Origin of the sequence: Streptacidiphilus jiangxiensis (assembly GCF_900109465.1) — a bacterium.
GTDB lineage: Bacteria > Actinomycetota > Actinomycetes > Streptomycetales > Streptomycetaceae > Streptacidiphilus > Streptacidiphilus jiangxiensis.
On record NZ_FOAZ01000037.1, the window covers coordinates 1 to 50,567 of the forward strand.

The 50,567-nt window shown below is 72.5% G+C and carries 38 protein-coding genes and 1 pseudogene; 10 read left to right on the plus strand and 29 right to left on the minus strand.

Annotation, left to right across the window (positions count from 1 at the left end; all coding sequences use genetic code 11):
* Window positions 1-482: 482 nt before the first annotated feature.
* From BMY61_RS39850 to thyX, 3 genes are all read right to left on the minus strand, one after another.
* Window positions 483-2,168: a ribonuclease J gene (locus tag BMY61_RS39850; RefSeq protein WP_042460418.1), complete on the minus strand. Its 1,686-nt coding sequence runs from the start codon at window positions 2,166-2,168 to the stop codon at window positions 483-485.
* Window positions 2,169-2,309: 141 nt separating this feature from the next.
* Window positions 2,310-3,209, minus strand: coding sequence for a 4-hydroxy-tetrahydrodipicolinate synthase (gene dapA / locus BMY61_RS39855; protein ID WP_042460415.1), 900 nt, complete (start codon window positions 3,207-3,209; stop codon window positions 2,310-2,312).
* Window positions 3,210-3,415: 206 nt separating this feature from the next.
* Window positions 3,416-4,174: an FAD-dependent thymidylate synthase gene (gene thyX, locus BMY61_RS39860; protein WP_042460412.1), complete on the minus strand. Its 759-nt coding sequence runs from the start codon at window positions 4,172-4,174 to the stop codon at window positions 3,416-3,418.
* Window positions 4,175-4,280: 106 nt separating this feature from the next.
* Here thyX and BMY61_RS39865 point away from each other — a divergent pair, with 106 nt between their 5' ends.
* Window positions 4,281-4,856 (plus strand): GNAT family N-acetyltransferase, encoded by a 576-nt coding sequence (locus BMY61_RS39865; RefSeq protein WP_042460408.1) that lies wholly within the window; start codon window positions 4,281-4,283, stop codon window positions 4,854-4,856.
* Here BMY61_RS39865 and BMY61_RS39870 read toward each other — a convergent pair.
* The 7 genes from BMY61_RS39870 to BMY61_RS39900 form a co-directional block, all read right to left on the minus strand.
* Window positions 4,819-5,274 (minus strand): tetratricopeptide repeat protein, encoded by a 456-nt coding sequence (locus BMY61_RS39870; protein WP_042460405.1) that lies wholly within the window; start codon window positions 5,272-5,274, stop codon window positions 4,819-4,821. The two genes, BMY61_RS39865 and BMY61_RS39870, sit on opposite strands and share 38 nt — an antisense overlap.
* 7 nt (window positions 5,275-5,281) lie before the next feature.
* Complete coding sequence (dapB, locus tag BMY61_RS39875; protein ID WP_042460402.1) at window positions 5,282-6,043, minus strand: 4-hydroxy-tetrahydrodipicolinate reductase; 762 nt, start codon at window positions 6,041-6,043, stop codon at window positions 5,282-5,284.
* 29 nt (window positions 6,044-6,072) lie between these two features.
* Window positions 6,073-7,449, minus strand: a complete 1,377-nt coding sequence (locus BMY61_RS39880) for a M16 family metallopeptidase (protein ID WP_042460399.1) — start codon at window positions 7,447-7,449, stop codon at window positions 6,073-6,075.
* 91 nt (window positions 7,450-7,540) lie between these two features.
* Window positions 7,541-9,745 (minus strand): polyribonucleotide nucleotidyltransferase, encoded by a 2,205-nt coding sequence (locus tag BMY61_RS39885; RefSeq protein ID WP_042460428.1) that lies wholly within the window; start codon window positions 9,743-9,745, stop codon window positions 7,541-7,543.
* Between the two features lie 388 nt (window positions 9,746-10,133).
* Window positions 10,134-10,424, minus strand: a complete 291-nt coding sequence (gene rpsO, locus BMY61_RS39890; protein ID WP_042390043.1) for a 30S ribosomal protein S15 — start codon at window positions 10,422-10,424, stop codon at window positions 10,134-10,136.
* 120 nt (window positions 10,425-10,544) lie between these two features.
* Window positions 10,545-11,993, minus strand: coding sequence for a type VII secretion integral membrane protein EccD (gene eccD, locus BMY61_RS39895; protein ID WP_042460397.1), 1,449 nt, complete (start codon window positions 11,991-11,993; stop codon window positions 10,545-10,547).
* A 97-nt stretch (window positions 11,994-12,090) separates the two neighbouring features.
* A complete protein-coding gene (locus tag BMY61_RS39900) occupies window positions 12,091-13,014 on the minus strand; it encodes a LysR family transcriptional regulator (RefSeq protein ID WP_042460394.1) in 924 nt (307 codons plus the stop codon).
* 72 nt (window positions 13,015-13,086) lie between these two features.
* On the opposite strand from BMY61_RS39900, the gene BMY61_RS39905 reads away from it, so the two are divergent.
* From BMY61_RS39905 to BMY61_RS39915, 3 genes are all read left to right on the plus strand, one after another.
* Window positions 13,087-14,940, plus strand: coding sequence for an alkyl/aryl-sulfatase (locus BMY61_RS39905; RefSeq protein ID WP_052439537.1), 1,854 nt, complete (start codon window positions 13,087-13,089; stop codon window positions 14,938-14,940).
* A 104-nt stretch (window positions 14,941-15,044) separates the two neighbouring features.
* Window positions 15,045-18,992 carry a type VII secretion protein EccC gene (locus tag BMY61_RS39910; protein WP_042460378.1) on the plus strand — a complete coding sequence of 1,316 codons (3,948 nt, stop codon included), beginning with the start codon at window positions 15,045-15,047 and terminating at the stop codon, window positions 18,990-18,992.
* A gap of 429 nt (window positions 18,993-19,421) precedes the next feature.
* On the plus strand, window positions 19,422-20,849 hold the full coding sequence (locus tag BMY61_RS39915) for an APC family permease (RefSeq protein ID WP_042460375.1): 1,428 nt from the start codon (window positions 19,422-19,424) through the stop codon (window positions 20,847-20,849).
* A gap of 66 nt (window positions 20,850-20,915) precedes the next feature.
* Here the strand turns inward: BMY61_RS39915 and BMY61_RS39920 are convergent, their stop codons facing one another.
* The 5 genes from BMY61_RS39920 to eccB all read right to left on the minus strand — a co-directional run bounded on the left by BMY61_RS39920 (window position 20,916) and on the right by eccB (window position 25,655).
* Window positions 20,916-21,842, minus strand: coding sequence for a L,D-transpeptidase (locus tag BMY61_RS39920; RefSeq protein WP_042460424.1), 927 nt, complete (start codon window positions 21,840-21,842; stop codon window positions 20,916-20,918).
* 82 nt (window positions 21,843-21,924) lie between these two features.
* On the minus strand, window positions 21,925-23,160 hold the full coding sequence (gene mycP, locus BMY61_RS39925) for a type VII secretion-associated serine protease mycosin (protein ID WP_042460372.1): 1,236 nt from the start codon (window positions 23,158-23,160) through the stop codon (window positions 21,925-21,927).
* Window positions 23,161-23,257: 97 nt separating this feature from the next.
* Window positions 23,258-23,554: a WXG100 family type VII secretion target gene (locus BMY61_RS39930; RefSeq protein WP_042460369.1), complete on the minus strand. Its 297-nt coding sequence runs from the start codon at window positions 23,552-23,554 to the stop codon at window positions 23,258-23,260.
* 63 nt (window positions 23,555-23,617) lie between these two features.
* Window positions 23,618-23,929: a WXG100 family type VII secretion target gene (locus tag BMY61_RS39935; RefSeq protein ID WP_042460366.1), complete on the minus strand. Its 312-nt coding sequence runs from the start codon at window positions 23,927-23,929 to the stop codon at window positions 23,618-23,620.
* 184 nt (window positions 23,930-24,113) lie between these two features.
* Window positions 24,114-25,655 carry a type VII secretion protein EccB gene (eccB, locus tag BMY61_RS39940; protein WP_042460363.1) on the minus strand — a complete coding sequence of 514 codons (1,542 nt, stop codon included), beginning with the start codon at window positions 25,653-25,655 and terminating at the stop codon, window positions 24,114-24,116.
* Window positions 25,656-25,849: 194 nt separating this feature from the next.
* On the opposite strand from eccB, the gene eccE reads away from it, so the two are divergent.
* The 3 genes from eccE to BMY61_RS39955 all read left to right on the plus strand — a co-directional run bounded on the left by eccE (window position 25,850) and on the right by BMY61_RS39955 (window position 30,895).
* Window positions 25,850-27,247 (plus strand): type VII secretion protein EccE, encoded by a 1,398-nt coding sequence (gene eccE, locus BMY61_RS39945; protein ID WP_075004241.1) that lies wholly within the window; start codon window positions 25,850-25,852, stop codon window positions 27,245-27,247.
* A complete protein-coding gene (locus BMY61_RS39950; RefSeq protein WP_236656669.1) occupies window positions 27,247-28,017 on the plus strand; it encodes a hypothetical protein in 771 nt (256 codons plus the stop codon). Before eccE ends, BMY61_RS39950 begins: the two co-directional genes overlap by 1 nt.
* A gap of 253 nt (window positions 28,018-28,270) precedes the next feature.
* Complete coding sequence (locus tag BMY61_RS39955; protein WP_075004242.1) at window positions 28,271-30,895, plus strand: MinD/ParA family ATP-binding protein; 2,625 nt, start codon at window positions 28,271-28,273, stop codon at window positions 30,893-30,895.
* Between the two features lie 75 nt (window positions 30,896-30,970).
* Here BMY61_RS39955 and BMY61_RS39960 read toward each other — a convergent pair whose 3' ends face one another.
* The 10 genes from BMY61_RS39960 to rimP all read right to left on the minus strand — a co-directional run bounded on the left by BMY61_RS39960 (window position 30,971) and on the right by rimP (window position 43,783).
* Window positions 30,971-31,915, minus strand: a complete 945-nt coding sequence (locus BMY61_RS39960) for a bifunctional riboflavin kinase/FAD synthetase (protein ID WP_042461299.1) — start codon at window positions 31,913-31,915, stop codon at window positions 30,971-30,973.
* A 57-nt stretch (window positions 31,916-31,972) separates the two neighbouring features.
* Window positions 31,973-35,047, minus strand: coding sequence for a serine protease (locus BMY61_RS39965; RefSeq protein ID WP_143094756.1), 3,075 nt, complete (start codon window positions 35,045-35,047; stop codon window positions 31,973-31,975).
* A 443-nt stretch (window positions 35,048-35,490) separates the two neighbouring features.
* Complete coding sequence (truB, locus tag BMY61_RS39970) at window positions 35,491-36,399, minus strand: tRNA pseudouridine(55) synthase TruB (protein ID WP_042461293.1); 909 nt, start codon at window positions 36,397-36,399, stop codon at window positions 35,491-35,493.
* A gap of 16 nt (window positions 36,400-36,415) precedes the next feature.
* Window positions 36,416-37,513, minus strand: coding sequence for a DHH family phosphoesterase (locus tag BMY61_RS39975; RefSeq protein WP_236656687.1), 1,098 nt, complete (start codon window positions 37,511-37,513; stop codon window positions 36,416-36,418).
* A 2-nt stretch (window positions 37,514-37,515) separates the two neighbouring features.
* Complete coding sequence (rbfA, locus tag BMY61_RS39980) at window positions 37,516-37,986, minus strand: 30S ribosome-binding factor RbfA (protein WP_042461289.1); 471 nt, start codon at window positions 37,984-37,986, stop codon at window positions 37,516-37,518.
* 77 nt (window positions 37,987-38,063) lie between these two features.
* On the minus strand, window positions 38,064-38,360 hold the full coding sequence (locus BMY61_RS39985; RefSeq protein WP_042461286.1) for a DUF503 domain-containing protein: 297 nt from the start codon (window positions 38,358-38,360) through the stop codon (window positions 38,064-38,066).
* A gap of 245 nt (window positions 38,361-38,605) precedes the next feature.
* On the minus strand, window positions 38,606-41,680 hold the full coding sequence (infB, locus tag BMY61_RS39990; protein ID WP_075004244.1) for a translation initiation factor IF-2: 3,075 nt from the start codon (window positions 41,678-41,680) through the stop codon (window positions 38,606-38,608).
* A 151-nt stretch (window positions 41,681-41,831) separates the two neighbouring features.
* Window positions 41,832-42,110 (minus strand): YlxR family protein, encoded by a 279-nt coding sequence (locus BMY61_RS39995; protein ID WP_042460572.1) that lies wholly within the window; start codon window positions 42,108-42,110, stop codon window positions 41,832-41,834.
* An 88-nt stretch (window positions 42,111-42,198) separates the two neighbouring features.
* Window positions 42,199-43,206, minus strand: coding sequence for a transcription termination factor NusA (gene nusA, locus BMY61_RS40000; RefSeq protein WP_042460535.1), 1,008 nt, complete (start codon window positions 43,204-43,206; stop codon window positions 42,199-42,201).
* A gap of 34 nt (window positions 43,207-43,240) precedes the next feature.
* Window positions 43,241-43,783, minus strand: a complete 543-nt coding sequence (rimP, locus tag BMY61_RS40005) for a ribosome maturation factor RimP (RefSeq protein WP_042460537.1) — start codon at window positions 43,781-43,783, stop codon at window positions 43,241-43,243.
* A gap of 153 nt (window positions 43,784-43,936) precedes the next feature.
* On the opposite strand from rimP, the gene BMY61_RS48165 reads away from it, so the two are divergent.
* From BMY61_RS48165 to BMY61_RS40020, 3 genes are all read left to right on the plus strand, one after another.
* Window positions 43,937-44,899: a ferritin-like domain-containing protein gene (locus BMY61_RS48165; protein ID WP_143094757.1), complete on the plus strand. Its 963-nt coding sequence runs from the start codon at window positions 43,937-43,939 to the stop codon at window positions 44,897-44,899.
* Window positions 44,900-45,074: 175 nt separating this feature from the next.
* Entirely contained in the window at window positions 45,075-46,001 is a 927-nt protein-coding gene (locus tag BMY61_RS40015; RefSeq protein WP_042460540.1) for an aminoglycoside phosphotransferase family protein, read from the plus strand.
* A 46-nt stretch (window positions 46,002-46,047) separates the two neighbouring features.
* Window positions 46,048-46,635 carry a hypothetical protein gene (locus tag BMY61_RS40020; RefSeq protein ID WP_042460542.1) on the plus strand — a complete coding sequence of 196 codons (588 nt, stop codon included), beginning with the start codon at window positions 46,048-46,050 and terminating at the stop codon, window positions 46,633-46,635.
* On the opposite strand, the gene BMY61_RS40025 is transcribed toward BMY61_RS40020, so the two are convergent.
* The 4 genes and pseudogenes from BMY61_RS40025 to BMY61_RS40040 all read right to left on the minus strand — a co-directional run.
* Window positions 46,565-47,161 (minus strand): GNAT family N-acetyltransferase, encoded by a 597-nt coding sequence (locus BMY61_RS40025; RefSeq protein ID WP_082015683.1) that lies wholly within the window; start codon window positions 47,159-47,161, stop codon window positions 46,565-46,567. The two genes, BMY61_RS40020 and BMY61_RS40025, sit on opposite strands and share 71 nt — an antisense overlap.
* A gap of 90 nt (window positions 47,162-47,251) precedes the next feature.
* Complete coding sequence (locus BMY61_RS46805) at window positions 47,252-49,117, minus strand: hypothetical protein (RefSeq protein ID WP_063773412.1); 1,866 nt, start codon at window positions 49,115-49,117, stop codon at window positions 47,252-47,254.
* Between the two features lie 182 nt (window positions 49,118-49,299).
* Window positions 49,300-50,148, minus strand: coding sequence for a GNAT family N-acetyltransferase (locus BMY61_RS40035; protein ID WP_425314738.1), 849 nt, complete (start codon window positions 50,146-50,148; stop codon window positions 49,300-49,302).
* Window positions 50,149-50,276: 128 nt separating this feature from the next.
* Window positions 50,277-50,567: pseudogene (locus BMY61_RS40040) on the minus strand (flavodoxin-dependent (E)-4-hydroxy-3-methylbut-2-enyl-diphosphate synthase); the annotation flags it as partial.

The window sequence follows — 50,567 nt, forward strand, 5'->3', positions numbered from 1 at the left end:
AGCGTTCGTCCTGAGCCAGGATCAAACTCTCCGTGAATGCTTTACATTCGCGCAGAGCGGTGCAACACCTGCTGGAATGAGCAGGCTTGCACACAGCGTCCTCGCTGAAAATTTGTTCTCAAAAGTAACTGGCGTTGACTTTTGGCACGCTGTTGAGTTCTCAAGGAACGGACGCTTCCTTTGCTTCCCTTTCGGGCCGCTCCGGGCGCTTCCTTCGTTTTCTACTCTATCAGAACTTTCGGCTTTCGCTTTTCGCTCCGGCCCGTTCCGACGAGTGAAACTCTAGCTGATTTCTTCGGTCAGAACCAAATCCACCAACCAGACCCGAAAATGGCAGCACAAAGAAAGCCTTTGTGCGATCAGATTCGAGGGGGTTCGCTGCCCGGACACCCGCTCAGCGGGCGGGACAACTTGCTAAACAGTACGGGGGCCCGCAGGTCAAGTCAAATCGACCCGCGGGCCCCCGTCACGGGGTCACCCGATCAGACCTCGACGACCATCGGCAGGATCATCGGCCGGCGACGGTACGTCTCCGAGACCCACTTGCCGAGGGTGCGCCGCACCAGCTGCTGGATCTGGCGGGTCTCCAGGACGCCGTCCTGCGCGGAGCGGTTCAGAGCCTCCTGGATCTTCTGGATCGCGGGGCCGAACGAGTCGTCCTCGATGCCGGAGCCGCGGGCCTGGATGTTCGGACCGCTCAGCACCTTGCCCGTGGCCGAGTCGACGACCATGAACGCGGTGATGATGCCCTCGTCGCCGAGGATGCGGCGGTCCTTGAGCGAGCCCTCGCCGACCTCGCCGACCGAGAGGCCGTCGACGTAGACGTAGCCCGCTTGCACCTTGCCGACGATGCGCGCGACGCCGTCGACCAGGTCGACGGCCACGCCGTCCTCGGCGATGACGATGCGGTCCTTGCGGATGCCCGTCTTCTGGCCGAGTTCGGAGACGGCGCGCAGGTGGCGCCACTCTCCGTGCACCGGCATGAGGTTGCGCGGCTTGCAGATGTTGAAGAAGTAGAGCAGCTCTCCGGCCGAGGCGTGGCCGGAGACGTGCACCTTGGCGTTGCCCTTGTGCACGACGTTCGCGCCCCACCGGGTCAGGCCGTTGATCACGCGGTAGACCGCGTTCTCGTTGCCCGGGATCAGCGACGACGCGAGGATGACGGTGTCGCCCTCGACGATGCGGATCTGGTGGTCGCGGTTGGCCATGCGCGAGAGCGCCGCCATCGGCTCGCCCTGGGAACCGGTGCAGATGAGGACCACGTCCTCGTCCGGCAGGTCGTCCAGCGTCTTCACGTCGACGACCAGGCCACCCGGCACCTTCAGGTAGCCGAGGTCACGGGCGATGCCCATGTTGCGGACCATCGAGCGGCCGACGAAGGCGACCTTCCGGCCGAACTCGTGCGCCGTGTCCAGCACCTGCTGGATGCGGTGCACGTGCGAGGCGAAGCTCGCGACGATGATGCGCTTGTCGGCACGGTCGAAGACCTGCTGGAGCACCGGGCCGATCTCGCGCTCGGGCGCGATGAAGCCGGGGACCTCGGCGTTGGTCGAGTCGACCAGCAGGAGGTCGATGCCCTCTTCGCCCAGACGGGCGAAGGTCGGCAGGTCGGTGAGCCGGCGGTCCAGCGGCACTTGGTCCATCTTGAAGTCGCCGGTGGCGACGACGAGGCCGGCGGGCGTGCGGATGGCGACCGCCAGCGCGTCCGGGATGGAGTGGTTGACCGCGATGAACTCGCAGTCGAAGGAGCCGATGCGCTCGCGCTGGCCCTCCTTGACCTCCAGGGTGTACGGCCGGATCCGGTGCTCGGCGAGCTTGGCCTCGATCAGCGCGAGGGTCAGCTTGGAGCCGATCAGCGGGAGGTCCGGCTTCTCGCGCAGCAGGTACGGCACTGCGCCGATGTGGTCCTCGTGCCCGTGGGTGAGGACGATGCCGTCGATGTCGTTCAGGCGATCCCGGATGGACGTGAAGTCCGGCAGGATCAGGTCGACACCGGGCTGCTCCTCCTCGGGGAAGAGCACGCCGCAGTCGACGATCAGCAGGCGTCCGCCGAACTCGAAGACGGTCATGTTCCGACCGATCTCACCGAGGCCGCCGAGCGGGGTGATGCGCAGCGCGTTCGGCGCGAGCTTCGGCGGGGCGCCCAGATCAGGGTGCGGATGACTCAATGGTTCTCCTCTCCGCGCGGACCGGTCGGAGCTTCCTGGCTCTGGTCGGCGCGGCGTCGTCACTTGTGGTGATGGGTACTGCAGGTCCTGCATCACGTCCCGAGGTCCTGTCGGACATCCTGGACGTGGACGTCTGTGTTGTCAGAGGTGTACCCCGCCGTCGGCGAGATCCCTCCTCAGTTGGGCGATCTCCGCCTCGGTGGCCTCGACCAGCGGCAGGCGCAGCGGCCCGGCGGGGAGGCCCTGGAGGTTCAGGGCGGCCTTGGTGGTGATGACGCCCTGGGTACGGAACATACCGGTGAAGACCGGCAGCAGTCGCTGGTGTATCTCGGTGGCCTTGGCGATGTCGCCGGTGGTGAAGGCGTCGACCATGGCGCGGAGCTCGGGTGCGACGACGTGGGCGACCACGCTGACGAAACCGACGGCTCCGACCGAGAGCAGCGGCAGGTTCAGCATGTCGTCCCCGGAGTACCAGGCCAGGCCGGAGCGGGCGATGCCCCAGCTCGCGGCGGCGAGGTCGCCCTTGGCGTCTTTGTTGGCGACGATGCGGGGGTGCTCGGCCAGTCGCACGATCGTCTCGGTGGAGATCGGCACACCGGAGCGGCCGGGGATGTCGTAGAGCATGACCGGCAGGCCGGTGGCGTCGGCGACGGCGGTGAAGTGCCGGAACAGGCCCTCCTGCGGGGGCTTGTTGTAGTACGGCGTCACGACCAGCAGGCCGTGGGCGCCGGCCTGCTCGGCCTGGCGGGCGAGCTCCAGCGTGTGGTGGGTGTCGTTGGTGCCGACGCCCGCGACGATGTGCGCGCGGTCGCCGACCGCTTCCAGGACCGCCCGCACCAGGGCCTGCTTCTCGGCATCGGTGGTGGTCGGGGACTCACCGGTGGTGCCGTTGAGGACGAGGCCGTCGTTGCCTGCGTCGACCAGGTGCACGGCCAGCCGCTGGGCGCCTTCGAGGTCAAGGGCGCCGTCGGCGGTGAACGGGGTCACCATTGCGGTCAGCGCCCGGCCGAAGGGGGTCTCGGGGGTGGGGGTCGGAGCCATGAGTCCAACGCTACTCGTTGCGGGCGGGAGCTCGTACGGACGGTCCAGCTGGAGGACATTCGTGCCGTCCGGACAGGCAAGGAGCCCGGTGCCGCCTGCTCGGGGGTTCAGGCGGCACCGGGGCTCGTGTCTTTGAGACTAGGGAACCATGAGATATCCCGCAAATGGGACATACGGGAAATCTTGCCGAACGGGCGAACGACGCGTCAGGGCGCGACGCGACCGTGCGTGTTGAACGCCCCGTGGGTGAGCGGCATCAGCCCGCTCCACAGCTGCTCCATCTTCTCCGCGACCATCTCGATCTCCCGCTGCGGGAAGGTCGGCACGGCGGCCCGCTCGTCCTTGGTGCGCAGCGAGAGGAAGTGCATCAGCGAGCGGGCGTTGCAGGTCGCGTACATCGAGGAGAACAGGCCCACCGGCAGCACCGCCCGGGCCACCTCACGGGCCACCCCGGCCGCGAGCATCTCCTGATAGCGGTCGTAGGACTGCCGGTAGGAGTCCTCCATCGCCTCGGTGACGGCCTTGTACTGCTCGGGCGTGCCCTCGAAGAACTCGTACTTGCCCGGACGGCCCTGCTGGACGAGCTTGCGCTCGGCCGAGGGGACGTAGAAGACCGGCTGCAGCTCGCGGTAGCGGCCGCTCTCCTCGTTGTACGACCAGCCGGCCCGGTGCCGGTGGAACTCGCGGAAGACGAAGATCGGCGCGCTGACGAAGAAGGTCATCGAGTTGTGCTCGAACGGCGTGCCGTGGCGGTCGCGCATCAGGAAGTTGATCAGACCCTTGGAACGCTCGGGGTCCTTCTGCAACTCCTCCAGGGACTGCTCACCGGCCGTCGAGACCCGCGCGGCGAAGAGCACGTCGGCGTCCTGAGCGCTGCTGCGCACCAGCTCGACCGTGACGTCGTCACGGAACGTGGGCTGAGGGGTCGGGGTCTCGTCGGACAAGGGAAGGTTCCTTTCGATCATGGGTCGACTCTGGCGCGGCTCGACGTCGGCTGAGAAGAGCCTGCCGATGCTAGTACTGCCGGTACCAGGACGACCGCGCAGTAGCCTATCCAGCGAAGGGGGACGCATGAGGCAGCTGACGATCCGTGAGGCCGTCGAGACGGACGCGGCACCGTTGGTGCGTGTCCGCATCGACGCATGGCGGACGGCCTACGCAGGGATGATCCCACCCGCCTATCTGGACGAACTGGACGCCACGGCGGCCCCGTCCCGCCTGGCCGAGTACCTGCGGGAGCTGCCGCGGGGGCGGCACTACCTCGTCGCCGAGCGGGACGACCGGGTCGTCGGCTTCGCGATCGCCGGCTACGAGCGCCCGAGCGTCGAGTCCGTGCGCGGCGAGCGCACCGGGATCGGCGAGGTGCACGCGCTCTACGTTCACCCGGATGCCTGGTTCACCGGTACGGGTGCGGCGCTGCTGGACGCGGCGACGCGCCGACTGGCCGAGAGCGGCTTCCATACGCTGACGCTCTGGGTCCTGGAGCGCAACGAGCAGGCCCGCCGCTTCTACGAGCGCCAGGGCTGGCAGCCCGACGGCGCCACCGACGAGCTGCGGTTCGGCGGCACCGTGCTGACCGAGCTGCGTTACGCCCGCCCGGTGCGGCAGGTCACACCGCTGCCGCGTGCTCGCTCTGCTGCAGTTTGATCGCGCGCTCCATCGCCTTGCGGGCGCGGGGGGTGTCCCGCGCGTCCGCGTAGGCGACCGCGAGGCGGAACCAGCTGCGCCAGTCCTCCGGGGCGGCCTCGGTCTCGGCCTTGCGCCGGGCGAAGACCGCGTCGGCGGAGTCGCGGTCGATGCCGCCGCCGGGCGTGTGCTTCAGCTCGTCGACGGGCAGCCCGCCCTCGGCCTCCAGCATCCGCGACAGCCGCTGGCTGTCGCGGCCGAACCGGTACGTCTTCCAGACGAACCAGAGCGCGATGCCGACCAGCGCCTCGGCGCAGATGCCGATGCCGACACCGGCGGCCTTGCCACTGGCCATCAGCTGACCGCCGGTCGCGGCGACCACGGCGAGGCCCAGCAGCAGCGCCAGCGTGACGACGAAGTACATCACCCGAGCGACCATCGCAGCGTCACTCTCCTTCGGTGAACAAGAAGTTCTCGAGGCCGAAGGTCAGCCCCGGCACGTCCACGACCCTGCGGGCGCCCAGCAGGATGCCCGGCATGAACGAGCTGTGGTGCAGCGAGTCGTGACGGATCGTCAACGTCTCCCCCACGCCGCCGAAGAGCACCTCCTGGTGGGCCAGCAGGCCGCGCAGGCGGATCGCGTGGACGGGCACGCCGTCGACGTCCGCGCCGCGCGCGCCCGGCAGACCGTGCGTGGTCGGGTCGTCCTGCGGCGGCAGCCCGGCCTCGGCGCGGGCGGCGGCGATCAGCTGGGCCGTCCGGGTGGCGGTACCGCTGGGCGCGTCGGCCTTCTTGGTGTGGTGCAGCTCGACGACCTCGACGGACTCGAAGAAGCGGGCCGCCTGCTGGGCGAAGCGCATGGTGAGGATCGCGCCGATGGAGAAGTTCGGGGCGATCAGCACGCCGGTGCCCGGCGAGGCCTTCAGCCACTCCCCGAGCTGCGCGAGACGCTCCTCGTTCCAGCCGGTGGTGCCCACGACGGCGTGGATGCCCTGGGCGGTGCAGTACTCCAGGTTGCGCATCACCGCGTCGGGGTGGGTCAGCTCGACGGCGACCTGGGCACCGGACTCGACCAGGGTCTCCAGCTTGTCGTCGCGGCCCAGCGCGGCGACCAGCTCCATGTCCTCGGCGGCCTCGACGGCGCGGACGGCCTCCGAGCCGATCCGGCCCTTGGCCCCGATGACGGCGACCCTCAGCGGCGTGCTCATTGCAGTGGCTCCTAGCAACTCGGAAGTACTCAGGCCATGGCCTCGGCGAGGCGCGACGCGCGCTTGCCTGCCACCGGTCCTATCACAGCGAGGGAGGGACGCAGCCCACCGAGGACGTCGGCGGCCACGGCCCGGACGTCGTCCAGGGTGACGGACGCGATCTTGCCGAGCAGCTCGTCCACGGACAGGTGGGTGCCGTAGGCGAGCTCCGCCTTGCCGACGCGGGACATCAGCGAGCCGGTGTCCTCCATGCCCAGCACGGTCGAGCCGGACATCTGGCCGATGGCGCGCTTGAGCTCCTCCTCGGTGATGCCGCCCGTGGCGACCTTCTCCAGCTCCTCACGGCAGATCTTCAGGACCTCCTCGACCCGCTTGGGCTGGCAACCGGCGTAGATGCCGAACAGGCCGGAGTCGGCGTAGGAGGAGGTGTAGGAGTAGACCGAGTAGGCCAGGCCGCGCTTCTCGCGGACCTCCTGGAACAGGCGCGAGCTCATGCCGCCGCCGAGGGCGGAGTTGAGCACGCCGAGCGCCCAGCGCCGGTCGTCGGTGCGGGCGAGGGCCGGCATGCCCAGGACGAGGTGCGCCTGCTCGGTCGAGCGGTCCAGGATCTCGACCTTGCCGGCGGTCTTCAGCGCGCGGCTGCCGTTGCGGGGCACGGCGGGGCCGACGTCCTCGCGGCCGAGCGCGCCGGCCTGCTCGAAGCAGCGCTGCACCTGGCGGACGACCTTGGCGTGGTCGACGTTGCCGGCCGCGGCCACCACGAGGTGCTCGGGCTTGTAACGGCGCTTGTAGAAGCCGTGGACCTGGTCGCGGGTCAGCGCGTTGATGGTGTCGACGGTGCCGAGCACCGGTCGACCGAGCGGGGAGTCCCCGTAGAGGGTCCTGGCGAAGAGGTCGTGGACGACGTCACTCGGGTCGTCCTCGGTCATCGCGATCTCCTCGAGGACGACGTCACGCTCGGTGTCGATGTCCTCCTGCCGGATCAGCGAGCTGGTCAGCATGTCGCTGACGACGTCGACGGCCAGCGGCAGGTCGCGGTCGAGCACCCGCGCGTAGTAGCAGGTGTACTCCTTCGCGGTGAAGGCGTTCATCTCGCCGCCGACGGCGTCGAGCGCGGAGGAGATGTCGAGCGCGGAGCGCTTCCTGGTGCCCTTGAAGAGCAGGTGCTCGAGATAGTGCGTGGCGCCGTTCAGCACCGGCGTCTCGTCGCGGGAGCCGACGCCGACCCAGATGCCGAAAGCCGCCGAGCGGACGGTCGGCAGGGTCTCGGTGACCACCCGCAGCCCACCGGGCAGAACGGTACGACGGACCGTACCGGCGCCGTCGATGCCCTTCAGCAGGGTCTTCGTGGTCCCCGGACGCTGGTCCTGAGCTGAGGTCTGAGCCTTCGAGGCAACCTGGGGCACTGAGTCAAGTCCTTGGGATTGTTGCGCTAACGGGCCTGCGGCCCGGCCCCACCTCGACGGTGGGGCCGGGCCGCAGTTTGCAAGCTACTGCTTACTGCTCGGCGTCGGCGGCGGCCTCGGCCGCCTCCTCGCCCTCGATGACCGGGATCAGCGAGAGCTTGCCGCGCGGGTCGATCTCCGCGATCTCGACCTGGACCTTGGTCCCGATCGCCAGCACGTCCTCGACGTTCTCCACGCGCTTGCCACCGGCGAGCTTGCGGATCTGCGAGATGTGCAGCAGGCCGTCCTTGCCGGGCATGAGGGAGACGAACGCACCGAACGTCGTGGTCTTCACCACGGTGCCCAGGTACCGCTCGCCGACCTCCGGCATGGTCGGGTTGGCGATCTGGTTGATCGTCGTACGGGCCGCCTCGGCCGCCGGGCCGTCGGACGCACCGATGTAGATGGTGCCGTCGTCCTCGATGGTGATCTCGGCGCCGGTGTCCTCCTGGATCTGGTTGATCATCTTGCCCTTGGGGCCGATGACCTCACCGATCTTGTCCACCGGGATCTTGATCGTGATGATGCGCGGCGCGTTCGGGGACATCTCGTCCGGAACGTCGATCGCCTCGTTCATCACGTCGAGGATGTGCAGACGCGCGTCGTGCGCCTGCTTCAGGGCCGCGCCCAGGACGGAGGCCGGGATGCCGTCGAGCTTCGTGTCCAGCTGGAGGGCCGTGACGAAGGTCTTGGTACCGGCGACCTTGAAGTCCATGTCGCCGAAGGCGTCCTCGGCACCGAGGATGTCGGTCAGCGCGACGTAGTGCGTCTCGCCGTCGACCTCCTGGGAGATCAGACCCATGGCGACACCGGCGACGGCGGCCTTCAGCGGGACACCCGCGTTCAGCAGCGACATCGTCGAGGCACAGACCGAACCCATGGACGTCGAGCCGTTGGAGCCCAGCGCCTCGGAGACCTGGCGGATCGCGTAGGGGAACTCCTCGCGGGTCGGCAGGACCGGGAGCAGCGCACGCTCGGCGAGCGCGCCGTGACCGATCTCGCGACGCTTCGGGGAGCCGACGCGGCCCGTCTCACCGACGGAGTACGGCGGGAAGTTGTAGTTGTGCATGTAGCGCTTGCGCGTCTCCGGCGCCAGCGTGTCCAGCTGCTGCTCCATGCGGAGCATGTTCAGCGTGGTGACACCCAGGATCTGGGTCTCGCCGCGCTCGAACAGGGCCGAGCCGTGGACGCGCGGGACGACCTCGACCTCGGCGGCCAGGGTGCGGATGTCCGTGATGCCACGGCCGTCGATGCGGACCTTCTCCTTGACGATGCGCTGGCGGACCAGCTTCTTCGTCAGCGCGCGGTACGCGGCGGAGATCTCCTTCTCGCGACCCTCGAACTCCGGCAGGAGCTTCTCGGCGGCGAGGTCCTTGACGCGGTCCAGCTCGGCCTCGCGGGCCTGCTTGCCGGCGATGGTGAGCGCCTGGGCCAGCTCGTCCTTGACCGCGGCGGTGAGCGCCTCCAGGACGTCGTCCTGGTAGTCGAGGAAGACGGGGAACTCGGCGGTCGCCTTGGCCGAGTGCGCGGCCAGCTCGGCCTGCGCCCGGCACAGCTCCTTGATGAACGGCTTGGAGGCCTCGAGGCCCTCGGCCACGACCTCCTCGGTCGGCGCGGTGGCGCCGCCCTTGACCAGCTCGATCGTCTTGGTCGTGGCCTCGGCCTCGACCATCATGATCGCGACGTCGCCGTCCGGCAGCGCGCGGCCGGCGACGACCATGTCGAACACGGCCTCCTCCAGCTCGCTGTGCGTCGGGAAGGCGACCCACTGGCCGCGGATCAGCGCGACGCGGACGCCGCCGATCGGGCCGGAGAAGGGCAGGCCCGCCAGCTGCGTGGAGGCGGAGGCGGCGTTGATGGCGACCACGTCGTACAGGTGGTCGGGGTTGAGCGCCATGACCGTCACGACGACCTGGATCTCGTTGCGCAGGCCCTTGACGAAGGACGGGCGCAGCGGGCGGTCGATCAGGCGGCAGGTGAGGATCGCGTCCTCGGAGGGACGGCCCTCACGACGGAAGAAGCTGCCGGGGATGCGCCCGGCGGCGTACATCCGCTCCTCGACGTCGACGGTCAGCGGGAAGAAGTCGAAGTGCTCCTTCGGCTGCTTCGACGCGCTGGTCGCGGAGAGGACCATGGTGTCGTCGTCGAGGTAGGCGACCGCGGAACCGGCGGCCTGCTTGGCGAGACGACCGGTCTCGAAGCGGATGGTGCGGGTACCGAAGCTGCCGTTGTCGATGACGGCCACGGCCTCGTGCATGGTGTTGTCTTCCACCCGGAAGATCTCCTTCTTTTGTCCTCTAGGTGGAGCGCCCCCGCGCTTGTCCGTAAGTCCTACGGCCTGGACCTGGCCGGTCTTCGATCGAAGCTGCCGGCCGGAGCTCGCGTACCTACGCGCTGCTCCTCCGGCGGCCACTACCGAGGACCGGCGGCCTGGCTGCCGCTGGCTCGGATGCGTGTGGACGCTCCGCGTCCGGTGCCTCATCCCCGTGTGGGATGCGGCACCCTTTGTCCTTCACACCTTACGCACGGTCTCATTCCCACGCGTGCGCAAGGCTCAACCACGTCCATTCGAGAGGGTGGTTGCGATACACCGAAGGGCGGCTCCCCCAGATCCCCTGGGAGAAGCCGCCCCCGAGTGGGTTCGACTAGCGAGCGGAGCCCGCGGCGCCGCGGCGGATGCCGAGGCGGTCCACCAGCGTACGGAAGCGCTCGATGTCCGTCTTGGCCAGGTACTGCAGCAGGCGGCGACGCTGGCCGACCAGGAGCAGCAGGCCACGACGCGAGTGGTGGTCGTGCTTGTGGAACTTGAGGTGCTCGGTCAGGTCCGAGATACGGCGGCTGAGCATCGCGATCTGAACCTCGGGAGAGCCGGTGTCGCCCTCCTTCTGGCCGTACTCGGCGATGATCTGCTTCTTGATGCTCTGGTCGAGGGCCATGCCCACTCCTTCACGATCATTGGTGCCGAGCGCCCCTGGTCTTCATCACAGGGTCTGATGTACTCGGCGCGGAACAGGGCACGCACGCGGCATGCCCGATCCAGCGGTCAAGCCTACCAGTCAGGAAGTCAAGCCCCGGACCGTGCCGTAGACGTCCAGAACCGCGAGGGCGATCGGGACCAGCGCGGCCAGGGTGAGGCCGTCGACCAGGTCGAGGATGCGGCCCCAGAACGGGGAGACGCCCTTCTTCGGCACGACGAGCGCGATGGCCACCAGGATCGCCGCGCCGGCGGCGATGGCGACCGCCATGACCAGCGTGCGGATGTCCACGGCGGAGGTGTTGCGCATGTTCGTGAAGATGAACATCGGCATGTGCAGGGCCATCCCGACGATCAGCAGCACCAGGCTGCCGAGGCCCGCCACCAGCAGGCACATCACCTGCGCGGTGTTGGTGAACAGCCGCGCCCGCAGCATCGCCCCGACGCCGAGGACGAGAGCGAGCAGCTCCGTCCAGGTGTTGTCGGTGAACGCCAGCACCACGCTGCTGCCCAGCACGACGGCGGCGCAGCCGCCGACCATGCCGACCAGCAGCTCGTGGCCGCGGCGCGCCTGGGTCGCGATGCGGGCCAGGTCGAGCGCCGGGCGCTGCTCCGCCTCGGCGCCGCGCAGCGTGGACCGCTGCTGCTCCGGGGCGTGGAACCCGACGGGCAGGCGGGCGAAGCGCGAGGAGAGCGAGGGCAGGAAGCCCACCAGTCCGACCGCGACGACCGCCGCGCCGGCCGCGACCTCGCGGGCGGAACCGTCGGTGATCACGCCGACGAGCGTCGCCAGGGTCCCGACGCCGGCGACGAGCGCGGCCGCGACGAAGGGGGCGTCGCCGTTGGGCAGGAGCGCCGCGAGCAGCGTCGCGGCAAGCAGCACGGTGATGCAGCCGACCAGGAACTGGATCCGGCCCGGCCCGTCGCCCTGGGCGGGCGCGATGACGCCCGTCCCACCGAGCATGGCCAGCGGCAGTGCGGCCAGCCCGAGGGAGAGCGCGGCGCCACGGTCCTCGTAGACGCGGGCGCGGACGCCCGCGAGGGCGATCAGCACGACCGACGCGAGACCGGCGATCAGGCCCGGCAGCGAGTGCATGTCGTGCTGGAGGTCGGAGAACCACAGCGCGAAGGCGAGCAGCAACAGCACGACGGCGCCGCCGATGAGTCCGGCGCCGCGCATCAGCGCGGGCCCCCACTGGCTGCGGTCCTCGCCGACGCCCGACGCGATCGCGTCGGCGACGTCGTCGTAGACGGCGGGCGCGAGCGACTCGGCGAACGGCCGCAGGCTCAGCAGTTCGCCGTCGCGGACCTGCTGGGCCTGCAGGGGCAGGCTGCTGTCCAGGACGGTGCCGTCGCGCCGCACGAGGTGGAAGCCGGTGGGCGCGCCCTCGGCCTGGGTCTGCCCGGAGAGCCGGAGCACCTCCGGGTACACGTCCGCGAGCGGGACGTCCTCGGGCAGCGCGACGTCGATGCGACTGTCCGGTGCGACGACGGTGACCCGGCAGAACCCGGTCGCGGCGCTGGTGCTCACGTGGTGTGCCTCCCCCATACCGTGGCTGACAGCGGTTCACCTTATACGTTCTGCTGGACACCATTGACGCGCGCATGGTGCTGCCAGTTCGGGCGCTCTACTTGCTGGGTGGCTGGGCGCGCCCGCGCGGCGGAGCTGCACGTGCCACGGCCTCGCTCCCCTGAGCGGGTGGCAACCGGGCCAGTTGCAGAAAGGCCTCTGCTGCGGGCGGCAGAACGCCGGGGCGGCGGAGCAGGGCGAGGGTGCGGCGGACCCGCGGGTGCAACGCGCGGACGACGGATCCCTCGGGCGCCAGCCCGGCGTGCATCACCGCGGCCAGTCCGCCCTCGGTGATGAGCGGGCCCACGGCCTCCCGGTAGACCGACTCGACCGCGATCCGGGGAGCGACGTCCGCCTCCGCGAACAGACCGTCCGTCAGCATCCGCCAGGCCGTGCCCGGGGCACCGACGACGAGCGGGAGGTCGGCGAGGTCCTCGACGCGCATCGTCTGCGGCGCGACGGAGCCGGGGGGCAGGACGGCCACCATCTCCACCTCCCGCAGCGGGTCGACGACCAGGCCCTGGGTCTCCGTCACCGGGAGATAGGAGAGCCCCAGCTGCGCGTCCCCCTCGCGCAGGTCCCGGGTCAGGAACGGTGGCCGTCGCGGTTCGGTCAGCCGGACCGTGACCGCCGGGTGCCGCTGCCGGAAGCGCGCCGTCAGTTCCCCTGCCGCGTCGGCCGCGGCTGCCTGGACGACGAGGTCCACCCGCCCCGCGACGAGCCCCACCACCGAGGCGACCGCCTCCCTCGCGGCGACCAGTTCCAACCCCACCCGCCGTGCCGGCGTCACCAGTGCCTCGCCCGCCGAGGTGAGGACGACGCCGCGCCCTGCTCGCTGGAACAACCGCGCGCCGAGCTCGCGCTCCAGCGCGCGGATCGCCTGGGAGAGGGAGGGCTGGGCCAGGTGGAGGGCGTCGGCCGCGCGGGTGAAGCCGCCGTGTTCGACGACGGCGAGGAAGTAGGAGAGCTGGCGGGCATCCATAGGTTCAGCCTATGGGTCCGGTGGGCAGCGGGTATTGGACGGCGAAGAGTCCGCGCGGCGTTACTGATGCCCATGACGACGGACCCCCGCAAGAACGCCACCGAGGCCACCCGCAAGGCGCACGCCGCGCTCGCCGCGCGGCTCCCCCTGGCCGACGACACCGACTTCGCCCGCGCGCAGCGCGGCCTGCTGCGGCGCACCGGGGACGTGGAGGTCCTCCCGACCGAGCCGCCCGAGACGGTCAACCCGTCGCTGTGGCGGCAGGCGCGGCTGAACGCGCTGCACGGGCTGTACGAGGTGACCGACGGGGTCTACCAGGTGCGCGGCTACGACCTGGCGAACGTCACCTTCGTCCGCGGCGCGGACGGCTGGATCGTCGTCGACCCGCTCACCGCCGCCGAGACGGCCGCCGCGGCCCTGGCGACACTCCGCGAGCACTTCGCCGACGAGCGGCCGGTCACCGCCGTGATCTACACGCACTGCCATGTGGACCACTTCGCCGGCATCCGCGGCGTCGTCACGGACGAGCAGGTGGCCTCCGGTGCGGTGCGCGTCATCGGGCCCGAAGGCTTCCTGGAGCACGCCGTCTCCGAGAACGTGATCGCCGGGACGGCGATGAGCCGCCGCGCGCTGTACATGTACGGGCTGATGCTGCCGAAGGACGCACGCGGGCACGTCGACACCGGCCTCGGCCGCGCCGTCGCGGGCGGGACGTGGGGACTGGTGCCGCCGACCGAGACGGTCCGCGAGACCGGCACGGAGCTGCTGGTCGACGGCGTGCGGATGGTGTTCCAGGTGACGCCGGGCACGGAGGCGCCGGCCGAGATGAACTTCCTGCTGCCGGACCACCGGGCGCTGTGCCTGGCGGAGAACTGCACCGCCGTGCAGCACAACCTGTACACGCCGCGCGGCGCCGAGGTGCGGGACGCGCTGGCCTGGTCGGGCTACATCGACGAGGCGCTGCGCGTCTACGCGCCCGCCGTCGACGTCGTCTTCGCCTCGCACCACTGGCCGCGCTGGGGCGAGGCGGAGATCGCCTCCTACCTGACCAAGCAGCGCGACGCCTACCGCTACCTGCACGACCAGAGCATGCGGCTGGCCAACCAGGGCCTGGTCGCGGCGGAGATCGCCGAGGAGCTGGAGCTGCCGCCGGGCCTGGCGGACGAGTTCTTCCTGCGGGACTACTACGGGACGGTCAACCACAACGCCAAGGCGGTCTACCAGAAGTACCTGGGCTGGTTCGACGCCAACCCGGCGCACCTGCACCCGCTGCCGCAGGTCGAGGCGGCCAGGCGCTACGTCGCCTACATGGGCGGCGCGGACGCGGTGCTGGCGCGGGCCCGGGAGGACTTCGCGGCCGGGGACTACCGGTGGGTGGCGGAGGTGGTGAACCACGTCGTCTTCGCCGATCCGGCGAACGCGGCGGCGCGGGCGCTGCAGGCGGACACCCTGGAGCAGTTGGGCTACCAGGCCGAGTCGGGCCCGTGGCGGGACTTCTACCTGACGGGCGCCCAGGAGCTGCGCCAGGGCACCCCGAACGCGCCCGGTCTGCGCACCCCGCTCCAGCCGGACGTGCTGCGCGGGATGCCGGGATCGATGCTGCTGGACTACCTGGCGGTCCGTCTGGACGGCCCGCGGGCCGCCCGGCGCACGCTCGGCCTCGCGCTGCGCCTCTCCGACGCGGGCACGACGCACCGCGTCGAGCTCTCCCACGGGACGCTCCACCACACGCGGGTGGACGAAGCCGCGGACGCCGTCTCGCTCGACCGGGCGACGTTGGCGCGTCTCGCCGACGATCCGTCACTGTTGGAGGCGGCCCTCGCCGACGGCTCGGTCGCCGCGTCCGCCGAGACCGCCGACGACCTGCGGGAACTCCTGAAGCTTCTGGTCGCTTTCGATCTCTTCTTCCCCGTGATCGAGCCATGACCGGTTCCCGATAGGATCGCCGCCTGCGGACAGCGGTGCCACGGGGGCGGCAAGCGGCCACCTCGTAGGTCACCGGGGGACTAAAGGACGAGGCTGGTGCCGAGTTGAGCGTGGTGACCGTCAAGCGACCGCCGAGGGCTTACCCGCCGGCGGTGCCGAACGAGGAGCTCCACCTGGAGCCGCCGCCGGAGCTGCCCCGGGACGCCAACGGCGCCTGGTGGCAGTCGATGCTGCCGATGCTCGCGACGGCAGGCTCCGCCGCCTTCTTCTTCATGCCCGGCATGGCGACCATGATGAAGGTCATGGGCGGTCTGATGGTCGCCTCGACCGTGGCCATGGCCGTCGCGCAGCTGAACCAGCAGCGTCGGGGCGGCGGCGGGAGCGTCGACGACGAGCGCGCCGACTACCTGAAGTACCTCGGGCAGCTGCGCCGCCAGATCCGAAAGGTGGCGCAGCTGCAGCGCGACGCCCAGCTCTACACGCACCCGCAGCCGGACCAGCTCTGGTCGGTCGTGGCCGAGGGCCGTCGGCTCTGGGAGCGGCGGCCCATGGACAACGACTTCGCCCAGGTCCGGGTCGGCACCGGCCCGCAGCAGCTGGCCTCGCGCATCGTCGCGCCGCAGACCGCCCCGGTCGACGAGCTGGAGCCGCTGACGGCGGACGCGATGCGCTCGTTCATCAAGAGCCACAGCACGCTGCCGGACCTGCCGCTGGCGGTCTCCCTGCGCGCCTTCTACCACCTGACGGTCTCCGGCGACCCGGACACCGTCTACGGGCAGCTGCGCGCGATCCTCTCCCAGCTGACCACCCTGCACTCCCCCGACGACCTGGTCCTCGGCGTCGCGGCCGCGCCTGGTGCGCTGCCGGAGTGGGAGTGGACCAAGTGGCTGCCGCACACCCAGCACTGGCGCGAGTCCGACGGCGCCGGTTCGCTGCGCATGATCTGCACCTCGCTCGACGAGCTGGAGGAGCTGCTCGACGACGAGCTGGCGGGCCGCGCCCGGTTCCACCGCGACGCGCAGCCCGTGCCGGACAACGCGCACATCGTGGTGATCCTGGACGGCGCCCAGATCGGCGCCGACTCGGTGCTGGCCAACGGCGAAGGCCTGCAGGGTGTGACCATCATCGAGGTCGTCCCCGGCGACCTGGACGAGGTCCGGGGCCAGCTGGGGATCACCGTCTCCCCGAAGGAGATGACGCTGCGCTCGGCGTCCGGCGCCTCCTACAGCGGCGTCCCGGACACCCTGTCGGCGTGGCAGGCGGAGGCGCTGGCGCGTCAGCTCGCACCGCTGCGGATCTCGCAGGGCGGCGACGACGAGCCGCTGCTGGCGAACCTGGACTTCACCGACCTCATGGGCGTCGGCGACGCCGCCTCGGTCGACACCGCCCGCACCTGGCGCACGCGCCCGGTCCACGAGCGGCTGCGCGTCCCGATCGGCCTGGGCGCCGGCGGGGAGCCGGTGATCCTGGACCTGAAGGAGGCGGCGCTCGAGGGCATGGGCCCGCACGGCCTGTGCGTCGGCGCGACCGGTTCCGGCAAGTCGGAGCTGCTGCGCACCCTCGTGCTGGGCCTGGCGCTCACCCACTCCTCGGAGACCCTGAACTTCGTCCTCGCCGACTTCAAGGGTGGTGCGACCTTCGCCGGGATGGCGGACATGCCGCACACCTCCGCGATCATCACCAACCTGGCCGAGGAGCTCACCCTCGTCGACCGCATGCGCGACTCGATCACCGGTGAGCTCAACCGCCGCCAGGAGCTGCTGCGCGCGGCCGGCAACTACGCCAACATCCACGACTACGAGCGCGCCCGTGCGGCCGGCGCGCCGCTGGACCCGCTGCCGTCGCTGCTGCTGATCATCGACGAGTTCAGCGAGCTGCTGACGGCCAAGCCCGACTTCATCGACATGTTCATCCAGATCGGCCGCATCGGCCGGTCGCTGGGTGTGCACCTGCTGCTCGCCTCGCAGCGTCTGGAGGAGGGCAAGCTCCGCGGCCTGGACACCTATCTCTCCTACCGCATCGGTCTGCGGACCTTCTCCGCGGCCGAGTCGCGCGCGGCGCTGGGCGTGCCGGACGCGTACCACCTGCCGCCGGTGCCGGGTGTCGGCTACCTGAAGTTCGGCACCGACGTGATGGCGCAGTTCAAGGCCGCCTACGTGTCCGGCCCCTACCGTTCGGGCGGCGCACAGGTCTCCTCGGGCGGGGTGCGCCGGGCGCAGCCCGTGCTGTTCACCGGCTCCCCGGTGGCGCTGCCGCTGCTGCCGCTGGAGGAGACACCCGTCGTCGCGGCCCCGCGCCAGGACGACGCGCTGGTCGACACCGTGCTCGACGTGATCGTCGACCGGCTGGAGGGCCAGGGCCCGCCGGCCCACCAGGTGTGGCTGCCGCCGCTGGCCGAGGCCCCGTCCGTCGACCAGCTCTACGGCCGCCTGCAGGTCAGCGCCGAGCGTGGCCTGCACGCGGCCGACTACACCGCGCCGGGCCGCCTGGTCGTCCCGGTGGGTCTGGTCGACAAGCCCTTCGAGCAGCGCCGCGACCTGATGTACCTGGACTTCTCCGGCGCGGCCGGCCACGGCCTGGTCGTCGGCGGTCCGCTGACCGGCAAGTCGACGCTGCTGCGCACGGCGATGACCTCGTTCGCGATCACCCACACCGCCGCCGAGGTGCAGTTCTACTGCCTCGACTTCGGTGGTGGCGGTCTGATCGGGATGCAGCGCCTGCCGCATGTCGGCGGGGTCGCCGGGCGCCTGGACGGCGACAAGGTGCGCCGTATGATCTCCGAGGTCAACGGGGTGCTGAGCCGCCGCGAGGAGCTGTTCCGGGCCCAGCAGATCGACTCGGTCGCGACCTTCCGCACCCGTCGCAAGCAGGGCATGCTCCCGGACGAGCCGCACGGCGACGTGTTCCTGGTCATCGACGGCTGGCTGAGCTTCAAGCAGGAGTTCGAGCAGCTGGAGCCCGTCGTCGCGGACATCGTCCAGCGCGGTCTGGCCTACGGCGTCCACGTCCTGATCACCGCCAACCGCTACGGCGAGGTCCGTCCGGCGCTGAAGGACCTGCTGCAGACCCGCGTCGAGCTGAAGCTCGGTGACGCGATGGAGTCCGAGATCGACCGCAAGGTCGCCCAGAACGTCCCGACCGGCGCGCCCGGTCGTGGTCTGACCGGCGACAAGCTGCACTTCCTGGCCGGTCTGCCGCGTCTGGACGGCTCCGGCGGCGTCGAGGACCTGGCCGACGCGGTGGCCGCGATGGTCCAGGCGACGAGCGAGAACTGGCAGGGCCCGCGCGCGCCGCAGGTGCGGATGCTGCCGGAGCTGCTGCCGGTCGAGCAGCTGCCGAAGCCGTTCGAGACGCCGGAGCTCGGCATCGCGATCGGTGTGGACGAGAACGCGCTGGCGCCGGTCCACCTCAACTTCGACACCGACCCGCACTTCATCGTGTTCGGTGACGGCGAGACCGGCAAGACGGCCCTGCTGCGCCTGCTGCTGAAGGGCATCACCGAGCGGTACACCCCGGAGCAGGCGCTGATCGTCATCGGCGACTACCGCCGCTCGCTGCTCGGCGCGGTCACCAGCCCGCACCTGCTGGAGTACGCGGCCGCGCAGCCCGCCCTGCAGTCGTTCCTCGGCGACGTGCGCGGCTCGATGGAGCGCCGCATCCCGGGCAAGGACGTCACCCAGGAGCAGCTGCGCGACCGCAGCTGGTGGAGCGGCCCGGAGCTGTTCCTCGTCATCGACGACTACGACCTGGTCGCGACCTCCACCGGCAACCCGCTGCAGCAGCTGCTGGAGGTGCTGCCGTTCGCCAAGGACATCGGGCTGCACATCATCATCGCCCGCCGCTCCGGCGGCGCCGGCCGCGCACTGTTCGAGCCGGTCATGCAGCGTCTGAAGGAGCTGGGCGCGCAGGGCATCGTGCTCTCCGGCGACCGCGACGAGGGCGTGCTGCTGGGCAACGTGCGGCCGCAGGTCCTGCCGCCGGGCCGAGGCGTGCTGGTCACCCGTCGCCGGGGCTCGTTCACGGTCCAGACGGGGTGGCTGCCGCCGCAGTAGATTCCACGTGCCGGATCGTTATGCGGACGGTTTCGTCCGCAGACCGCTCAATCCGTAGCAGGGCCCAGGGGCCGCTGAGTGCTTCGTCACTCGGCGGCCCCTGTGTCGTTGTGCGGCCTGCTGATCACGAAGGCATGATCGACTTGGCTGACCAGCATGAATATGAAGGCTGCAGAGTGCATGTATCTTTGAAATGAAAGCGCTCCGCAAGGCTGGACATATAGGGCAAGTTGCTGATGCGGCATCAGATCAGTTGTGCTAGGACTTTTGCGCAACGGAATCCGAAGCAAAACCTGCCTTGACGCCTCATTAACGGCAGGGTTCCATGACTGAGCCGGGAGCGACTGACACCAGCAGCAGCGAGAGCGCCAGGAGGCGATAGCGCTCCCCCAGCGAAGCCCTTGTAGAGCGAGCCGAAACGGAACGCCCATGACCGACATCCTGCGCCGTCCTGAGGACGGCACTGCGACGTCCGCGACCTCGATCGAGGCCGCGGAGCCGCAGAAGCTCAAGCGTTCCATCGGCGTCGTCGGCGGCACCCTGCTGACCCTGTCCTGCCTCACGCCTGCCTCCTCGCTCTTCGTGATCGTGCCGGCCTCCTTCGCCGCCCTGGGCACGGGCACCGCGCTCGCCCTGGTGATCGCGATCGTGCTGTGTATCGGCGTGGCCTGGTGTTACTCCGAGCTCGGCACGCTGGTCCCCAGCGCCGGTGGCGAGTACGCCATGGCCGGTCACACCGTCGGCCGGTTCACCGGCTGGCTCGCCTTCATCCAGGCCCTGCTGGTCGTGATGATCGTGCCGCCGGTGATCGCCCTCGGCACCTCGCAGTACCTGGCCCCGATCGTGCACGTGGACCCCAAGGTCATGGGCGCGATCGTGATGCTCGCCGCCACCGTGATGGGCCTGCTCGACCTGCGTGCCAACGCCTGGATCACCGGCATCTTCCTGGTGCTGGAGGTCATCGCCGCCAGCGTGGTGGCCGTCCTGGGCTTCGCCCACAGCAACCGCTCCGCCTCCGTGCTGATCCACCCGGAGCTGCCGGGCACGCACGGCGGGATCAACCCCGTCACGGCGGGCACGATCATCGCCGGCCTGGCCGCCGCGCTCTTCATCACCCAGGGCTTCTCCACCGCCGTCTACCTGGCCGAGGAGATGGAGCGCCCGCACCGCACCGTCCCGCGCACCGTCCTGTGGACCCTGGGCATCGGCTCCGCGGTCATCCTGATCCCGGTCATCGCGATCACGCTGGGCGCCAACAGCCTGGACGACCTCGCGGGCGGCGACATCAGCTCGATGGTCACCCAGTGGAGCAACTCCGCCGTCGGCACCTTCGTGAGCCTGGCGATCGCCATGGCGATCATCAACGCGGCGATCGTCATGGTCATCCAGAACTCCCGCGTGCTGTACTCCTCGGCCCGTGACAAGGCCTGGCCGGAGCCGATCAACCGCGCCTTCACCAACCTGAGCAAGCGCTACGGCTCGCCGTGGGTCTCCACGCTCGCGGTCGGCGTCCCCGGAGCGATCCTCTGCTTCGTCAACCTGGACACCCTGAGCGCCGTCACCGGTGTCTCCGTCGCCCTGCTCTACCTGTGCGTCGCCGTCGCCGCCCTCGGCGGTCGTCGCGGCAAGCACAAGGACGCCAAGGCCTACCGGATGCCGCTGTGGCCGGTCATCCCGGTGATCCTGATCGCCGTCCTGGTCTACGTCGTCACCCAGCAGCCGCTCAGCGCGCTCTACTGGACCGGTGGCATCACCGCCGCTGCGGCCCTGTACTGGGTCTTCTACCTCCGGCCCCGTCCGGAGACCCGCTGGATCATCACGATCCCCGAGGACGAGAAGGACGCGGTCGAGGCCTGAGCCCCGCCCTCCTCACCACGAAGGCCCCCCGCGCGCTGCGCGGGGGGCCTTCGGCGTTCGAGCGGGTCAGGCGGTGTGCGCGCCCGTGGCGCTGCCGGCGAGCCACTGGGCCCACGACAGGTCGTAGTCCGCGTAGCCGTTGTCACCGGCGGCCTTGCCGCGCGGCGAGCCGGTGATGGTCACCGGGTCGCCCTGCTTGACCGCGTTGTAGTACCACTTCGAGTTCGCCAGCGAGAGGTGCACGCAGCCGTGCGAGCCCGCGCTGTGACCCGGGTTCGGGTCACCCGTGGAGTAGTGGACGTACGTGCCCGAGAAGGTCAGGTGAACGTCCCACGGCAGGGTGATGTCGTAGTAGTTCGGGTCGCTCGGGTTGCAGCTGATCCCGACGCTGCACGAGGTCATCCGCACCTCGGGCTGCTTGTCGATCACTGCCATCGTGCCGTCCCAGCTCGGGAACGTCTTGCTGCCCGCGTCGATCGGCATGGTGCGCACCACGCGGCCGTTGTGGGTGATCTTCATCGTGTGGCCCGGCACCGAGACGAAGGTCTCGAAGTCGGAACCGATGGTGAAGGTGTGCTTGTAGCCGTGGACGCCCACCCGGCCGTGGCCGTCGGCGACGCCGGTCAGCTGGGCGTCGAGGGTGACCTTCGTGCCCACGGGCCAGTAGCCCTTGGGGCGCCAGTCGACGCGCCGGTCGCCGAACCAGTGCCAGGCGCCGAGGACCGGCACCGAGGTGGTCACCTTCAGGTGCCGCTCGATCGCGGCACGGGCCGCGGGCGCCACCGCGTCGGTGAAGACCACCGAGATCGGCATGGCCACCCCGACCGTCGATCCACTCACGGGAGTGATCGAGTCGAGCAACATCGGTGCGGCCGTGTGCGCGACGTTCGCGCCCGTCCCCGCCGCCATCGCGGTGCCGCCGTACAGGCCGGCTCCGGCCAGCATCGCGCCCGCCAGGAGTGCCACCCCGACGTTGCGCTTTATTCGCCTCACGCTCTGCTCCACTCTTGAGTTCGTGATCTCAATGAGTGGTCACACTACGCACTCGGTTCCCACCGCCCGCAGGCGGACCGGGTCAGAGGCCCGCGACGCGGGACTTGCGGCGGGTGTCGCGGATGACCGTGGCGGTGCCGGTGATCAGGATCAGGCCGACCGCACCGAGGCCCACGGCATAGAGCGCGGTGCGCTCGTCCCGCTGCTGGGGGGTCTCGCCGACGGCGAAGGGGCGCGCGTGGACCGGGGCGGCTGCGGGTCCGCCGACGGGCGTGGCCACCGGGGTGTCGGACGGCGGCGACTGGTCGGTGACGGCCGCCACCGGGTCGACGACGCCCCAGCCGATGTACGGGTTCCAGCCGGGGTCGGTGCGCAGGGCCGTCTGCTCGATCCGGGTGGCGATCTGCGCCGGGGTCCACTTGGGGTACTCCTGGCGCAGCAGCGCCGCGACGCCCGCCACGTAGGGGGCCGCGAAGCTGGTGCCGTTGTCGACGCACTGGCCGCCGCCGGGGACGGTGGAGACGATGTCCACGCCGGGAGCGGCGACGGAGACGGACTTGCCCGTCTCGGAGAAGCCGTCGGCCCGCTCGTCGTTGCGGTCCGAGGCGCCGACGCCGATGACGCCGGGGATCGCGGCCGGGTACGTCGGCAGGGCGAGGTTCTCATTGCCTGCGGCCGCCACCACGACGACGCCGGCGTCCAGGGCGTGCTGGACGGCCACGCGCAGCTTGCTGTTCGGGTTGTCGTCCTGGTACGGCTGGCCCTGCTGGGTCGTCAGGTCCTGTGAGATGTTGATGACGCCGGCCTTCTGGGCGACCGCGTAGTCGATCGCCTCGGCCAGGGTCAGCTCGGTGGCTCCGCCCTGACCGTCGTTCTGGCGGATCGCCAGGATCGTCGCCGCGGGTGCGATGCCCTCGAAGCCCGTCCTGTGCTCCGGGTCGGGCCGGGCGGCGATGACGCCGGCCACCATCGTGCCGTGGCCGATCTGGTCCGTCGTCGACCCGCCGGTGGCGTTCCCGCTGCCCTTCAGGAAGTCCTGACCGGCGCGCACGGCCCCCTTCAGCTGGGGGTTGACGTCGTCCACGCCCGAGTCGATCACCGCGACGGTGACACCACGGCCGTCGTATCTGGCGTGCAGCTGGGAGAGCAGGACGCGCTGCAGGGCCCAGGGCTCACCGGCGATCGAGCCCGCCGGGAAGTGGCACTGCCCGTCCGCGGCGAGCGCGGCGGTCGCGGTACCGAGCGGCAGCACGGGCACGGCGGCGCACGCCACGACGCCGGCGGCGACGGTCAGCGCCCCGCGGTGGAGCCTGTTCACTGCTGCACAACTCCCAAGAACGACCCAACGACCGAACGACGGACGACGCTGCGCCGACCCGCGCGAGGCGGGTCGGCGCAGCGTCACTGCATGCGGATCAGTGCCAGAGGCTGGCGTTGCGGCTCTCGGTGGCCTGGTAGTTCTGCGCGGCGCTGTCGAGCGCACCGGCGATCTGGACCAGCACGGAGTGCAGGTCGGCCGCGGCGGTGTCCCACTCGCGCTGGCGGGCGTCGTAGCCCTCCTTCGCGGAGCCCTCCCAGGACTGGGAGATGCGCTGCACACCGGCGCGCAGGTCGTCGAGCTGGGACTGGACGGTGGACGCCGTCTGGCGGACGTCGGACGCCGCCTGCGAAACGGTGGCGAAATTGACAAGGATGTGGCCGTCAGTAGCCATGATCTCTCCTCTTCGGGGCAGTGCTCAGCGATGAACGAACGGTCGAGCGGAACGGACCCGGCGTCAGCCGAGGGCCGAGGTGATCCGGCTCAGACCGGCCTGCTGCTCCTGCTCCGTCGAGCTGTACTGGTTCGAGGTGTTGTCGATCGCGTCCTTGATCTCGCCGAGCACCCGGTTGAGCTTGCCGGCGTCCTCGACCCACTTCTGCTGCAGCTGCTGGTACGACGAGGCCGCGTGACCCTGCCAGCCCGCGGTGACGCCGCTGACCACGTTGTTCAGCCGGTTGAGCTCCTGCTGGATCTGCGCGTTGACCTCGGAGATTCGAGCAGAGAAGGCCCGCATCTCATCGGCGGTTGTCCTGAACTGACCCGACATGTGCACCGTCCCCCATGAGACAGACCTGGCGACCGGGAGTCGTGAGTCGGACCCCCCGGTCGGCACCACCTGAAGCGGTGATGTCCGTAGAACTCTAGTCCTCTCGTCCCACAGGCCCAACACCGCCCTGTGGACAATCTCGTCAGGACATCGTCACAGGTCCGTCACCATCGCTGACAAGACGTCAGGACCCTTGCGTCTGGGCGGCCGCGTCCTCGGTGAGCGAGGGGCCGGTCGGCACCAGCTGGACCCAACCCTGCGGAACCGGAACGGGGTTGACCTGTCCGTAGCCCAACCGCGCGGCAGGCGTGTCACTCTGGCCCGAGCCGGCCCCGGCGCCCGCCTGGCCCGCCTGACCGGACTGGCCCGCCGCCGAGCCACCGCTCGCGCCCGCGCCGGGGTTTCCGTCGCTGTTCATCTGCAACGGGTAGCGCAGCCCGGTGTCGGTGAGCAGGTAGACCTTGCCGCCACCGCCTGCCGTACCGCTGACGGCCTGGAGCAGCAGACCCGTGCCGGGCGTCACGTACACCCCGGCGGTCCCCGACGCCTGAGCCCCGCTCACCGGATAGTCCTGGCCGAGCCAGACGCCGAGCTGCGGGCCCTTCTGCCCCATCGTGCCGCCGTAGACCGCACAGGCCGCCATCGGGCCGTTCGCGACACCGGTGTTCGCCTGCGAGACCTGCGAGGTGGGCCAGTCGAGGTCGGCCGCGAAGGGCGCCACCATGTTGGAGTCGAGCAGCTTGAACTGGTTGGCGTCGTACTCGGAGTCGGAGCCGTGCATCGCCTCCACCAGACGACGGGCGAAGTCCGAGATGCGGTGCGGGCCGTCCGCCAGCAGCACGTAGTGCAGCGTCGTGCCGTTGTCGGTGACCTTGAGCAGGTCGCCGATCCGGTACTGGTTGCCCGCCAGGTCCGAGCCGGCGTACAGGTGCCCGAAGCCAGGCAGCAGCGCGTGCGGCAGGGCGATCGGGCTGCCCTCGGTGAACGCCTTCAGCCACTGCGTGCCGACCTGCTGCGGCATGCCGACCGAGACGCCGAAGGCCGCCGTGGCCAGCAGTCGGCCGTCCTTGTCGTTCTTGTCCGGCAGCAGCTGGTGGTAGACGCCCGAGGAGTCCACCAGGTAGGTGGCGCCGTCCGGCGTCCGCACGTGCAGCGCCGCCGTCGACGGCAGCAGGTGCGCCGAGGACACCGGGCCGGCCTGGCTGCCGCCCAGCACGAACAGGCGCTGGTCGACGCCGACGGTCAGGTCCGCGCTCGAACGGTCGCACGCCGCCCAGGTCTTGGCCGCACCCGCGTCCGTCGCCGAGGGCAGGCTGTCCGGCGCGTAGGGGATGCCGACCGTCGGCCCGTGCACCACCGAGGGCGAGTTGAGCGCCGAGTCGTCGATGTACTCCACGCCGGAGCCGTTGCTCAGCAACAGCCGCGCCGAGGACATGTTCAGCACTGGGTGCAGCTGGCCGCCGAGCATCACGTAACGGGTCGTCGTCTCCTTGTCGACGATGACCGCGTTCGCCTTCTGCCAGTCCTTGGGCGCCGAGGGCCGCAGCATGCCGTAGGCGCCGAAACCCGCCACCGCGACGGCTCCCAGCACCAGGCTCGGCATGATCGCCCGCACCGCCCGGGGCGCGTCCTCGACGCTCCCGCCGCCCATCGGCCGCAGGAACGCGGCCACTGTGCGCTTGCGTGCGAACGTGTAGGCGCTGAGCTCATCTCGGCGTGAAGCCATCCCGCTGCTCTCCCCCGTCCTCGGAACCTCGACGTACTCCCGGGCACGGCCCCACGGGCACCGCGCGCGTGCAGCTACGTACGGTACGGGTACCGTGTTGCGCTCAGCCAACCGGACCCAGGTTTGGCTTCGGAGCGCTTTTCCGGAAAGCTGCCTTCGCGACACAGCTGACGACTCGAAGGGGTGCTCGGGGGATGCCCAGTCAGACCGCCACGCGCCACGCGCCACCGGCGCCCACCGGATCGCGGCGCGGCCGGGACAGCGGCAGCGCGAACGGGAACGGGAACGGCACGAAGAACGCGCGGAGCGCCTCCGCGCCGAGCAGCGCCACCCCTCGGGTCCGCCCGCGGCCGGGGCTGCTCGGGCCGGTGCGGCTGACCCACGTGATCCTCGTCGAGGCCATCGCCGCCGCCCTGCTGCTCGGCTGGGCCCACGGCCGAACCGCCCTCGTCGGCGGCGGTGTCGTCGGCGTCCTGCTGCTGATCCCCGTGCTGCTGCGGTTCGGTGGCCTCACCGTGGTCGACATGCTGCGCGCCCGCGCGGCCTTCCGCCGTCGTGCCCGCCGTGCCGCGCTCGCCCCGCAGGGCGCCGACGTCGACCCGGCGCTGGCACCGGTGCTGGAGTGCGAGCCCGCCCTGCGCGTCGTCCCGCACACCGTCGAGGCCGACGGCGGCAGCAGCACCGCCCGCCGCGAGCGCCGCGAGATCGGCATGGTCGGCGACGGCACCTTCCTCAGCGCGCTGATCCAGGTCGAGGCGCCGGACCGCCCGCTGCGCCCGCAGGCCGACGCGTTCCCGCTGCCGCTGCACCTGCTCGCCGACGGCCTGCGCGCGGACGACGTCGTGCTCGACTCCGTCCAACTCCTCCAGTACGCGCAGCCCGCGCCCGCCCCGCACCTGCCCGAGACGGCCCTGGCCGCCCGCGCCTACCGCGAGCTCCCGGACGGCGCCACCACCCCCGCCCTGCGGCTGACCTGGGTCGCCGTCCGGCTCGACCCGGAGCTGTGCCGCAGCGCGGTCGCCGCGCGCGGCGGCGGCGAGGCGGGCGCCCGCAAGGCGCTGCAGCGCGGCGTCGACCAGCTGGCCTCCCGGTTGATGCAGGAGGGCCTGCGCGCCACCGTGCTCGACGCGAGCCAGGTCACCGCCGCGATCGGCACCGCCACCTGCCCCAACCCCGTCGCCGTCACCCACGGCCGCGGCGGCGCCGGCACCGCGGCGTCCGGCGCGGGCACGGCCCCGCGCCGCAGCGCGGAGACCGCCAAGGCCTGGAAGTGCGACGACCGTTGGCACCGCAGCTACTGGATCGGCCGCTGGCCCTCGCTGGGCGCGGACAGCACCGCGCAGCTGGTCCACCTGCTCACCAACACGCCCGCCCTGGGCAGTTGCTTCTCCCTCACGCTGCGCCCCGCGGGTGCCGGGGCGGTCTCGCTCACCGGCCACGTCCGGGTGACCGTCCGCGGCGAGAGCGAACTCGCCACGACCGGCCGCCAGTTGGAGACCCGCGCGCGCAGTGCCGGGATCTCGCTGGTCGGACTCGACTTGGAACAGGTACCGGGCGTCCTCGCGACGCTGCCGCTCGGGGGGACTCGCTGATGGCCATCTCCACGCCCCGCAACCCCGCGTCCGCGGGCCAGGGCGGCACCGGCGCGGGCCTGCTCGGCCGCGCCCTGGCCGGCTTCGGCCTGCCCGGCCCGCGTCGCGAGCAGCACGTGCTGACCGCCGAGCAGCTCGGCGCGGTCTCCCTGCCCGTCGGCGGCGACGGTGTCGTGGTCGGCCTCGAGGGTGACGGCAAGCCGGCCGTCCTCGGCCTGTTCCGGCCGCGCCCGTACCACGTCGTCCTGGTCGGCGGCGTCTGGACGGCCCAGCTGATCGCGCTGCGCGCCGCCGCGACCGGCGCCCGCGTCGCCGTCGAGACCGGCCGCGGCCAGGCCTGGGGCCCCGTCGCCCAGGCCGCGGGCGGCGGCCAGCCGTGCATGACCGTGCACGCTCTCGGCCGGCTGGGTCCGCAGGGCGCCTCCGTGGCCGGCCCCGTCCTGGTCATCCGCGACGCGGGCCCCCGCCCCGCCCGCACCCGCCTCTCGGCTGCGCCGTGGCAGGCGATGCTGACCCTCCTCCCCTACCTGGCGGACGGCGCGGAGCGCCTCCTCTCCCAGGCGGACCTGGTCGGCGTGCAGCGTGTGGCGCCGCAGGAGGCGTCGCAGATCGCCCACGTCCTCGACCTGCCCGCGCAGGAGGCGGCCGCGCTCCCCAACCTCGGCGACGGCGTCACCCTGTGGACCAACCGCCGCTCCCGCGCCTTCGTCCAGGGCGGCCCCACCTCCTCCGAGGCCCAGGTCCTCGGCCAGGCCCGGCGCGTGGACTAGGCCCTGCCCGGAGGGCCTTCTCGGATCAGCCCGGGTTGTCTGGGGCGTGCGATCGCAAGGCGGCGGAACGCCCTCGTACTGGATGTACTTGGGTGTTTCGCCAACGCAGCGAGCGTGCGCGCCAGGCAAGCCGGGCCCGGGAAGGCCCTCCGGGCAGGGCCGGGGAGTTGGCGGGCCCCGGGGGCGGGGCTCCCGGGGGGTCGGGACCGGCGGCTAGTCTGAGAGTCCCGAGGCGAACGAGAGGCGAGTAACTGTGACGAGCGATCGCGACGACGTCTACGTCGGCGACCAGGCGCCGGACGAGGACGAGGAGTGGTCGGACGCACCTGACTACACGCCTCCCGCCTGGTACATGCAGAACGCCCCCCAGGTGGGTGGACAGGCCCCGCCGGGTGTCCCCCATCAGGGCGGCTACGCCCCCGGGCCGCCACCGCCCGCGGGTGAACCCGGTGCGCACCCGCAGCCGTTCACGCCCCCGGTGGCCCCGCCGCAGCTGAGCGGCGCCCCGGCCTTCCCGCCACCGGGCGCTCCGGCCTTCCCGGCACCGGAGGCCGCCGCAACGCCCGCGTTCCCGCCGCCCGGCGCTCCCGCCTTCCCGCCACCGGGCGCCCCCGCGTTCCCGGCACCCGAGGCCGCCGCGACGCCCGCGTTCCCGGCACCGGGCGCCCCCGCGTTCCCCGCACCGGCAGCCGCCGCGACGCCCGGCGAGCCCGCTGGTGCCCAGCCTGCACCCAGCCCGGCGTTCGGCACGGAGCCAGAGGCCGCCGCGTCGCCGGCCGAGGGCCCGGCCCAGAGCGACACCGCCTTCCCGAGCGCGCCCGTTCCCGGCGCGGGGAGCGCGGCCCCCGCCGCCTTCCCGCCGCCCGGCGCGCCCGCGTTCCCGGCCGCCGCGGACGCCCCCGAGCCCGGCGCGCCGGCGTTCCCCGGGACCCCTGCGCCGTCCGACGTGGCTGCACCCGTCGCCTTCCCGGCGGCTCCGGTCACTCCTGCCGAGGGCGGCGCTCCCGCGCCCTTCCCCGCGCCCGGCGGCGAGGCACTGCCCGCCTTCCCGGCCGCCGCTGACGGCCCGGAACCCTTCCCGGCCTCCGGCACCCCGGTCGAGGGCACGGCACCGCCCGCGTTCCCCGCACCCTTCCCCGCCCCGGGCAACCCGGCCGACGGTGGCGCTCCCGCGCCGTTCCCCGGGACCGGTGCGCCCACCGACGGGCCGGCACCCGCCTTCCCCTCGCCCGCCGAGGCCGCGTTCCCCGCGCCGTTCCCCGCCCCCGGCAACCCGGCCGACGGTGGCGCTCCCGCCTTCCCCGCGCCCACCGACGGCCCCGCGCCCGTGCCCTTCCCGGCACCCGGCGCCCCCGCCGAGGGCGCGGCACCGCCCGCGTTCCCCGCACCCGCTGCGCCCGGTGGCGGCGTCGCTCCGGCGATCTACCCCGGGGCCGAGCAGGGGGCCGTGCCCGCGCCGTTCCCGGCGCCCGGCGCGCCCGCGCCGTTCGTGCAGCCCGGGGTTCCGGGGATGCCCGGGCAGCAGCAGACGCCGCCGGGATACCCCGCGCCCGGACCGGCCCCGTACCCGGACCCCGCCGCGCCGTACGGCGACCAGCAGCAGGCGTACCGGCCGGCCACGCCGGCCGGCGTGCCGCCGCAGCAGGCGGATCCCGCCGCGCCCGGCGGGGCGAACCCGTGGGCCGCGCCGCCGCAGGCGCAGGGTTGGGGCGGCGGTCCCACGGGGCCCGGCGGGCCCGTCGCGCAGGGGGCCCCGCTGGGGTACACCGCCGCGGTGGAGCTGTCCTCGGACCGGCTGCTGAAGAACCAGCCGCCGGAGCGCCGTCCGGGCGGGCCCCGGTTCCGGCTGGGCGGCAAGGCCGCCGAGGCGAACCGGGCGCAGCAGCTGGCCGTGATCCGTACGCCGGTGATGACCAGCTACAAGATCGCCGTCATCAGCCTCAAGGGCGGCGTCGGCAAGACGACCACGACGACCGCGCTCGGCTCGACGCTCGCGAGCGAGCGTCAGGACAAGGTCATCGCGATCGACGCCAACCCGGACGCGGGCACCCTGGGCCGACGCGTGCGGCGCGAGACCAGCGCGACCATCCGCGACCTGGTCACCGCGATCCCGCACCTGCGCAGCTACATGGACGTGCGCCGGTACACCTCGCAGGCGACGAGCGGCCTGGAGATCCTGGCCAACGACGTCGACCCGGCCGTCTCGACGACCTTCAACGACGAGGACTACCGCCGCGTCATCGGCTTCCTGGGGCAGCAGTACCCGATCATCCTGACGGACTCGGGCACCGGCCTCCTCTACAGCGCCATGCGCGGCGTGCTGGACCTGGCCGACCAGCTGATCGTCGTCTCCACGCCCAGCGTGGACGGCGCCAGCAGCGCGAGCACCACGCTCGACTGGCTGACCGCGCACGGCTATGCGGACCTGGTCCAGCGCAGCATCACGGTCGTCTCGGGGGTCCGCGAGACCTCGAAGATGATCAAGGTGGACGACATCGTCGCGCACTTCCAGACCCGCTGCCGCGGCGTCGTGGTCGTGCCCTTCGACGAGCACCTGGCCGCGGGCGCGGAGGTCGACCTCAACCGGATGAAGCCGAAGACCCGCGAGGCCTACTTCCATCTGGCGGCCATGGTCGCCGCGGACTTCTCCCGGATCCAGCCGCAGCCCATCGGCTGGCAGCAGCCGGGCCAGCCCGGCCAGCCGCCGCAGCCCGGCGTGCCTCCGCAGGCCTACGACCCGCGCCAGCAGTACCAGGCGCCGCCCGCCTACCCGGCCGCGCCGCCCGCGTACCCGCAGCAGCCGCCGCAGCAGCCGGGCCAGCAGCCGTACGACCCGCGCCAGCAGTGGGGCTACGGCTACCCGCCGCCGCAGCAGTAGGACGGGAAGAACCGAGGGGCGGACCGCCGAAGCGGTCCGCCCCTCACATCATGCAACGACTCAGCATGCGACGGCTCAGCCCTCGTCGGTCAGCTCGCGGGCGCGCTTGACGTCGTCGGCCATCCGGTCGAGCAGCGCGTCGATCGTGTCGAACTTCTCCATCCCGCGCAGGAACGCGAGGAAGTCCACGGCCACGTGCAGCCCGTACAGGTCCAGGCCGACGCGGTCGATCGCGTAGGCCTCGACGGTGCGCTCGGTGCCGTCGAAGGTGGGGTTGGTGCCGACCGAGATCGCGGCCGGCATCCGCTCCTGATCCACCGTCAACCACCCGGCGTAGACGCCGTCGGCGGGGATCGCGGTGTGCGGGAGGGTCTCCACGTTCGCGGTGGGGTAGCCGAGCTCGCGGCCGCGCTGCGCGCCGCGCACGACGACGCCCTCGACCTGGTGCGGACGGCCCAGCACCTCGGCGGCGCCGGTGACGTCGCCCTCGGCGACCAGGCGACGGGCCAGGGTGGAGGAGAACGGCGCGCCGTCACCGGCCCGGCCGCTGATGCGCAGGTCCAGCACCTCGACGGCGAAGTCCTGTCCCCGGCCCAGCTCGGCCAGCACCTCGACGTTGCCTGCGGCCCGGTGCCCGAAGCGGAAGTTGGGGCCCTCCACGACCAGCTGCGCGTGCAGCCGCTCGACCAGCACCTGGCGGACGAACTCCTCCGCCGACAGTTGTGAGAACTCGGGGGTGAACGGCAGCACCAGCACCGCGTCCACGCCCAGCGCGCCCATCAGCTCGGCACGGCGGTGGTGGGGGGCGAGCAGCGGCGGGTGGCTGCCGGGGCGCACGACCTCGCTCGGATGCGGGTCGAAGGTCACCACGACGGACCGCACGCCGAGCTCACGGGCGCGGGCCACGGCGTGGCCGATGATCAGTTGGTGGCCCTGGTGCACCCCGTCGAAGGACCCGATGGTGACGACGCTGCGTCCCCAGTCCTCCGGTACTTCCGTCAGGCCACGCCAGCGCTGCACCTTGACCGCTCCTCGTCCGTCCTGCGCGTCGCCGCAGGCACCAGTGGTTCCAACCCCCTATACCTTGCCATGGGCCTGGTCCCCGATCCGCATCGGACTCGTCACAGCGGTGCCGTCGGGGGTGAGTTGCGCGGCGGGTTGCCCGGCGGGTCGCACGGTGAGCTGCGCGGTCAGTTCGGCCGCCAGGGGCGTCCCGGCGCCGGTCAGCGCGTCCGCGACGCGGCGCCGGACGGCCTCCGGCTGCTCCACGGCCACGTCGCGGACGAAGGCGAGCAGCGTCTCGCGCTCCCCGGCGCCGTGGTCCAGCCGGGCCCGCAGCCACCCGCCGACCTGTGCGGCGGCCTCAGGGCGGCGCTGCAGGTACTCGCGGACCAGCCGGGCGGCCGCCGCCCGCGCGTGGGGCGCGGGCGTCCCGCCGAGGGCCCGCAGCACGGCGGCCGCCTCCTCCCCCGGTTCGTGCAGCCGTCCGGCGTAGCCGGACAGCACCAGCGCGGGATGGCTGTCCAGCGCGGGTGCGAGCGCGGCGGCTCCGAGCAGCGGGTCGCCCGCCAGGTAGCGGGTGACGGCACCGCGCAGATGCCGGGCCCGTCCGACCGGGTCGCGCACCAGCGCGCTGTAGGCCGCGCCGTGCAGGGCCTCCTCGTCCGCTCGCCCGAGCAGCGCCTCCGCCGCGAGTCGCACCAGTGTCCGCTCGGCCGGCGCACCCTCGGCGGCGTGCCGGGCCACCAGCGGCAGCACCGTCGCCGCGGCGACGTGCCGCTCGGGCCGCGGGTCGTGCGCCCAGCGGTCCACGGCCCGGCACAGCGCGGACGGCTCCCTCTCGGCCAGCGCCCGCAGCAGCGCGTCCGCACCCGGATGCGCGACGTCGACCAGCCCCTCCACCAGCTCGTCCAGCGCCACGTGCCGGTGGGCGAAGAGCATCTCCGCGGCGACCCCGCTCACCGCCTCGTCGGCGAGCCACCGGCACAACGGGGGCAGCACCGCGCCCGGGTCCTGCCCGATCAGTTCCCCGAGCAGCCGACCGGGCTCCTCCACTCCGGCGCGCGCCAGCACCCGCAGCACGTCGAGGCGCGCCTCGACGGTCAGTGGCAGCCGCCGCCAGAAGTCCCAGGGGACGGCCGGCCCCGGTTCCCGGAAGAGCACCGGGCCGGTGTTGGCGGCATAGACGATCCGCGCCGCCAGGGCGCGCAGCAGCGGCGCGTAGGCGGCGGCGTCCGGAAGGCGTTCGAGGGTCTCGGTGAGCAGACGACGGGCCCACCAGTGGGCGTCCGTGCCCGGCGCGGCCGCGTCCGGGCCGTCCAGGCGCAGGACGAGACGGCTCAGCAGCGACTCCAGGGCCGGCGGGTCGCTCTCCCCCAGCTCGAGCAGGGCCTGCCGGACGACGGGGCTGCGCCAGCGCGGCACGCCACCCCCCTGCGGCCGTCCCGCCACCGGGACCGGTGGTGCCCACCCCACCGGCCCGCCGCGCCGGTGGGCACCGATCGGCCGTGAGGCGGGCCCCTCCCCCGCCCCGGAGCCGTCGGCGAGGATCATGGTCAACGCGGCCGGGAGGTCGAGGTGGAAGCCCTGCAGCCGGTCGGCCAGCGCGCCGGAGGCGAACCGGTAGCCGGTCCCCGCCGCGACGAACAGCCCCTCACCGAGGACGGCCTGCGCCCACCCCTCGGCCCACGGGAACAGCTCGTCGAACTCCCCGACGGTGAGTCCGCCGTCCGGGGCGCCCAGCATCCGCCGGGCCGCCTCGTGGCAGCGCCCGGCCACCCGCACCGCGAGCCGCCGCAGGGCGCCCGGGGCAGGCGCGGCGAGGCGCTCGGCGATCCGCAGGCAGGCGAGGTCCAGCCCGGCCTGGAGCAACTCCGGCCGGGTCAGCGTCCGGGCGCGGGGCAGCGCGAGCACCGGCTGCGCGGCCCGGACCTCGCCGAGCAGTCGCAGCGCGACCGGATCGCCCGTCGCCACCAGCGCGGCGACGCCCGGCTCCGGACGCCCCTCCACCGCCGCGCCACCCTGCAGGGCCAGCGTCCGGGCCGCGCCCGGATCCAGCGGGCCGAGCAGGTGACAGCCCTGGACGTCGTCCGGGTCGAGGGCGGCGCCCATTCCCTCCCAGAACTCGGGCAGGCAGCCCACCAGCAGCCGGCACTCCGTCCCCCGCAACCGGCGCACGGTCTCCGTGCACCAGCCGCGCCAGCGGGCCAGCAGCTGCGGCGGGGCCTCCTCCGGCGCGTCCAGCACGACCAACAGAGGGCGCCGGACCGTCGCCGCGACCCGCGCGACCTGACCCGCGAGCGGCGGCGGTGCCGGATGGCGCAGCAGGGTGTGCACGCGGGCGAGCGCGCGGTCCGCGGCGTCGAGCACGCTGGCGTCACCGGCGGCCAGGTCCGCGCCGCGCAGCCAGAGCGTCGGCAGCCGGTAGGCGGCGCGGGTGCGGTGCAGGGCCAGTGCGGCCAGCTCGGTGGTGCGGCCGGAGCCCGACTCGCCGACGACCGCAAGCACCGGCCGCACCGGATCCCAGCCCCGCGCGGCCTCGACCAGCCCGTCCGCGCGCGGCACCCGCCGCGCGACCGCCTCCGTCGCGGCGGGGTCGATCCCGGCCGCCGTGAGCTCCAGCACTCCGGCCGGATTGAGCGCGCGGCCGTGGGCCGGAACGGTCTCCGCGTTGCGGGCCAGCAGGTCCGCGAGCACGGGCTCCGCGGCGACGGCACCCAGTCGGACGGCCAGCACGGCGCCCCGCCGACGGCTGCGCAGCGCGGCCGTCGCCACGCCGACGGCCGCGCCGGTCTCCGCGTCCACGACGGGCCCGCCCGCGGCCTGGACCGGCAGCCCGTACGGCGCCTGTTCCAGGCCAAGTTGCCACACGTCCGGCACCAGCCAGAACCGCTCGGACGCCTCGTACCGCGCGGTGACCAGCCCCGTGACCGCCCCTTGCAGGGCGCCTCCCGGCCCCGGCACGGCCACGAGGCGCGTGCCCGCGCCGTCCGCCAGCGCCCAGGGCCCTCCGGGCGGCACGGCGGCCCGCAGCAGCGCGAGGCCCTGCGCGGGCAGCGGCACGATCCCGTCCGCGCGGACCCGCAGGGAACTGCCGTCCGGGTACGCGAGCAGCACGCTCGCGAGGCCGTCGACGACCTCGTGCGCGGTCACCAGCGTGCCGTCCCGGTCGACCCCGAAGGCGAGCCCCCGCGGCGTTCCCCGTGAATCCCCGACGCGCACCAGCCCAGGCCCCACCGCGCCGCCCTTCCGCCGTGCGGCGCGCACCCACGCACCACCCGCCGGAAGGCTGCCCACCGTTTGCGGCGGCCTGCCCCGTCCCCTTCCGTCCGCCCCGCACACGCTTCGCGCGCTCGCCCGATGGAGTGGAGGACGTTTCGCAGAGGCGCAGTTGCAAGCGTCAGGGGCGCCGGGAACTGCGCGAGAAACCCACCTGTGCGGATGGCCCTGTTACTGGGGGACCATCTGGCTCGGGTGGCTTGTCGCGCAGTTCCCCGCGCCCCTGAAGGTGTTGCAACTGCCTGCGGGTCCTGGCGGATCCGACTCGCGCCCCACGCGGCGGAGCCGCACATGTCGGAGCCCCGCGCCCCTGAGGGTCAGACGAAGACGGCGACAGACTTCGCCTTGCCGCCCTGCTCCTCGATCAGCGCCAGGAACCGACCCTCCGGGTCGAAGACCGCGATCGGCTCGCTCAGGCCCATCCCGGGGCCGTCGATGCGGACGCCGGTCGCGATCAGGCGGGCCTGCTTCTCGTCCACGTCCCAGCGGGGGAACGCGGCAGCCGCGGCAGCCGCGATGGGGAGCACCTTCTCCGTGAAGGCGTCCTCCAACTCCTCCAGGGTGTAGGCCAGGTCGAGCCCGTACGCGCCCACGCGGGTCCGCCGCAGTGCGGTGAGGTGGCCGCCGACACCCAGGTCGGCACCCAGGTCGCGCGCGAGAGCGCGGATGTACGTGCCGGAGGAGCAATCCACCGTCACGTCCAGGTCCACGACCGCCGTGCCGTCCTCCGCGACGGCGTCGCGGCGTGCGTGGACCTCGAAGCGGGAGACGGTCACAGGGCGGGAGGGCAGCTCGAACTCCTCGCCCTCGCGCACCCGCGCGTACGAGCGCTTGCCGTCGATCTTGATCGCGCTGACGCTCGACGGGACCTGGAGGATCGCGCCGGTCAGCTTCGCGACGCCCGCGGCGACCGCCGCGTCGGTGACCGCGTCCGCCGCAGTCGACGCGGTGACCTCGCCCTCGGCGTCGTCGGTGATCGTCGTCTGGCCGAGGCGGATCGTCGCCTCGTAGGTCTTCGTCGTCAGCGCCAGGTGGCCCAGCAGGCGCGTGGCCTTCTCGCTGCCGACGACCAGGACGCCCGTCGCCATCGGGTCCAGCGTGCCGGCGTGGCCGACCTTGCGGGTGCCGGCCAGGCGCCGGATGCGGGCGACGACGGTGTGGGAGGTGATCCCGGCCGGCTTGTCGACGATGACCAGACCGTCGGGGCCGATGCCCTTGCGCTTCACGAGGGGGTTTCGTCTTTCAGTCAGTGGGTGGGACGGGCAGCGCGTCCAGCGCGCTGCGGAAGGCGGCCACCGTCGCCGGGACGCCCAGGTGGGAGGTGAAGCCCGCCGCGTAGGCGTGGCCACCGCCGCCGAGCGCGCCGCAGGCCGCGGCGACGTCCACGGCGCCCTTGGCGCGCGAGGAGCCGCGCAGGCTGCCGTCCGGGTCCTCCTTGAGCACCAGGGCGACCTCGGCCTCGGCGGCCTTGCGGACCACGTCGATCAGGCCCTCGATCTGCTCCGGCGGGACGCCGTGCGCGAGCAGGTCGGCCCAGGGCACCCACGTCCACACCAGTCCGCGGCCGCCCGCGGCGGCGGGCTCCAGCTCGGCGCGCTCCAGCGCGGCGGCGAGGACCTTGAGGAAGCCGAAGGACTGCGTGTCCCACAGCTGCCGGGAGATCGTGTCGTGCCGGACGCCCGCGGCCAGCAGGCGGGAGGCGAACTCGTGGGTGGCCGGCGTGGTCGCCGAGTAGCGGAAGGAGCCGGTGTCGCTGGCGACGCCCGCGTACAGGCAGGTGGCGATCGGCTCGTCCAACGGGACGCCGAGGCGCCGCAGCAGCTCGTCCACCAGGACGGCGGTCGCGGGCGCCAGCGGGTCGATCAGACTGCGGGTGCCGAAGCCGGCGTTGGAGGTGTGATGGTCGACGACGACCAGCTCGCGGGCGGCCAGCGCCTTGTCCAGCAGCAGGCCGAGCCGCCGCGCGTCGGAGACGTCGAAGCTGATCATCAGCTCCGGCCGTTCGGGCACGTCCGCGACGGGGACGATGAGCTCCTGGCCGGGCAGGAAGGAGAGCGAGGCCGGTACGACCTGCGGGTCGTCACCGAAGGAGACGCGGACGTCGACGCCGCGCTGCCGCAGCGCCAGGCCGACCGCGAGCGCGGAGCCGAGCGCGTCACCGTCGGGCATCACATGGGCCACCAGGTCGACGGAGGAGGCGGCGCCGATCGCGTCGAGCACCACCTGCCAGTCCGCCTCGCTCGGCCGCCGCAACTCGGCGCGCGGAGCGGGCAACCCGGGGACCGGAACGCCCACCACAGCGGTGGGCGTCCCGGTCACGTGGTCCGGCCGGCCGGGCACGACTACTCGTCCTCTGCCTCGTCGTCGGCCTCGCCGTCGACGTCGTCATCGTGCTCGCCGGGCTTGCGGTACGGGTCGGCCTCACCGGCGAAGGTCTTGCCGACCGCGACGCTGCGCACCTCGGCGTCCTGCGCCGCCGCCTTGACGAGCAGGTCGTCCAGGTGACGGGCGGTGTCCGGGATGGCGTCCATGACGAAGGTCAGGGTCGGGGTGAACCGGACCCCGGTCTCGCGCCCGACGGTGGAGCGCAGGATGCCCTTGGCGCTCTCCAGCGCGGCGGCCGAGGCCTCGCGCTCGGTCTCGTCGCCGTGGACGGTGTAGAAGACGGTGGCCTCACGCAGGTCACCGGTCACGCGGGCGTCGGTGATGGTGACGAACCCGAGGCGGGGATCCTTGATCCGCCGCTGGAGCGTCTCCGCGACGACCACCCGGATGCGGTCTGCGAGCTTGCGCGCCCTCGCGGTGTCGGTCACTGGTCCTCCTCGTGCTGGTGGGCACCGTGGGAACGGTACCCGCAGACGCCCTCCTTGGGGCGCCCTGTCCGATTGTCCTACTCGTCCTCGTCATCGCGAAGCCTGCGCCTCGCCGACAGCAACTGCACCTCGGGTCGCCCCGACACCAGTCGCTCACAGCTGTCCAGGATCTCGACGACGTAGGACGCCTCGCCCGAAACGACCGCGAGGCCGATCTCGGCCCGGCGGTGCAGATCCTGGTTTCCGGTCTCCGCAGCGCACACGCTGTACTTGCGCTGCAGTTCGGCCACGATGGGCCGGACGATCGACCGCTTCTCCTTGAGGGAGTGAATATCACCCAGAAGCAGATCGAACGAAAGTGTTCCCACGAACATGTGTGACAGGTCACGCCGACCTGTGAGGCCTCGGGGACTGGTGAGAACTGCTGACCTCACCGTACCGAGCGAGGAGGGGGCCGGTCGACGGAATTGCTCCCGTCTCCCGGCCCCCTCTTCTACCTCAGAGACATTGCGGGCTTTGCCTCGCCTCCGCTTCGGGCGGGTGCCGCCGACCTCGTTCCTCGGTCGGCGACCCCCACCCTGCGCTACGACTCGGCGCGCCCTTCAGGGCCTCACGAGCCTTACGAGCGCGGCTTCTCGCGCATCTCGTAGGTCTCGATGGTGTCCTCGACCTTGATGTCGTTGAACGACCCCAGGGTGACACCGGCCTCGAAGCCCTCGCGGACCTCGGTCGCGTCGTCCTTGAAGCGGCGCAGACCCTCGATGGTGAGGTTCTCCGCCACGACCTTGCCGTCGCGGATGAGGCGGGCCTTGGCGTTGCGGCGCAGCAGGCCCTCGCGGACCAGCACACCGGCGATGTTGCCGAACTTGGAGGAGCGGAAGACCTCGCGGATCTCCGCGGAGCCGAGGCGCACCTCCTCGTACTCCGGCTTGAGCAGGCCCTTGAGCGCCGCCTCGATCTCCTCGATCGCCTGGTAGATGACCGAGTAGTAGCGGATGTCGACGCCCTCGCGGTCGGCGGCCGTGCGGGCACGACCCTCCGCCCGGACGTTGAAGCCGAGGATGATCGCGTCGGAGCCCATGGCCAGGTCGACGTCGGACTCGGTGATCGCACCCACACCGCGGTGCAGGATGCGGAGCTCGACCTCCTCGCCCACGTCCAGCTTGAGCAGCGCGTCCTCCAGGGCCTCCACGGAACCGGAGACGTCACCCTTGATGATGAGGTTCAGGTTCTGGATGCCGCCGGCGGCGATCGCCTTGTCCAGGTCCTCGAGCGAGACGCGGACCGGACGACGCGCGAACATGGCGTTGCGGTCGCGGGCCGAGCGCTTCTCGGCGATCTGGCGGGCGGTGCGGTCCTCGTCGACGACGATGAAGCTGTCGCCGGCGCGGGGCACGGAGGTGAGACCGAGCAGCAGGACCGGACGCGAGGGACCGGCCTCCTGCAGGTTGTTGCCGTTCTCGTCGAGCATGGCGCGGACGCGGCCGTAGCTGTCACCGACGACGATCGAGTCACCGACGCGGAGGGTACCGCGCTGGACGAGCAGCGTCGCCATGGCGCCGCGGCCCTTGTCCAGGTGGGCCTCGATCGCGATGCCCTGAGCGTCCTGCTCCGGGTTCGCGCGCAGGTCCAGGCTGGCGTCCGCGGTCAGGACCACGGCCTCCAGCAGGGAGTCGATGTTCAGACCCTGGCGGGCGGAGATGTCGACGAACATGGTGTCGCCGCCGTACTCCTCGGCCACCAGACCGAACTCGGTCAGCTGACCGCGGACCTTGACCGGGTCCGCACCCTCGACGTCGATCTTGTTGACCGCGACGACGATCGGGACACCGGCGGCCTTGGCGTGGTTGAGCGCCTCGACCGTCTGCGGCATGACACCGTCGTTGGCCGCGACCACCAGGATCGCGATGTCGGTGGACTTGGCACCACGGGCACGCATGGCGGTGAACGCCTCGTGACCCGGGGTGTCCAGGAACGTGATCGCACGCTCCTCGCCGTTGACGTCCGTGACGACCTGGTAGGCACCGATGTGCTGGGTGATGCCACCGGCCTCGCCCGCGACCACGTTGGTCTTGCGGATGGCGTCGAGCAGGCGGGTCTTACCGTGGTCGACGTGACCCATGACGGTCACGACCGGCGGACGCGGACGCAGGTCGTCCTCGTCGCCCTCGTTCTCGCCGAAGTCGATGTCGAAGGACTCGAGCAGCTCGCGGTCCTCGTCGTCACGGCTGACGATCTCGAGCGTGAAGCCCATCTCGCCGGCGAGCAGCTGCAGCGTCTCGTCGGAGACCGACTGGGTCGCGGTGACCATCTCGCCGAGGTTGAACATCACGGAGACGAGCGCGGCCGGGTTGGCGTTGATCTTGTCCGCGAAGTCCGTCAGCGACGCGCCACGCGAAAGGCGCACGGTCTCGCCGTGGCCCTTCGGCAGCATCACGCCACCGATGGACGGGGCCTGCATGGCCTCGTACTCCTGGCGCTTCGCACGCTTCGACTTACGGCCACGGGCCGGACGGCCACCGGGGCCACGGCCGAAGGCACCCTGCGTGCCGCCACGGGCACCCGGGCCACCGGGACGACCGCCGAAGCCACCGCCACCCGCCGGACGGGCACCGAAGCCACCGCCACCGCCGCCGCCACCCGGACGGGGGCCGCCGAAGCCGCCACCAGCCGGACGGGAGCCCGGACCGGCCGGACGACCCTGGAAGCCGGGACGCGCGCCACCGGCGCCGCCACCCGGACGGGCACCCGGACCACCCGGACGCGCACCGGGACCACCCGGACGCGGACCGGCCGGACGCTGCGGCATCATGCCCGGGTTCGGGCGCGGCATGCCGCTCGGGGTCGGACGCGGGCCCTGCGGACGCGGCATCCCACCGGGAGCGGGAGCACCGCCCGGACGCGGGGCACGCTCGTCGCGGGCACCACCCGGGGCACCCGGACGCGGAGCGCCACCGGGACGCGGACCGCGCTCACCGGGGCCGCCGTCGCGAGCCGGACGCGGGGCACGCTCGTCGCGGGCGCCACCCGGGGCACCCGGACGCGGAGCGCCACCGGGACGCGGGCCACGCTCACCGGGGCCGCCGTCGCGGGCGCCCGGACCGGCCGGACGCGGCGCGCCCGGACGGGCCATGCCGGTGTTGCTGGACGTGAAGGGGTTGTTGCCCGGACGGGGACCGGCCGGACGAGCACCCGGCTGAGCCGGACGCGGGGCACCCGGACGCGGCGCGTTGCCGGCCGGACGCGGGGCGGCCGGAGCCGCGGGGGCCTCAGCCGCCGGGGCCGGGGCCGAGAACTCCGCAGCCGGCGCGGCCGGACGCGGAGCAGCCGGACGCGGGCCCGGGGTGGCGGCCGCGGGACGCGGCGCCGCGGGCGCGGCCGGTGCAGCAGCCGGCGCGGCGGGGGCCGCGGCGGCGGGCTTGGGAGCACCCGGCTTGGGAGCCATGGGTGCGGCCGGGCGCGGGGCACCCGGCTTCGGGCCGGCACCAGCCGGCTTGGGCGCGGCGGACTTCGCCGGCGCGGACTTGGCGGCGGAACCGCCACCGAACGCAAGCTCGAGCTTGCGGACAACAGGCGCCTCGATGGTCGACGACGCCGAACGGACGAACTCACCGAGCTCTTGGAGCTTGGCCATGACGACCTTGCTCTCAACGCCCAGATCCTTGGCGAGTTCGTATACCCGGACCTTAGCCACTTCGCTCCTTCTGGTCCGGGTTCTCCGCCGGACCGTCTCTACTGCCTCATGCCGTACTCATCGCGTACTCATCGAGTGCTCATCGCAATCTCGACCTACTTTCGACTTCGCGAGGTACCTGTTACCTGACTTGCCTGCTTGCTGAGCCCTGTTACCGAGCCTTCGCCTCGAGGAACCGCTCGAGCTCGGCGGTGTCCAACTGCCCCTGCCGGCGGAACGCCCGCGGGAACGCCCGTCGGCGCACGGCCGACACGAGGCAGCCCGGCTCGGGATGCAGATACGCTCCCCGACCGGGCGACGTGCCGCGAGGATCGGGGACCAGAACGTCCTCGACCGCCGTGACACGCAGCAGATCGTGTTTGGCCGCTCGCTCCCGACACCCAACGCATGTGCGTTCCGGGCATGCTGCGGTACGCGTCCGGCCAGACACGTCCAAGTCTACCCCTCTGATGGTCTTCGTTCCGACCCGGTTTATCCGCACGCGGACTTCCGGAGCCGTCATTCCCTGATCAACGCCGTCAGGCGTCGGAACCTTCCCTGCCGGTCTCCGTGCCCTCGGTGTCGGGCCGGATGTCGATCCGCCAGCCGGTCAGCCGGGCGGCGAGGCGGGCGTTCTGGCCCTCCTTGCCGATGGCCAGCGAGAGCTGGTAGTCCGGCACGGTGACGCGGGCCGAACGGGTGTCGTAGTCGACGATCTCGACCTTCGTCACTCGGGCGGGCGACAACGCGTTGGCGACCATCTCCGCCGGGTCGTCCGACCAGTCGACGATGTCGATCTTCTCGCCCATGAGCTCGCCCATGACCTGGCGCACCCGGTGGCCCATCGGGCCGATGCAGGCGCCCTTGGCGTTCAGGCCCTGCTTGTTCGTCCAGACCGCGATCTTGCTGCGGTGACCGGCCTCACGCGCGATGGCGGCGATCTCGACGCTGCCGTCGGCGATCTCCGGGACCTCCAGGGCGAAGAGCTTCTTCACCAGGTTGGGGTGCGTGCGCGAGAGCGTCACGGACGGACCGCGCACGCCCTTCTTCACCGAGACGACGTAGCACTTCAGGCGCAGCCCGTGCTTGTACTCCTCGGTCGGCACCTGCTCCTGCGGCGGCAGGATGGCCTCCATCTTGCCGATGTCGACCAGGATGTTCTTCGGGTCCTTGCCCTGCTGGACCACACCGGTGACGATGTCGCCCTCACGGCCGGCGTACTCGCCGAAGGTCGTCTCGTCCTCGGCGTCGCGCAGACGCTGCAGGATCACCTGCTTGGCGGTGCTCGCCGCGATCCGGCCGAAGCCGGTCGGGGTGTCGTCGAACTCGCGGGGGGTCGACCCCTCCTCGACCTCGTCCGGGTCCTCGGTGGCCCAGACGGTGACGTGGCCGTTCTCGCGGTTCAGCTCCACGCGCGCCTTGCTGCGCGAGCCCTCAGTGCGGTGGTACGCAATGAGGAGGGCCGACTCGATCGCCTGGACCAGCAGGTCGAAGTTGATCTCACGCTCGCGGACGAGACCGCGCAGGGCGCTCATGTCGATGTCCATGGCTACGCCTCCTCTTCTCTCTTAAGTTAGGGACTCACGCCTCGTCGGAGGCGTCGTCCAGTTCGATGTCGTCCACAATCTCTTCTTCGGCAGCGGAGTCCTTGCGGTTGAACTCCACCTGGACGCGCGCCTTGGCGATCTCGGTGAAGGCGAGACGACGCTCCGTGGCCTTGCCACGGCCCTTCACCGGCGGGATCTCCAGGAGCACGCCCTCGTCGTCCGACTCCAGCACCCGACCGGTGAGCTCGCCACCGGCGGTCAGCTGGGTCTTCACCAGACGCGTGGCCCCGCGACGCCAGTGGCGCGGCTGGGTGAGCAGACGCTCGGCACCCGGGGAGCCGACCTCGAGCCGGTACTCGGCCTCGCCCATCAGGTCGCTGCCGTCCAGGGCGTCGCCGAACTCGCGGCTCAGATCGGCCACGGTGTCCAGGTCCACGCCGCCGTCGGCGTCGACCACGACCTCCAGCACCCGGCTGCCGCCGATACGGGCGACCTTGACCTCCTCCAGGTCCACACCCGCCTTGGCGGCGAGCGGCTCCAGCAGCTCCTGCAGCCGGTCGTTCAGGGTGGTGCTCATCCGAATACTCCTCGGCCGCGTCTGCTGTTGTCGGAAGGTCTGGTCACGCAAAGGTGCGCCCATAGCCTAACCGGTCGGCCCGCCCACCGCCGATTCGGCACAAATCTCCCGGGCCCGCGCACACGATTGCTTCACACGGTAACGTCCCTGCTCATGGCCGCCTCCCTTCGCCGCCGCAGCCTGCTCACGGCCGGGCTGCTCACCGCTGTCGGCACGCTCACCGCATGCGGCAGCGCCTCCGGCTCGGCGCACGCCGGCTCCCGCCCGCGCCCGACACCGGTGGACCCCGACACGGCCGCCCGCCGGCGGGTCGGTGCCGCGATCACGACGCTGCTCGCCGGGTACGACACCACGTCCGCCCACGGTGAGCTGCGCAGCGGGCTGGCCGCGCAGGGCGCTGCGGTCGGCGTGGCACGGAGCGCGGCACCGCCGACGGCGTCCGCGTCTGCGTCCGCCTCCGCGTCCGCGTCTGCCGCTGCCTCCGTCTCCGCGTCCGCCGCTGCCGCCGCTGCCGCCGGAGTGAGCGACGGGGAGTTGGCGAGCGGGGAGATCGGGCTCGTGACCCTGTGCGCGACGGAACTGCAAGGGGTCTCCCCCGCGCTGGCGCGGCTGCTCGCCTCCGTCGGCGCGGGCGCGGCACAACGCGCCACCCAGCTGGGCGGCCACCTGCCCGCCGCCCCCGACCCCGGCCTCGACGGCCTGCGGCCCACCGCACCCGAGCTGGACGCCCTGCAGGCGGCGCTGGGTGCCGAACAGGCGACGGTCTTCGGCTTCGGCGTCCTCGGCGCGCAGCTCTCCGGCGGCCGCCGGGTCCAGGCGACCGCGGACTATGCCCTGCACCGCGCCCGCCGGGACTCGCTGGAATCCCTGATCGCCACCTCCGGTGCGTCCCCCCACGCGGCCGCCGCCGCGTACGACCTGCCCTTCGCCGTCACCGACGCCTCCTCGGCGGCCCGCCTGGCGGCCCTTCTGGAGTCCCGCCTCGCGGCGGTCTACGCGAACGCGGTCCAGGCCGGCGAAGAGAGCTTCCGCACCGCCTCGGCCACCGAACTCCGCCTCGCCGCCCTTCGCGCCCTCACCTGGGGCGCCGGCCCGGACCCACTTCCCGGCCTGTAGGTGCTCTCCCCTCCAGGGCAAGAGGAACTGCGCGAGCAACCCACCCGAGGCGGATGGCCCTGTCCGCTCGGGATCTCAAGGCCCAGGGTGGCTTCTCGCGCAGTTCCCCGCGCCCCTGGGGGTTGCACAGGCGCATGGTCGACAATGGGCTGAACGATCACGACGAAGGGCGAGCATGACGGCACCGGCCATCAGCATTCCCGCACGGCTCCAGGAGACCGTCCGCTGCTGGACGTCCGAGTCCGGGCAGGCGTGGCTCGACGCGCTGCCGGGGCTCGCGGAGGCGTACCTCGCGCAGTGGGAGCTGACCCTGGAGCGCGTCTGCGAGCCCGGCGGACAGATCAGCCTCGTGCTGCTCGTGCGGCGCGCGGACGGCTCGCCCGCCGCGCTCAAGCTGGGGTACCCGCATCCGGAGGGCGAGCAGGAGCACGCCGCGCTCGCGCACTGGGACGGGCACGGCGCCGTGCGGATGTACGCCTGCGCGCCGCAGGACGGCGCCATGCTGCTGGAGCGCGCGCAGGGAGACGTCTCGCTGCGCTCACTGCCGGAGAGCAAGGCGATGCTGGAGGCCCTCGGCACGCTGCGCCGGCTCTGGGTCGCGCCGCCCGAGGCGCACCCGTTCACCTCCGTCGCCGACTACGTCGGCGGGCTGCGGGAGGTGCTGACCCGCCGTCGGACGATGCCCGCCGCCGCCGAGCTGAGACCGCTGGTCGACGAGGCGCTCGACGTCTCCGCCGGGATGCTGCAGGACTCGACCACCCGCGACGAGCGGCTGCTGCTGCACGGCGACTACCACCACGGCAACGTGCTGGCCGCCGAGCGCTCGCCCTGGCTGGCGATCGACCCCAAGCCGCTCGTCGGCGAACGCGCCTACGATCTCGCCTGGCTGGCCCAGGACCGGCTGGACACCCTGGCCGGTTCCCCCGGCCCGGAGGCCGCCGCCCGGCGGCGGCTCCAGCGGCTCGCCGCCGACGCGGCCGTCGATCCCGAGCGGCTGCGCGGCTGGACCCTCTTCCGCACCGTGGAGGCGGGCCTGTGGAGCCTGGACGTGGGCGACACCCGGCACGCCTCGCTCTTCCTCGAGTTCGCCGCCATGCTCTGACCCTGACCCTGCTCGTCCGTTCCCGCGTTCCCGGAGTGATGTACCTGTGGCAGAGCCGCCACGCCGCCGCCGTCTGTCCGACGAGGAGATCGAGCGGGCCCCGCGCTTCAGCCCCTACCTGCTGCTGCCCTGGGTGCTGCTGGCCCTCGTCCCGCTCAACTCCGACGTGCTGCACGGCCAGTACCCCCGGCCGATGCTGGCCCTGCTGGTGCTGGGCATCTTCGCGGTGCTGTACTGCGCGACGGTGGTGACCGCGCTGCGTCCGCGCCTGCACCACGCACGGCTGCCGCTGCTGCTGGCGGCGCTGCTCGTGCCGGTGACCGCGCTGCTCGCGGGTGCGCTGCCGCACGCGTTCCTGCTGTACCCGCTGCTCGCCGTCGCACTGGCGCTGGTGGCGCCGGGCCGGTGGTACCTGGCGGCACTGCTGGGCGTGCCGGCGCTGTCGGCGCTGACCCTGTGGATGCGCAGCCAGTACGACGTGATCGTCTACGGGCCGCTGGGCTGTTTCCTGGCCGCGGGGCTGGTGCTCGCGCTGTTCCGGCTCTCGATGGTCACCGAGCAGCTCAAGGAGGCCCGAAGGGCGCACGCGGAGCGGGCCGCGGAACACCGTTCGGACGACCACCGGGACGGGTAGCGGCCAGCGGCAGCGGCGCGCCCATCACCGCGTAGGGCAGCAGGGTGTTGGGGAACATGACGCGCCGGGCGAGGTCCCGGTAGCCGAGGGAGCGGTAGAGCGCGCGGGCCGGGGTCTCCCGGTCCACGGCGGAGAGGATGCTGCGCGGCAGCGCACTCGCGGCGCACAGGGTGGTGATCAGCGCCCGGCCCAGTCCGATCCCCTGGTACCGGGGATGGACGTGCAACTCGGTCACGGAGAAGGCCTGGTCGAGCCAGGCGGCGTGGCCGTTCGCCGCGAGGTAGGGCTCGATGACGGTGCTCCACCAGTGGGTGCGGTCGTTGGGCATGCCGTAGCCGAAGCCGACGAGCACGCCGTCGTGCAGCGCCCCGAAGGCACGGACGCCGGGGATGTCGGCGTGCCGCTGGACGATCTGCAGGCGCAGCGCGACCTCCTCCGGCCCCAGACCGAACGCCACCGCCTGCACGTCCAGCGCGGCGGCGGCGTACTCGGCGAGGTCGACGGCCTCGATCCTGACTTCGTCCATATGCGGACGCTACCGCCTCCGACGGACGATCAACCATGCGGGCCGGGCGGGCGCTCGGCGCCCACCCGGCCCGCGGGGGGTCGGCCCCGGTCAGTGCCTGCGGCCCCCGGCGGCCAGCAGCCGGGCCGCGCAGCCGAGCAGCAGCAACGACAGCGCCAGCCCGGCGTACGGCCAGAGCCGCGGGCTCGCCCCGGTGTCGGCCAGCCGCCCGTGGGTCGGCGTCGCCTTGGCGGACGGCGCCGCGACCATGGTGGCGGTCCCGATCATGCCGGTCCCGGCGCTCGCGGAGGCGGTGGCCCCCTCACCGACCGGCACGGGGCTGGGCACCACGTCCCCGACGGGGACGAAGGTCGGAGCTCCGGCTCCGCCGGAAGCCTGCCCGACAGGAGCGGGGCCCGTCCGACCGCCCGCACCACTGCCGGCCACGGCCGAGCCGACCGGATCGCCTGCCCCGCCCGCGGCCTGCGCCGCGGGCGTGCCCGCGCCCACGGGCGGGACCGACTTCGGCGAGGCCGAGTTCGTGCCGCCCCCGGGTGCCGTGGCCGGGACGGAAGCGGCGCCCGAAGCGGACGCCATGCCGGTGGCCGGGTCCGACGGGGCAGCGCCCGCGCCGGAGGCCGAGCTCGACACGGTCGGCGTGCCCGAGGGCATGCCGGGCGCCGTCGGCGCGCCGGTGGCACCGCCCGACGGCGAGGCCGACGTCGACGGCGCAGCCGCCTGCGGACAGCCCAGGTTCTGCAGGGACGCGGTGAGCCGCTGGCTCAGGAAGTCCTGCAGGTTCTGTCCGGCCGTCGGCGAGGGGGACGCGGTGAAGAGCTGCGCGTCCGCAGCGAGCCGGGTCGCCGCGCCGGCGGCGAGGCGGGTGCAGTAGGTGGGGCCGTCACCGGGGTCCGTGCCGGTCCCGCGACCCAGGCCGGGTTGGTCGACGCCGACCCGGTAGAGGTCGGTCTTGGTGCGGCTCTGCCGGCCGCCCGCGCCGAGGACCATCGGGTCGTTGCGCGGCACGAGGGCGACCGGCGCAGCCTGGTCGGCGGCGGCCTGGAGCTCGTCGAGGGCCAGGGAGGTGGCGCTGTGGCCCGGGTCGGCCTGATCGGGGGCGGTCCAGGGGGTGCAGCCGAGGGCGGGGTCGACAAAGGCGGTGAGCAGCAGGTTGTCGCTGCCGTTGAGCAGCGCCACCGCGCCCTGGGGGCCGAGAGCCCGCGTCGCCGCGGCGGTGCGCTGCGCGGTGCGACCGCCGGGGGTGGCCAGGTAGGCGGTGGTGACGTTGTCGCTCTGGTCCTGGTCGACGATGCCGAAGTCGCGGGTGGTGGGGCAGGGGGCGCCGTCGCGTCCGACCCCGAGCGGGGGCACCTTCAGCCGCCCGGTGCGCTCCGCGCCTCGTGCCGCCGAGAAGAACGCGGGCGCGTTGCAGTAGGCGAACTGACCGAAGACCGACCCGCCGGTGCCGTTGACGCAGCGCCCGGCGGTGGTGTTCCCACGCAGCGTCAGGTTGGTGCCGTTGAAGCCGAACCAGATCCCGACCACGGCGTGGGCCGGCAGCTTGGGCACGACCGGGGCTCGGGCGGGGCGGGTGCCGCGGTCGACGACCAGCGGGTCGTAGACGGAGACGGCGCCGGTGGCCGGATCCAGCACGGTGGCCTGGACGAAGGCGGACTGGGCCGGATCGGCCTCGTGGCAGGGACCGTTGGCCGCGTCGGTCGCGGTCAGCTGGTAGGGGCTCGCCAGCCCGGCGGCGGTGAGCGGGGCGGCGGGGACCCGGAGCGTGCAGTCCGGGTTCGGGGTGGCGGGCGGCTGGGCGGCGGCGGGGGTGCCGGGCGCCGTCACCGCGAGAGCGCTGCCGACGAGGGCGACGAGGCCCAGCAGCGCGGTGAGCAGGCCGGCCAGCAGGGGGAGTCGGCGGCGGGGCCTACGGCGGCGGGCGGTGCCGCGCGAGCGGGTGCTTCGGTGGGATAACACGCGCCGTCCTTCCTTCGGGGACGCCCTGCGGACGGCGGCGGACGGGGACGGTCACGCGCGGTCGAACGGGGCGAGGACGGCGCGAGTGTATGCATGCCGCGCACCCGTACGAGAGGGGCAAAACGACAATCGCCACACAAGCATCACGTGTGCACACACGACGCTCACATCACGCGCGTCTTTCAGAACAGCACGCTCATGAACGCACCGATTTCGGTGAACCCCACCCGACGGTAGGCCGCGCGTGCGACGGCGTTGTAGTCGTTCACGTAGAGGCTGACGACGGGGGCCACCTCGCGCAGCGCCGCGTCGACGACGGTCGCCATGCCGCTCTCGCTGTGGCCGCGCCCGCGGAACTCCGGGGCCACCCAGACGCCCTGGATCTGGCAGGCGCGCTCGGTCGCCGCACCGATCTCGGCCTTGAAGACCACCTTGTCGCCCTCGAAGCGGGCGAACGCGCGGCCGCTGGTGACCAGTTCCGCGACGCGGGCGCGGTAGAGCAGGCCACCGTCGCCGGCCAGCGGCGAGACACCGACCTCCTCGGTGAACATGGCGACGCAGGCCGGCAGCAGCAGGTCCATCTCGTCGCGGCGCACCCGCCGCACCCGCGGGTCGGGGGCGATCTCGCGCGAGGGCTCCCAGGTGGCCATCAGGGGCTGGCGGGCGCGGACCTCACGGGCAGAGCCCCAGTGAGGCTCCAGCAGCGACCACAACTCGGCGATGGCCTCGGCGGGGCCGACGATGGAGGAGCAGCGTCGCCCCTGCTTACGCGCGCGGTCGGCGAAGGCCTGGACGGCCGCGGGGGACGTGCTCAGCGGCACCAGGTTGGCGCCGGAGTAGCACAGCGCCTCCAAGCGGCCGTGCTCGAAGAACCCCCACATCTCGCCGCCGAGCCGCCAGGCATCGAGTCCGGCCACGGCGACCCGGGCCGCCACGAAGGCGTTCTCGATCGGGTTGCGGTCCAGCACCTCGAGCGCGGCCGGCAGGTCCGCAGGCGTCAGCACACGCGTGGTCGCCACAGAACTGCTCAACACGGGGGCACCCTATCTCCTCATGCGGCCCTGGTGACCCCCTGAACCAAGGCGTGACAAAAGACCGACCTGGGATCGACGGTGGCCCGGAGGTCCGGGTCACGTCAACCCCAGGTCGGCTGGTGGTCCTACTCGGCGGCGACGACGGTGGGGGTGCCGGACTCGACACCGGCCTCCTGCATCTGCTCGGCCAGCTTGAGGGCCTCCTCGATCAGGGTCTCCACGATCTTCGACTCCGGCACGGTCTTGATGACCTCGCCCTTGACGAAGATCTGGCCCTTGCCGTTGCCGGACGCGACACCGAGATCGGCCTCCCGGGCCTCGCCCGGGCCGTTCACGACGCAGCCCATCACGGCGACGCGCAGCGGCACCTCCATGCCCTCGAGCCCGGCGGTGACCTCCTCCGCGAGCTTGTACAC

Bases quoted from the DNA above. Each gene is read 5' to 3' on its own strand.
- BMY61_RS39985 (WP_042461286.1), bottom strand. From the start codon at position 38,360: ATGTTCGTGGGAACACTTTCGTTCGATCTGCTTCTGGGTGATATTCAC.
- dapA (WP_042460415.1), bottom strand. From the start codon at position 3,209: ATGGCTCCGACCCCCACCCCCGAGACCCCCTTCGGCCGGGCGCTGACC.
- thyX (WP_042460412.1), bottom strand. From the start codon at position 4,174: ATGATCGAAAGGAACCTTCCCTTGTCCGACGAGACCCCGACCCCTCAG.
- BMY61_RS39915 (WP_042460375.1), top strand. From the start codon at position 19,422: ATGACCGACATCCTGCGCCGTCCTGAGGACGGCACTGCGACGTCCGCG.
- BMY61_RS39935 (WP_042460366.1), bottom strand. From the start codon at position 23,929: ATGTCGGGTCAGTTCAGGACAACCGCCGATGAGATGCGGGCCTTCTCT.
- BMY61_RS39885 (WP_042460428.1), bottom strand. From the start codon at position 9,745: ATGCACGAGGCCGTGGCCGTCATCGACAACGGCAGCTTCGGTACCCGC.
- dapB (WP_042460402.1), bottom strand. From the start codon at position 6,043: ATGAGCACGCCGCTGAGGGTCGCCGTCATCGGGGCCAAGGGCCGGATC.
- eccE (WP_075004241.1), top strand. From the start codon at position 25,850: ATGCCCAGTCAGACCGCCACGCGCCACGCGCCACCGGCGCCCACCGGA.
- BMY61_RS40025 (WP_082015683.1), bottom strand. From the start codon at position 47,161: ATGGACGAAGTCAGGATCGAGGCCGTCGACCTCGCCGAGTACGCCGCC.
- rpsO (WP_042390043.1), bottom strand. From the start codon at position 10,424: ATGGCCCTCGACCAGAGCATCAAGAAGCAGATCATCGCCGAGTACGGC.
- BMY61_RS40015 (WP_042460540.1), top strand. From the start codon at position 45,075: ATGACGGCACCGGCCATCAGCATTCCCGCACGGCTCCAGGAGACCGTC.
- nusA (WP_042460535.1), bottom strand. From the start codon at position 43,206: ATGGACATCGACATGAGCGCCCTGCGCGGTCTCGTCCGCGAGCGTGAG.
- BMY61_RS39870 (WP_042460405.1), bottom strand. From the start codon at position 5,274: ATGGTCGCTCGGGTGATGTACTTCGTCGTCACGCTGGCGCTGCTGCTG.
- BMY61_RS39930 (WP_042460369.1), bottom strand. From the start codon at position 23,554: ATGGCTACTGACGGCCACATCCTTGTCAATTTCGCCACCGTTTCGCAG.
- BMY61_RS39905 (WP_052439537.1), top strand. From the start codon at position 13,087: ATGACGACGGACCCCCGCAAGAACGCCACCGAGGCCACCCGCAAGGCG.
- BMY61_RS39900 (WP_042460394.1), bottom strand. From the start codon at position 13,014: ATGGATGCCCGCCAGCTCTCCTACTTCCTCGCCGTCGTCGAACACGGC.
- eccB (WP_042460363.1), bottom strand. From the start codon at position 25,655: ATGGCTTCACGCCGAGATGAGCTCAGCGCCTACACGTTCGCACGCAAG.
- BMY61_RS39865 (WP_042460408.1), top strand. From the start codon at position 4,281: ATGAGGCAGCTGACGATCCGTGAGGCCGTCGAGACGGACGCGGCACCG.
- rimP (WP_042460537.1), bottom strand. From the start codon at position 43,783: ATGAGCACCACCCTGAACGACCGGCTGCAGGAGCTGCTGGAGCCGCTC.
- BMY61_RS39950 (WP_236656669.1), top strand. From the start codon at position 27,247: ATGGCCATCTCCACGCCCCGCAACCCCGCGTCCGCGGGCCAGGGCGGC.
- BMY61_RS48165 (WP_143094757.1), top strand. From the start codon at position 43,937: ATGGCCGCCTCCCTTCGCCGCCGCAGCCTGCTCACGGCCGGGCTGCTC.